Origin of the sequence: Desulfovibrio sp. MES5 (assembly GCF_002237645.1) — a bacterium.
GTDB lineage: Bacteria > Desulfobacterota > Desulfovibrionia > Desulfovibrionales > Desulfovibrionaceae > Desulfovibrio.
Genome location: NZ_MJUZ01000048.1, coordinates 115,343 through 173,013, shown reverse-complemented (window position 1 = coordinate 173,013; position 57,671 = coordinate 115,343). Strand labels below are relative to the sequence as shown.

Below are 57,671 nucleotides of genomic sequence, written 5' to 3'. Positions count from 1 at the left end.
AATTCCTGATGAAATCCTGACCAAGGCCGTGCGCGAAGTTTTTGACCTGCGCCCCTATTTCATCAGCAAGCGCCTTGACCTCAAGCGCCCCATCTACCAGAAAACCTCCTGCTACGGCCACTTCGGACGCGAACTGCCCGAATTCACCTGGGAAGCCACCGATGCCGTGGCCGACCTGCGTACCGCCGCCAAGGTGTAGCAGCGGCATATTCGTCATAATAATAAATGGAGCGGAGAGGCGTCATGCCTCTCCGCTCTTTTTTTGGGGATGCTTTGTGGGGGAGGGGGTATAGTAGGTGCTGCTTCAGGAGAATAAAAACAGGGTTTGTCCTTTGAGAGGTTGTTTCTGTGCCCTGCAGGCACGGGGCTCTTCTTTTTTGTTGTTTTGGCCGTCTGCGCGGCGTGCGGCAAGGCGGGGCATGCGCGACGGAAGCTCTGAAGAAAGCAAAGCAGGGCTTGTCCTTTGAGAGATGACTTCTGTGCCCTGCGGGCACGGAGGCCTTCTTTATTCTTTTGTTTTGGCCGCCTGCGCGGCGTGCGGCAAGGCGGGGCATGCGCGACGGGAGCTCTGAAGAAAGCAAAGCAAGGCTTGCCTTTGAGAGATGACTTCTGTGCCCTGCGGGCACGGAGGCCTTCTTTATTCTTTTGTTTTGGCCGCCTGCGCGGCGTGCGGCAAGGCGGGGCCGGTTATGGGGCTGCGCCCCCTTCTCGGCCCCCCTTGCATCCCCCCCGAAGCACCCCGCCTGGGCTTTCCCGCTTCCGCCATTTTACGAGGGCTGCGCGGCTTCTGCTCTGGGAGCTTCCTCGCTCCGCTCGGCGATCTCCCTGCGCGCCGCGCAATGCCAACGTGCGCCTTCGCTCTGAATGAAAACGTGGGGAAACCCCTTATGCCGACGTGTCGGCTTCGATTCTTTATAACGCCGCCCCGGCATTAGCCCGCGCCCTGCCCGAGAAGCAACACTGGCTTAAATGCGTTACCTGCATGACAGCAATTTTTGATTGAACCACACCGGGCGTATCAACACCTTAGGAACAACATAAACGGAAAAACAACCTCAGAATACTTTGTCTTTGTTATGAGGTGAGCAAAATAACAGCAACAAAACTGCTCTCGCCCACAAGCGTTTCTTGCCCATCCCAAAGACCAAACCAAGCCCCCCCTTCTCCATAACGAGCCGCTCCAAGCGATCAGCTCCCCACCCCACAAACGTCATGTAGCCAACGAGATACACTCCGCCGGCCTCTCATTCAACGCGAAGACGCACACTGGCATTGCGTGGCGCGCAGGGAGATCGCCGCGCGAAGCGCGGAAGCTCCCGGAGCAAAGGCCGCGCAGCCCTCGTGGAGTAGCGAAAATGGGAAAGACCTTTAAAGACCACTCGTGGGAGTGAGGATATACGACAAACCCCAGCGGGGTCGTCCGGGGGAGTGCAGAGGGGGCCTCGGAGGGGCAGTATACTGCCCCCCATTAACAAGGCAGCCCCTAACAGGCCCCCTTCCGCCCCCGCCGGGGCGGTCCAAACTAAAGAAAGTGAAAGCCCGCGTGCCCGCAGGGCACAACAACTTACGCTCAAAGGACAAGCCATGCTTTGCTTTCTTCAAAGCGCTTGCCACGCATGCCCTCTTGCCCGCCGCCCGCGCGGCGGGCGGCCCAAACCAGATTAATGAAAAGCCGCCGTGCCCGCAGGGCACAGAAGCCTCCTCTCAAAGGACAGGCCTGCTTGAAGAACAAGCCCTGCTTTATTTTCCCTCAAATCCCTACAGCTAAAGTCCCCCTCACGCCCCACAGCTTGCCAGCCGCCCGTCCCTTTTCTATACTGAAAAGATTCTGGCTGCCCAAACGGCTGCCCCGAACCATTTTTCTATCCTGCGCGAGGTGCATGATGGCCGGAAACACCTTTGGGCGCGCCCTGCGCCTGACCACTTTTGGCGAATCCCACGGGGCTGGCCTTGGCGGCATCATTGACGGTTGCCCCGCAGGTCTCGAACTGACCGAAGCCCATATGCAGGCAGAACTGGATCGCCGCAAGCCCGGCCAGGGGCCAACAGCCACCAAACGCAAGGAGGCCGACACCGTCCGCCTGCTTTCCGGCGTTTATGAGGGGCTCACTACGGGCACGCCCATTGCATTCTTTATTGCCAATGAAGACCAGCGTTCCTACGACTATGGCAATCTTGCGGAAGTTTTTCGCCCCGGTCATGCGGACTGGGGATATTTTCAAAAATACAACGGCCTGCGCGACCATCGTGGCGGTGGGCGTTCTTCCGGGCGCGAAACAGCGGCCCGTGTGGCTGGCGGCGTTGTGGCCAGAAAAATCCTGGCGCTGCGCGGCGTGAAAATTCTTGGCGGCTGCGTGGAACTGGGCGGCGTTGCCATACCCCAGTGGGGCATGGATATGGACGGAGCCTCCATGCGCCCCTATTGCGCCGCCGCGCCCTCTGTGGTCACCCAGTGGGACGCGCTGGTGGCCGAGGCCCGCAAGGTCGGAGAAACCTTGGGCGGCATTGTGCGCATTGAAGCACGCAACGTGCCTGCTGGGCTTGGCGAACCCGTTTTTGACAAGCTTGAGGCTGTGCTGGCCCACGCCATCATGAGTGTGGGCGCGGTCAAGGGCGTGGAAATAGGTGAGGGCTTTGCGGCGGCGGCCCTGCGCGGCTCGCAGAACAATGACGCGCTGCTCCCCGCTGACGAGCCAGGCCCCGGCAGGGCACGCTTTGCCTCCAACCACGCGGGCGGCATTCTTGGCGGCATTTCCAGCGGCCAGGACATTGTGCTGCGTGCGGCGGTCAAGCCCATCGCGTCCATTGCCATCACGCAGAACACCGTGGACAAAGAAGGCAATGCCGCCACTGTGCTTGTGGGCGGGCGGCACGATCTGGCGGCCATCCCGCGCGTGGTGCCCGTACTGGAGGCCATGACGGCGCTGGCGCTGGCCGATGCGCTGCTTTTGCAGCAACGCATGGGCGTTGGCGTATGAAGAAGCACCCCCTGCAAGGCTTGCGCTCCATTGGGCCAGCCTCGCTGAAAGATTTTGACCTGCTTGGCGTGACCAGTCTGAACGACCTCGCAGGCCGCGATCCGCAGGAACTGTATGACGCCCTTTGCCGCCTCAAGGGGCAAAAGGTTGAGATCTGCTGCCTGGACGTCATGCACTGCGCCGTGGCGCAGGCCCGTAACCCGCACCTGCCGCCGGAACAGCGCGACTGGTTCTGGTGGTCGCGCAACCGCAAGGCCGCCTCTGACGGTGCAAGCCCTGCCCTGGAAAATCGCTGACATGAAGGAAATGTCCCTGCTGCAAGACCCGGATGCCGTCGAAATTACCGGCACCATCGAGCGCGTCGTCTTTCACAATGAGGAGAACGGCTATACCGTTCTGCGCCTCATGCCCGGCAGCGTCAACAGTTCGGGCGGCGACGGCGGCCTCACCCGCCCGCGTGACTCGGTGAGCTGCGTGGGGCATATGGTCAATCCTCAGGCAGGGGTGCAGATGAAGCTCAGCGGGCGCTGGGTCAACAACACCCGTTTTGGCCGTCAGGTCGAGTTCAGCAACGCCGAAGAAATGATGCCCGCCACCAGCGAGGGCATCCGCCTGTATCTGGCCTCCGGCCTTATCAAGGGGGTCGGCGATGAAATGGCCACCCGCATCGTCAAAGCCTTTGGCACCGACACCATCCGCGTGCTGGACGAAGAGCCGGAACGCCTGCTCAAGGTGCGTGGCGTAGGCCAGAAGAGCCTTGAGCGCATACGCGCTTCCTGGGCCGAACACCGGGGCATACGCGACCTGCTGCTCTTTTTGCAGCCCCACGGCATCACCCCGGCCTATGCCGTGCGCATCTATCGCGCGTATGGCGGCGATGCGCTGACCATTGTGCGCGAGAACCCGTACCGCCTGGCCATGGACATTCACGGCATCGGCTTTGTGACTGCCGATGCGGCGGCGCGCAAGCTCGGCTTTGAGCATGACCACCCTCTGCGGATTCAGGCGGGCACGCTGTACGTGCTGCAAAAAGCCACGGACGACGGCAACGTATATTTGCCGGAATCCGCCCTTATGGAGGCCGTGTGCGCCCAGCTGGGCGTGGATGAAGGCCTTGTGAGCGAAGCCCTGTCTTCCCTTGAGGAGGACGAGCGCATTGTGCGTGAAGATATGGATATGCCCGGCGCTGGCCCGGATTCCGACGCGCACGTCTGCCTGCCGGAAACCGGCATCTATTTGCGCCGCTATTTTCACTGCGAATCCAAAACGGCCTTTTATCTGCAAAGGCTGCTCAATTCTCCCAAGTCCATCCGCTTTGAAAATGCCGACGCCACCGTGGACAAGGTGGTGGCGCAACTGGATATAGCGCTTGCCCCAGAACAGCTTGAGGCCGTGCGCATGGCAGCCCGCAGCAAGGTTATGGTGCTCACGGGCGGCCCCGGCACGGGCAAGACCACCATCATCAATGCCATTATCAATCTTTTTGCCGAGGTGCGCGCCCGCATATTGCTGGCAGCGCCCACAGGCCGCGCCGCCAAGCGCATGGCCGAAACATCAGGACGCGAGGCCCGCACCATCCACCGTCTGCTGGAATACAGCCCCAAGGAGGATGGCTTCGCCCGTAATGAGGACAGCCCCCTCGCCTGCGGCCTGCTCGTTGTGGACGAAGCGTCCATGATGGACACCCTGCTTTTTTACCATCTGCTCAAGGCCGTGCCGCTGGGCGCTACCCTTGTTCTGGTGGGCGACGTGCACCAGCTGCCCTCGGTGGGGCCGGGCAACGTGCTGGCCGACGTGATCAGCTCCGGCGTTGTGCCCGTGGTGGAACTGACGGAAATTTTTCGCCAGTCTGCGGAGAGCGAAATCATCTGCAACGCCCACCTCATCAACAAGGGCGAAGTGCCCTCACTGGAATCCAGCAAGGACAGGCTTTCGGATTTTTACTTTATCCACCAGAACGATCCCGAAAAGGCCGCCGAGCTTATCGTTGACCTTGTGCGCAACCACATTCCGCGCCGTTTCGGCTTTGATTCCGTGGACGATATTCAGGTGCTCACCCCCATGCACAAGGGAGCCGTGGGCGCGGGGCAGATGAATTCCCGCCTTCAGGAAGCCCTGAACCCCAACGGCCTTGAGGTGCGGCGCGGCGAACGTGCCTTTCGCCTGCACGACAAGGTCATGCAGATACGCAACAATTACGACAAGGACGTTTTCAACGGCGACATGGGGCGCATCAGCTTTATGGACCTTACGGACCGCACCCTCAGCGTCACCTTTGACGACCGCGTCGTGCCGTACGAGTTTGATGAACTGGACGAACTGGCCCCGGCCTATGCCATATCCATCCATAAATCCCAGGGGTCGGAGTACCCCGCCGTGGTCATCCCCATCATGATGCAGCATTATATGCTGCTGCAGCGCAACCTGGTGTACACGGGGGCCACGCGCGGTAAAAAACTGGTCATTCTGGTGGGCGAATCCCGCGCGCTGCATATGGCCGTCAAAAACAACAAAACCCGCAAGCGCTATACCCGGCTGGCGGAGAGGCTGCGCCCCCCCTGCTAACGCGGATCAACTCCAAGGCGGATCAACTCTGAGACTGCACATTCTTGCATTCTCAAGGGGTTCGTGTCCCCCATATGTCGAGACAGCCCCACAAAAAGAGCGACGTCAAAGCGAAATAGGCGTCAGCCCGGCTCAGTAATCCCAAACCAAAGCTGCGCCCCATTAGAGCATTTAACACTTGAAATGCTCGCGTACGGCAGGCAAAAGCCCGCCTACTCGCATTTCGTGGCAAGGATTTTCAGAAAAATCCTTGCAGAGCAGTTAACTCATTTCATTCGTAAACTGCTCTAGCAATGAACCGGGGCTTTGAACTTCTGCCCCAGGTTAACTCCTTACGCGTCTTTCGCAAAAGGGATGCACTTCAATTCCGGGTTGAAACATTTACTGCACGAGATGCAACGGGCCTTGCGCATGTCTCCCTTTTCCCAGCGGGCTATAAGGTCAGGCTCGGAAATAAGTGGGCGGCACAATGAAATGGCCTCAATATTGCCCTTATTGAGCCATTCTTCGATTATTTGAGGGGTGCGATAGCCGCAGACGCTTATTACGGAGGCGGACGTCGTTTCCCCAAGCTTCAGCGCTTCACGGCCAAAATAGCCTTCGTTCTCTTCTTTTTTGATGAGCGGGGTTGAGGCTGATTCCTGGCTGACCATTGCGCCGCCACTGACTTCAATCGCATCTATGCCGCGTTTGTCCAACTCGCTGCATACCCATTGAAACTCTTGCGGGGCAATGGATGGCTCGGTTAAATCCTTGCAATTGATTTTTATCCATACCGGATAATCCTTACCTACGGCTTTTCTTACGGCGTCATAGACCTCAAAAACAATTCTGGCCCGTCCTTCAATACTCCCGCCATACGCATCCGTACGTTTGTTGAAATACGGATTGAGAAATTCGCTTAAAAGGTAGCCATGCGCAGCGTGAATCCGCACAGCATCAGCGCCGGCCCGTTGGCAGCGGACCGCTGTCTCGGCGAAACTGTTCACAACGGAGCGTATCTGTTCCTGGCTCATGCTTTTTATGGGATTTCCCTGCGCGTCGGACGCAGCGCTCGGGCCGAGCGGACAACCGCCCTTATCAATTGTGCGGGCTTTTTGGCCACAGTGGTTGATCTGCACTATCAGCTTTGCGCCAAGACTGTGAACGCCTGCCGTCAATTTTGATACTTCAGGCACGAATGATTGCGCGTAGCCTTTGACCATGACGGAGCCGGCCCTGGAATTTTCGTCAACGCCGACCATGCCTGTGATGATGGCCGCAACGCCATTGCTTGCCAGTTTTTCGTACATTGGCAGCAGCTTGTCTGCGAAGGTTTCACTTTCGTTGTCATAAACGTATTCAAAGGTTGCGCTTCTGATAAAGCGATTTCTCAGGGCAATGCCGCCGACCACAGTGGATTCAAACAATTTTTTCATGGCTGACTCCTCGTCTGTTTATTGTAACTTTTGCTGTTATATCTATGCACAAAAAAAATACCACGCAAGACCGGCGCCCGGTTTCGGGCGCGCGCAGAGGCCGCAAATTTAAACGTCACGCCTACATACGTTCTCGTTTCCTTATAAAATCCGCCAGTTCTGCAATGGTGGTTTTTGCCAGACTTTCCTGCATGGCAGCATTGACCCTGGCAAAGGGAGCCTCCAGCGCGTCATGGATATTTCTGCCGATATAGCAATCACAACAGGGGTTTTGGTGTAAATAAAAGGGGGTGGCCTTGGGTTGGGGTATCACAGCCTTGTACACGTCCAGCAGGGTTATATCTTCCGGCTTGCGGTTTAATGCGGTGCCTCCCACCCCACGCCGAATCTCGACAAGACCGGCTTTTTTTAGCTGGCCGGTCAAGCGCCGGACGACCACGGCGTTTGTATTGACGCTGCGGGCGAGCAGGTCTGAAGACCTGTACTCGTTACCGGCAAACGAGAGCAGGGCAAGAATGTGCGCGGCAACGGCCAATCGGGTATCGTTATTCATATAACCACCGTTGTAACTTTTGCAGGTACGACAAATATTGTCAAATGAAAATTTGTTTGAGCTCGGTCAGTTCTCTTTTTCAGGCGCCTTACTGCAAAATCATTGCGCTTTTATATCTGACTCCACTTCCCAAGCGAACGTGCCGGCTCAGGCAATCCTGTGATGCGACCAGTATTGCGATCATTCCATTTTTGCAACAACAACCCGGAAAACCTGATTTTTTCAAATGAAAAAGACGAATACGTCGCGCCATGCACTGCCATGCACTGCCATGACTTGCCTTGACCTGCACTGATTTTATCTGACGACAGGGCTGCCGCAAGGCGGCGTGGCGGATAATGATTGCTGTCGCGCTTCGGCCAAACACGATTCCAAGTAAGGCACACACCCCGCCTGCTCACCCAAGCCCTTACTTGTCATCAAGTGCCTCCCACAACAATAAAAGCGGCCCCTTTCATGAAGGACGAATTCCTCTGCGAATTCACCCGGAATGAAAAGGGCCGCTTGACGCGGCAGCAGGCAAAACTGTCAGCTAACTGCCGCCTGAAGAACTACATCAGGCTGATATGGCTATTTGCTCCTCTGCCAGGCTCAACCGCCAGGCCACAAGATCTTCCACGCTGCACAAGGGCAGGCGATGGGCAAAGGCAAAGGCCGCAACCTGCGGCAAACGCGCCATCTTGCCGTCGTCCATGGTCAGTTCGCACAGCACGCCACACGGAGCGTGCCCGGCCATGCGCATGAGATCCACGGTGGCTTCCGTATGCCCGCGCCGCTCCAGAACGCCGCCGGGGCGCGCCCGCAGGGGGAAAACATGGCCGGGCCTGCGCAGATCTTCCGGGAGGGCGTTGTCAGCTACAGCCGCGCGAATGGTAGCGACGCGGTCTGCAGCGGAAACGCCCGTCGTCACGCCGGTGGCGGCCTCAATGGAAATAGTGAAGGCCGTTTGCTGCGTGTTGGTGTTGTTTTCCGTCATCATCGGCAGATCAAGACGCTGGGCATGCCCGTCTGTGATGCACAAACAAACAATGCCGCTGCAATGCCGGATAAGCATGGCCATCTGCTGTTCCGTGATGGTCTGGGCCGGAAAAATGAGGTCGCCTTCATTTTCGCGGTCTTCGTCATCCACCACAAGAACGCCGCCTCCGGCGCGCAGGGACGCCAGGGCATTACGAACGCGCTCTTCAGCGCTGCCAAAAGAATGAAGGGAAAGTGAGGACTGATGCATGCCGTTCTCCTGTTCCGGTTCAATACCGGGAGATGGTGCATCAGGGCGTGGACGGATTGCGCCAGTACAGCGGCGGCCGGGCCGTTACTGCGAAAGCTCAGCGCTGGCCACACGAAAGACATGTGCATGGCGCACAGGATTTTCGCGTGGCTATGACCGTTCTCTTCCATCCGGACTGTTACCGTCGGCTTCGGATTCTCACCGAATCTGCTGACCCCAAACATGGGCGCTCGCGGGCTGACGGAGCTTTACGCTACCGCATCACCGCCGGTGGGGACTTGCACCCCGCCCTGAGAAACATAAGCAACATACGCCGTTGCCGCAATCAAGGCAAGAGTCTATGCGCTATTGTGGGTAAAGGCGAGGGTTCGGGCTGCCAGCACAGCTGAAGGGGCATGACGCGCTTAACGATACGGACGTATGAAGCGAAAACAAAAGCTGAAACTGGCACAAATGAGCGTTACGCTGACATGATGTTCAAAAAAAGCCGCCTCTAACATTCCCGCTCCAGATCAGAAAGCACGTTGCAAAATGCCAAACTGCAACAAGAGTTTTAGGGGGTGGGGGCGTGGGGGAGGAAACCCTTTTGCAAAAGAGTCCCCCCACAAAACTTTTCATGCCAGCCGCATCTTACGCCGGAAAAACCAGCGCTTCAAACCAGAACAGGCGTGCGCCGGGCTGCTTCCAGCTGTCTTTGGGCAGCCCGGCCTTGAAGCAAAGGTGCTCAAGATAGGCCAGCCTATCCCAACCCTGCTCAACGGGAACCTGCGGCAAAAAAACGCCGCTTCGGTTCTGGTATTGAAGCACAAGCCCGTGGCGGCCAACTTCCACGGCCTCCGGGCTTGGGCAGAGCGTCAGTTCGTCCAACACGGAAATGTCCAGTTCCACATCACTGCGCCATTCCTCAAGGGTCAGGGGCGGAAAACGCGGGTCGCTGAACGCCGCTGAAGCGGCCATGCGCCAGACATTCACGTACAGCGGTTCCTGGCCCACGATACTGCCGATGCAGCCGCGCAGCGCGTTGTTTATGGAAATGGTGACAAACGCGCCAAGGTGACGCCTGAGGGGGCCTTGCTGCCTGTCCAGCGTTTCCGGTGGGCTTGGGATGGCGTCCACCGTCTTGCCTACAAGTCCGGCTTCAATGGACATCCGTGCCTGACGGCTCAAAAAATTCTTTTCCGCATCAGTGAGGGTAAAGGAAATTCCCATAGCGTTCCTGCCTGATGTTTACGGCCACGTTGCCAGAATCCCTGATAAGATTCTGACGCCTGGCCAGTCTGCCCTGCTCAGGTCTGCCGCCAGCGCCTTAGCGCACCCATCTGCCTGCCGATGCAACAGCATGTTCGCGGCGGTACAGGGCGGCTTGGCGGGCACGCGACCTGCCGGACAATGCAAAAAATGCCGCAACAGTGTTACGGCATTTCTTGCATGAGGCTTTCACGCAAAGGCTGACGAGCCCTGCGAAGGCCATGAACGGGGCAATCCTGGCGTTTGAGGTTTTTTAGTCGTGAGCGCAAAGCACAGAACTTGCCTGGCCGACACGGATAAACCGCCTCGAACCCTGAATGGAAAGCCCGGCATAAAGCCGCACCCGGCTAAAAAAATCAACCGCTAGTCTTCGCCTTCAGCGTGGGACTGCTTGCCCGCACCCTTGAGGCCGTACATGGTGGTGGAACCGGAAGACCAGAACTCCAGCACTTCTTCATTGACCAGCTTGGTGAGGATTTTCTTCACGTCGCGGGGGCCTTTGTCAGGGAACAGATCAGTGAAGTCCTTGAAATAGAACTTCGACTTGGAGGCGGATTTGCTGTTCAAAAATTCAACAACAATGTCTTTGTCGTCAGCCATGGTGGTTCTCCTGTCCCGGCGGCGCTGCTGCGCCGCCGGGGTTAAGCAAGATAATCCTAGAACTTGAACTGCGTGCTCTGGCGCCAGGTGTAGTAGGCCGGATCACGGAAGTCGTCGATAAGGTGGTGGGTGAACTCAAGGCCGGTCAGCTTGAAGAAGCTTTCCCAACCGATGCGTTCAGCCCAGTCGCCCAGGCGTTCGTATTTGTTGGCGTTGGCCGCGTACACTTCAACGATGTGCTTCACGGTCTTGGTCAGCGAAGGCCAACGGGGCGGTTCGTTGGGGATGTAACCCACAACGACCTTGGAGAACTTGGGCATGCTGATGCGGTTGGAAACCTTGCCGCCAACCATGATGGCAACGCCGTCGCCTTCGCCGTCCGAAATGGGCAGCGCGGGGCACATGGTGTAGCAGTTACCGCAGTACATGCAGCGGTCTTCCTTGATGGCGATGGAGTTCACCTTCTTGCCGTCAAGCTCCACCTTGGTGGGACGCACGGCGGCAGTGGGGCAAGCGGACACGGCCAGGGGAATTTCGCACAGCTGGTCAGCCCATTCGTGGTCGATCATGGGCGGCTTGCGGTGGATGCCCACAAGGCCGATGTCGGAACAGTGCACGGCGCCGCACATGTTGATGCAGCAAGCCAGGGCGATGCGCACAGGAGCGGGCATACGCATGGTCTTGAAGTCTTCAAACACGGCGTCCATCACGGCCTTGACCGGGCCGGAGGCGTCGGTGGCAGGCGTGTGGCAGTGCACCCAACCCTGGGTATGCACCATGTTGCTGATGCCAGCGCCGGTGCCGCCCACGGGGAACTTGAACGAGCCACCGTCAAACTTGCGGCTGTTCAGGTCGTCGCGCAGGGCCTTCATGCCCTCTTCGCTGTCCACCATGAACTCAATGTTGTTACGGGTGGTCCAGCGCAGGCTGCCGCCGCAGTACTTGTCGGCGATGTCGCACAGTTCGCGGATGTGCGTGATGGACATGGTGCGGGTGCCGCCTACGCGGACGGTGTAGCACTTGTCGCCGCTTTCAGCCACGTGCATGAGCACGCCGGGCTCAAGGATTTCGTGATACAACCACTTGCCGAAGTTATTTTTGATAATCGGCGGGAAGTATTCGTCATACTTGTGGGGGCCGATGTCGGTGATACGGCCTTCCATCGGTTTGGCGGGATTGTACCCGGAAGAAATAAAAGCCATGTTCTTCTCCCCCTTTGACTAGCGTTGATGGCGTTTGCGGTAAGCGGCAAGGTCACGGTTCCAGCCACCGGGCACTTCTTCTTCCTTGAAGAAGATATACGGGTTGGAACGGGGTTCCTTGACATGGTAGGCGGCAGCAGGAGTGTCGGTAACTTCCAGCAGTTTCTGGAAGGACAGACGCTTCATGGTTTCACCCACGCGTTCGCGGTTCTTGCCTTCTTCCATCCACCAGTCCCAAATCTTTTCGATGACTTCTTTGACGTCATCGTAAGGGGCTTCACAGGAGACGAAGGGCACGAGCAGCGAACCCATCTGAGCGCCGTCAACCACGGGGGCCTTGGCGCCCACGAGGATGCTTGCGCCGCGTTCGTCACCGATGTGCAGGGCGCGGGGCATGGTGTTGATGCAGTGCATGCAGCGCACGCAGTCAGCAGTCTTGATGGAGAGCTTGGAGCCGTCCCACTTCATGCACTGGGAGGGGCAGCGATCCACCACTTCTTTCTGCAGGTCGAACTTGCCCCAGTCGCGGCCGGAGTGCGCGCCGGCGTTGGGAGCGAATTCACCGGCCACATAGGCCTTCACGGCTTCCTGGTCGATCTTGATGTCGTCCTTCCAGGTGCCTACCACGGCGAAGTCGGAGCGCGCCATGGCGCACACGCAGCCGTTGGGGCAGCCGTCGAACTTGAACTTGAACTTGTAGGGGAAGGCGGGGCGGTGCAGTTCGTCCTGGTAGTCCATGGTGAGCTGGTAGCACATGTCCTGCGTGTTGTAGCAGGCATATTCGCAGCGGGACTGGCCAAGACAGGCTTCAGGCGTACGCAGGTTGGAGCCGGAGCCGCCAAGGTCCACGTTCATGTTGTGGGTCAGTTCGAAGAAGATTTCTTCGAGCTGGGCAGTCTGGGTGCCAAGAAGCACGATGTCGCCGGTGGAACCGTGCATGTTGGTCAGGCCGGAGCCGCGCATGTCCCAAATGTCGCACAGATCGCGCAAGAACTTGGTGTTGTAGAACTTGCCCGCAGGCTGGGCCACACGCATGGTGTGGAAGTGAGCAACGCCGGGGAACATTTCGGGCTGGTCGCAGTAACGGCCGATAACGCCGCCGCCGTAACCGAACACGCCAACGATACCGCCGTGTTTCCAGTGGGTTTCCTTCTCATTGTAGGAAAGTTCAAGCACACCCAGCAGGTCTTCAGGGCAATCCACAGGGATCTGATAATCGATACCCCTGGGATTCTTGGCCCTAACAGCCGCTTCCTGCTTGATGTCGGACACAAAGCTCGGCCAAGGGCCGCTTTCCAGCTGGTCCAACAGGGGGGTTGCATGTTTCGCCATTGCCATACCTCCACATGGTTTGTTTGTATCACGCAGCGCGTGACGTGCCGGTCAAATGCGGCGATCCGTGAGCTGGCGCAAAGCGCCACCTGCATCGGACGTGCGGGCAAGAACCGCTTGGGGTTCTTTAACGCCAACGGGTATTGCCCCCCGCCGGAACGCGCCCATCCCGTGAAAATCGGGACGCCCCAAAGGATCGCGTAAGACGGGCGAGCCAAAGCCTCGGCCCTCTGGCCGCAACGCGGTCAGATCACTACATAACGCATTATTGCGCTAATGACAACCGGGCCGGGAATATATCGCAAAGCAGACCCAAAAGCCCGCCAAGCAAGCCTTTGCGCCAGAAAGCGCATTCCGGCTGCTCTGCTTGTCCCGTCTTTATAGAGGCTACTAATACTCATTTTTTTGTCATTTATGCAACTTTTTTTCGGATTATGTACTTTTTTTCACATATGCTATGCATCCACGCTTGGCAAATAACCCCGTTTGAGCGTAGACTGCCGCTGAACAGAGAACAGACGCCCTCGCTGGCATCACCTTTAAGGAACCTCACGTCATGAAAGATGAACTCGGTTTGTACTACCACCCCCAGGCGGGCAACACTCTTTCCCGCGTCTATGTTCGCCGTGGGGAGCACGGCGAGGTGGAATTTCGCCTCTGGCGGGCAGACATGCCCGAAGTGTGGGAGCGTCACCCCTGGCTCAGCATGAGCGTGGTGCAGGATGCCTCGGAGCTTTACCGGCAGGAGCGCAACGCTGACGCCGACCCCCTCAAGCTGTACGACCTGGCCGTAGCCAGAGCTCTTCTCAAGGAAGACGAGGCGTGAAAGGCCGCTGGCTGCTGGCAAACCGCGACTTTCTCATGCGCGACCTTGTTCGCGACTACTGCACGGTTTTTCAGTCTCTTTCGGCACAGCGCCAACGTTTTGAGCAGGCCGGGGCTGTCTCGTATTCGGCCCTGCGCGACCTTTTGGGCGAGGCCATGCGCAAGGGCGTTTTTTGGCGTCTGAAAGATACCTCTCACCTGCTCTTTCGCAATGCTCCGGCGCACAGCGACGTGGCCCCGGTCGACACGCCCGGCCCGGTCTGCCAGCACTGCAACTGCAAAATGCAGGATGCGCCCAATGGCGGGCAGGGGCACAGACGTGATCCTGAATCCGCACAATCCGCGCAAGTTGCCGAATCCGCGCAGGTCGCGGCGCTGCTCCGCTCCGCCAACAATCTGCTGCCCGGCGGCGCTGACGGTCAGCGCGCCCTTGAAGCCATCATCGACTGGTGCATTGGCTACGCCTTTCATGAGTGCGTCAAACTCAAGGAAGACGCCTTTCAGAACCAACACTACGCCAACCGCCTTGCCCAGGTCGCCCGGCATGAGGGCGTCACCACAGATATGTACAATCCGCTGCGCGGGCTTGTGGGCCAAACGGCGGAAAGCTCCTCGCGCGAACTGTCGCGCATAAGCCATGTGCTGTCCCACGGCCTGCGCATGCTGGCCCAGTACCTTGTGGTTGAACGGCACAATACCCATCTTGCCCGTTGGCTTGCCAGTGAAGAGTTGCCTGCCCGGCAGGCTTTCGGGGCCAACTATGTGCCCATGCTGGACGCGCTGTACGGCCCAGAACACGAGCGCCTCTATTTGCTGGCCGCACGGGACTTTCTTGAAGCCGGACGCCGCGAACCGGCCATAGCCCTGCTGCAGGGCGCCGATGAACGCGGCCTGCTGCGCGGCGAAGGGCGCGGCCTGCTCAGTCTTCTGCTTGTTGAAAACGCCACTATGGATACAGCGTCCGATATCTGCGCGGCCTGCGGCAGGCAGGAGGGTTTTCCGTGTCTGCCCTACCTTCACCCGCTGGAGACCTCCAAAGCATGACCCCTGCCCTCCGCGCATTGCGGACCTGCCTTATACTCGCGCTCTGCGCCCTGCTGCTGGCCGGGTGCGGCTCCAGGGGCTCCTGGCGCAAGGGCGGCATCACCGGCACCAAGCCCTATACGGTTCGCGGCAAAACGTATTACCCCCTCAAATCCGCCCACGGATTTGTCGAAGAGGGCGAAGCCTCGTGGTACGGGCCGGGCTTTCACGGCAAAACCACAGCCAACGGCGAGCGCTACAACCAGTACGCTATGACGGCGGCCCACAAGCTTCTGCCCCTGGGCACCAAGGTGCGCGTCACCCACATGAACAACGGCCGCAGCATTATTGTGCGCATCAATGACCGTGGGCCTTTTGTGGGCGACCGCGTCATTGACCTTTCACGCGCCGCCGCCACCCAACTCAATATTATCGGCCCCGGCACGGGGCGCGTGCGCATACAAAGCCTTGGCGGCGTCCCGCAGATGCGCAGCGACGGCGACATTGACGGAGCCTATTTCGTGCAGGTGGGCGCTTTTGCCAACAAGGACAACGCCGACAGGCTCACCAACGATCTGGCCAGATCGGGACACAAGAGCCGCGTACGCTTTGGCAGCAACGGCATGTGGAACGTGCAGGTGGGGCCGTGGCCCGACTCCTTTGGAGCGCAGAAGCAGCTTGAAGTCTTCTCCATCCTGTATCCCGGCGCGTTTGTGGTCGGGGATTAGGGCATTGCCGCCTCCAGGCGTTAAGGGGACTGCGGGCGCAGCGCGCCCGGGCAAGGCATAAAGGCCGCACATCCAGAGGCTGACGCGCCAAAGCGGCACTGTGAAAGTCCCTATGTCGCCTATAGCCTGTGGCCTGCTGTCCCGTCATCGTGCCGCCTGTAGCCAGTGCCCTGTCGTCCCGCCCCCCTGCCGCGTCGCCCCCCTGACACACCGGGCGCGCAGGCACCCGCTGCCCCGTCTCCTGCCTTCAAGTCAGAAAGCTCGTAGTACTGCACCCAAATACCCTTGAAGTTTTAAGGGGGTGGGGCGTCGGCGAGGGTCTCTTTCACAAAGGGCCCCTCACCCACAAAACACTTCAATGTAAAACCGCTCCAGCTGGCTGCCATCCCGAACCGTTTTTTTTCTCATCTTTTCCGGTAGGCATAATTTTCCTTATCTGTCTGGAATGATTCTTGCTTTCATAAAAATGGGAACACGATGCCATTTCGCGGTTTCGCGAAGGCTCATGCACCCTGTTTCGCATCGTAACGGTCGTGCCGGAATAGAGCGTACATTTCCACTGGCACGCTGTTCTGGTCACATGCCCTAACGGGCAGCACACCAACCATGGAGGCGTCCATGTCGCACTCTCCCGCAGGCGAAGTCGGAATCGCCCCACCAGACGTGCCATGTAAAAATGCCGCCCTCACCGCACAGGGGGCGCGCTTGACAAGCGCGCGAAAGCTTGCGCGCGCCATATTGCCCAATGGGAACATACTGACGGTTCGCGCCTCCGCCGTGGGGCTGCCTGATGAAATCAGCATCATCCTTGACAATGGCCGCAGCATCCTTGTCAATGCACGCGATGTGCGCATTCTGGGTCTGGACAATGGCGGGTTCAGCGTCATCTCCCCCAGAGCCATTGTTGTTTATGATTCTGCCGGCAACGAAATTTCGGTCAGCCCCAACACCCTTTCTGCGGCTGACGAGATGATGGGGGACCTCATCTTTTCCTCCAGCGGGGCCGCAGATCAAGACCTGACGCAGATCAGCCAGACCCGAAGCCAGCGCGCGGCTTCCGTCCACCAGAGCCTGACGCAGGCCGAAAGCATCAAACATCAGGCGGCAACGGCGCTTGGGCGTCTCCTGCCAGCTTTTGCCCATTCGTAATCAGGTCTGGCCTCAGCAAGCCGCACAAACATAAAGCACCCCCGCAAGCTGTCAGCCTGCGGGGGCGCTTTATGTTTGTGCGGAACTCTCCGCAGAAAATTTTAAGCGTATGCAACTTTTTTCAAAGGACACGTGCGCAAAAAACAAAAAGAATTTTAGGGGGTGGGGGCGTGGGGGAGGAGACCCTTTTGCAAAAGGGTCTCCTCCCCACAAAGCCCTTCACAACATATCCCTGCGCTAATCAGCGGCCTGCGCTCTGAGCGCCTCGGCCTGGGCGGCGGTGCCCAGAGCTTCCACCAGGGACTGAATTTCGCCTTCCATAATCCTGTCCAGAGAATACAGGGTCAGGTTGATGCGGTGGTCCGTGCAGCGGCCCTGCGGGAAATTGTAGGTGCGGATGCGTTCCGACCGGTCGCCGGAGCCGACCTGCGCCTTGCGGTCTGCGGACAGTTCCGAACTCTGGCGCTCGCGCTCGGCGGCCAGGATGCGCGACGCAAGAACCTTCATGGCGCGAGCCTTGTTCTTGTGCTGCGAGCGCTCGTCCTGGCAGGTGACCACGGTATTGGTGGGAATGTGCGTAATGCGCACGGCCGATTCCGTCTTGTTGACGTGCTGGCCGCCCGCGCCCGAGGCGCGGTAAATATCGATGCGCAGATCATCGGGGCGGATTTCGACGTCCACTTCCTCGGCTTCGGGCATAACGGCCACGGTGGCGGCGGAGGTGTGGATGCGCCCCTGCGCTTCGGTGGCGGGCACGCGCTGCACGCGGTGGGTTCCCGCTTCGTACTTGAGATGGCTGTAAACGCGGTCGCCGGCGATAAGGCAGATGATTTCCTTGTAGCCCCCGGATTCAGAAGGGGACTCGCTCATGAGTTCCACTTTCCAGCCCCTGAGTTCGGCGTAGCGCGTATACATTCGGAAGAGGTCGGCGGCAAAAAGGGCCGCTTCTTCGCCGCCCGTACCGGCGCGGATTTCAAGGATGGTATTTTTTTCATCAAGGGGGTCGGAGGGCAGCAGCATGACCTTGAGTTCGTGCTCAAGCTCCGGCAGTTTCGCCTCTGCTTTCTGCACTTCTTCCTGGGCCATGGCGCGCATTTCCGGGTCGTCGTCGTGCAGCAGCTGTTTGCTTTCGGCCAGTTCTTCACTCACGGCGCGGTAACGGCGAAAAAGGCCCACCACGTCGCGCAGGTCGGCGTGGGCCTTGGTCAGCTTGCGGTAATGATCCTGGTCGTTAAAAACATCGGGCTGGGCGAGGGCATCCTCAAGCTCCAGATATTTTTTTTCCAGGCCTTCTAATTTGGCGAACATAGGGTCTCCGGCTGGCAGTGGACAAAAACGGAAACAGCGGACGGCGGGCGTGGCCGCCGTACAGGAACCAGGGGCTTTACTGCGCGGTGTAGGGCACCGTGCGCACCCGCTCCCCGGCTTCGGGCCCCAGCGCTTCGGCCAGGGCCACTACCGCCACTTCAAGCTGGCTTTCGTCCGGCTCGTAGGTGGTCAGCTTTTGCAGTGACAGGCCCGGCGCTTGCAGCACGCTGGCAAGCGGCCCCTCGGGCAGGCGCGCCGCATAGCGGATAAGCTCGTATGCCAGCGCGCTGATGGGCACCATCAGCAGCAGCTTGAAAAACAGGGTCAGGGCGTGCTTGGCCACGGCGCTCTGCGGCGTGTACAGAGCCAGCAGCATGGGCACCAGTACCGCGTGCAGAATAATGGATATGCAGATGACAAAGAGCAAAAACGTGGTGCCGCACCGGGGGTGCAGACGGCTCATGCGCGCGGCGTTGGCCGCGTTCACTTCCTCGCCGGATTCAAAGGCGTGGATGGTCTTGTGCTCCGCCCCGTGGTACTGAAAAACACGTCGGATATCGGGCACATACGAGATTGCCTTTATGTAGCCCATAAAGATGCAGCACTTGAAAAAGCCGTCCCACAGGTGAAAGGTCAGCCCTTCAACATCACCGCCAAGGTTCAGCCAGAGCATGCCCAGAGACAGCAGGTGCGGCACGACGACAAAAAGGCCAATGGCCATGAGCAGGGCTGCCGCCATGGTTGCAACCAGGTGCCAGCCGGTAATTTCTTCTTCCTGCCCTTGAGCCACGACCTCAACCGAGCGGTTGAGCGCCCTGATGCCGTTGACGAGCGTTTCCAGCAGCACGGGGAACCCGCGCAGGAAGGGCTTTTTCAGCCAGGGATGACGCAACAGCGAGAACCAGGGCAGACGGCGGGCAACAATAGCCCCGTCAGCCTGGCGTACGGCGAGGCCATAGGCATCGCCATTGCGCATCATAACGCCTTCCATAACGGCCTGGCCGCCCACCGTGGGGCAGGCGGAGGTCAAAGCATAAAGCGCCGTCATGACCATCCGGGACATTTTCCCGGTGGTCTTGGCTGGCGCTCCCTGCCGTGCGTCATCCTTGTGCGGCATATCCTGCCGCCCGCGACTATTTGGAATCAAACTTGGCGTACTTTTTACGGAAGCGGTCAATACGGCCAGCCGTGTCAAGGAAGCGCTGCTTGCCGGTGTAAAAGGGATGACAAGCGGAGCACACTTCCACGTTCACATGTTCGCCCTTGGTGGAGAGCACGCTTTCTTCGTTGCCGCAAGCGCAGGTGATAGTGGCATTGAACACTTTGGGATGAATATCTTTTTTCATGGCAGCTACCTCATGGAACGCGGCATAATCCGGCAAAATCCTTGCCAGACGCCCGCGCGTTTTTCCCTTGGCGCGAAAGTATATCGCACAAGGGCAAACCATATAGCGCTTCTTTCAGCATTTGGCAAGAGGCAAGACACGCAGGAACATGCCGGAATGACGCGAAAGGACGGGGCAGACCATAGCCGACCAAATCGGAAAGGGCCATGTCAGGCAGTTCTGGCCTGACCGGAGAGCTCCGGATCGGGCCGCGCCGCCATGCCAATCAGGCACATCAGGGGAGTGGCCGGGCCATGCGACTGGGCTCGATTGGACTGAGTTGGACCGGACTGAATTGTCAGGTCAGGGCCGCCGATTGCCAGCGCGGCCCTTCGCCTGTATATAGCCCGCATGGCAAAAAACCCACGTCAACGCGCAGACCAGCTAGTTTTTGAACAGGGTCTGGCGGCCAGCCGCGAGCAGGCCCGCCGTCTTATCATGGCAGGCAAGGTCATGCTTGCGCTCAACATTCCCGGCGCACCGCCACAGCTTGTGCCCAAGCCGGGGCATCCCTACCCTGCGGACACGGCCTTTGCCCTGCTGGAACCGGAACCCTATGTCAGCCGTGGAGCTTACAAACTGATCACCATTCTTGACCAGTTCAAGCTGGACGTGACGGGCTTTGTCTGTCTGGATGCCGGAGCTTCCACCGGGGGCTTCACCGATTGCCTGCTGCAACGCGGGGCCGCCCGCGTGTACGCCGTGGACGTGGGCCGCAACCAGCTGCACGAAAAACTGCGCAGCGACCCCCGCGTCATCAATCTTGAAGGCGTCAACCTGCGCCACGCCGAGGCCGATCTCATCCCCGAACAGGTGGATATGGTGGTGGCGGACGTTTCCTTCATATCGCTCACCCTTGTGCTGCCCGCCTGCATGACCTGGCTCAAGCCCGGCGGGCTGGTGGCCACCCTTATCAAACCGCAGTTCGAACTTGGCCCTGGCGAAACCGTCAAGGGCGTGGTGCGGGACGAAGAAGCCCGGCAAAGGGCGGTCAAAAAGATTCTGGCCTTCAGCGAGGCCAACCTCAACCTGAACTGCCGCGGCGTGCTGCCCGCCGCCATCAAGGGACCCAAGGGCAATCAGGAATATATGGCGCTCTTTGAACGCAACGCGCCTGCCCAAAACCCGGCATAGAGCGTCCGCGCGCTGGAATGCTTTGTGGGGGAAGAACCCTTTTGAAAAAGGCTCACCTCCTTCACGCCCCCTCCCCCTAAAACCTTTACTTTTTTTGAGCAGAGCACGAGAGCTTTTCAGTTTTGAAATGCGGCGGCGGTTGCGTGCAGGCGCACGCGCAGATTCCGCCGCCCCGGACGAAACCCTTGACGCTCTCGTCTCACGGGCAGAAAGCCGGGCGGGCAGTTCGCAGGATAGGCAATAGGCAGGGGGACAATACGGTTGCGCAGCCATATGGCAACGCGGATATCAGGGCAGCGCGAATGACACAGCAACGCCCGTGCTTTCGCAGTCGCATGCCGCCTAAATGAAATTGGGACAAAAGAAGAAACGCAGGCAGAAAACGGCCTCAATGGCCGGAATAGTCCAGAACATTGTTCAACGGCGCGCTGCTGCTGTGGACGCTTCCCTCCGCCAGCACATGACGCGTCAGACGCCAGCCTTCCATATCAAGCACGTCCAGCTTGCCCTTGTGCTCCGACCCAAGATGCCGGGCCAGGGCTTCCAGAACCTCGTCCACGGGGAAGTACACGCCCTCGAAAGAAATGCGCGCCATGTCCCCGTCCCTTTCCAGCACGGGAATATCGTCCGCATCGGGCAGGGCATCGGCACAGGCATGCGCCAGGTCTTCGTAAAATGCGTCATTCACCGGGAACACGTGCCCGTACACCTTGAGTAAAGGCTCCCTGCTCATGGCCGTGCGCCTCCCCCCGCGTCCGTCTTGCCCGATTCGCGCGATTCGCTCGGCCCAAGCGGTACAGACGGTACAGACGGCCCAGGCGGCGTAACAGGCGAATCCACCGCTTTAGGCTGGCCCGCGCTTTCCGTCTCCGGCGTCAAAGGGTTGTCCTGCTGCCGGGTTTCCGCGCCAGCCCCGGTTCCGGCGGGGGCGGAAGGCAGGCAATACTGCTGCGCCCTGGCCAGAATCAGCCCCTCGCACTCGCCAAGAGCGCAGGCAGCGCCAAAATCCTCGCACATGCCCGTCAGGTCGCGCCGCTGCATGCGCACCGCGCCCCGCGCCCGTAATCGGCGCGCCCGGTCTTCACCCTGCGGCGCAAGGCCATGCCGTGTATCCAGAGAAGACGTCAGGTCATCCTCGGCAAGGGCCAGCTGCTGCAAACGCCAATGTCCCAGAGCGCGGATGTAGCGCGCCCGGTTGAGCCCCGGCGCAAGAGCCAGAGCCGCGTCACACGAGGACACACTTTGCAGGGGCAGGCCGCGCCGCAACTGCGCCTCTGCCAGCAAAAGCCAGATCGTGGGGCTTTGCGGCAGCCTGGCGGAAGCCCGCTCAAGCCGGGGCAGCACACCGTCAGGCACTAGCCAGCCCTCCGCGTCCGCCTCCATAAGGTCCTGCGCCCGCAAAAGCGCCTGCAACTGCCCCGACGCGGCCTCCCAGTGCCTGGCCGTCCACACGGCGTCATCCAGCGAGGGCTGGGAGGGTTGCGGGGTTGCATCGGCCGGGGGCGTGGAGGCAGCCGCGCCCGAAACCGCAGGCAGCGCGGGCCGCGCGCCTGCGCCTGTTCCGGCGCAACCGGAAAAAATCTCGTCCAGCGCGTTCTTGCGCGCGTCTCCGCCGTGTGTCCCGCCGCTGCCCGCGCCTGCGGCGTCATACATGCCCACTGGCGCACGGTAAACAGTGCCCAGGTTGCCGCTTCCGCGAAGGCTTGCATCGGGGCTGTTGCAATTGCCCCCAGCCTGCGCGCGGGCCGCCCCGCCATACGCCGGGTCGCGCGCGTTCATAAGATGCAGCAGCGCCGCTGTTTCCCCCAGCAGGGCCGCCCGCACCTGCATAAGATCAAAACTGCGCAAAGACTGTGTTATTCTGGCGGCGGCTTCGGAACGGGGCCGCAAAAGAACCGTCACCACGGGCGCATCGTCCGCAGCCTTATGATGCCGTATCACGGGCGTATAGAGTTGTGCGGCCAGAGCCAGCCGTTCTTCCGCACTGTCGGCTCCCATGCGGATGTCGCGCCTGTTGGGCAGCGCGGCGGCGGCAGCCTCCAGGGCCGCATGCCGGGCATTGCCCTCAGCCAGAATGCGGGCCGCCCCGCTGCTCATGGGAATCCTCGGTCGCGCAAATTCACTGCGCTCGATGTTCGCAAGCGGCGGCACATCGGCATCAGGCAGTGCGGCGAAATCAGGGGTGCTGCCAATGAGGGACGAAACGGGCTGGCCCGCTTCCGCAGGCTGCCGGTTCATCTGGTCGTCCGTCTGGCCATTCGGCTGGGCTTTCGGCTGGCCGTCCGTCTGGCTTTCACGCTGGCCTTCTGGCTGGCCGCTCGGCGGACTGGTCGCCTGGCTTCCCGGCTGGCCGCCCGCTGGGGGCGGCGATGCCGTATGGCCCACGGCGGCTCGGGCTTCCAATGCAAGGCCGCCGACCACAAGGGTCGGCGGCAGGGCACAATATACCATCACGGCCGCTGTCAGCGCCGCGCAGAAAAACACCGTACGCAGAGCGCGCAGAAGCTTACTTTTTGGCCTCGATAGCCTGGACAATCTTTTGCGCCATGGGCTTGATAATTTCACGCAGGGTATCCAGCATGATGTTGTCTGCCGCGCCGCCCGTAGGCATGACCGTGCGCGACTGCGAGGCATTGAGCGTTTCGCTGAAGATACGGCTCTGGCGATTGGCCACGGCATAGTTGACGCGCATTTGCGTTGAAAGGTCGGTGGCGGATTTTTCGCGCAGCCAGACCTGATCAACATCGCCGGTCACCAGATAGTCGGGGTTGCCCGCCTTGGCCTGGTTCACGCTGTCGGCATAGGACACCTGAAGGCCGTTGCGGGCCAGCTCATCGGCAAGAGCCTTGCTTATCCACTGGGTAACGCTGTCATTGGTGACAAAGGCGGTATTGTCACGGCGGGAGCCGATGACAGTCATATCCTGCCGTTTGTCTTCAAATGCCACCACCGTCACTCTGGGGGCCTTGGGGCCGGGCAGCACCGCGCCTTCCTGGAAGGGCGGCGGCAGCAGACGCACGCTGTTGGCGGGTCCGCAGGCTGTAGCCAGAAAAGCCAGCAAAACAAGACATAATACATTGCGCACAGGTTTCATGACAGCCTCGCGTTTTTATAGAAATTTTCAAGAGTATACCAGCGATCTATATACGTAAAAAGCCAGCCTTGCAAGGCAGCCTACCCCCATGATAAAGGATTAATGTTATCGCGGGCGACTTCAGGTCGCAATTTTACCGCGTATTCGGCGCGATACAGCGCAATTTTTCAGGAGCGGTCATGATCGATCTCAAACTGGTGCAGAGGCAGCCCGAAGTATTGGCCAAGGCTCTGGCCGACCGTCATTCGGATCTCAGTGTGGACGCATTTCTTGAGCTTGACGGCAAACGCCGCACTCTGCTCACCGAAATCGAAGGGCTCAAGAGCAAGCGCAATGAAGCCTCCGGGCAGGTGGCGGGCCTCAAGCGCTCTGGGCAGGACGCCACAGGGCTGCTTGCCGAGCTTTCCACCCTGTCTGACCGCATCAAGGAACTTGAAGGCGAAACCGTGCAGGCCAAAGCCGATGTGGAAAACTGGCTCATGCGCGTGCCCAACATTCCTGACAGCTCCGTGCCCGTGGGCGCCAATGAGAACGAGAATGTCGAGGTAAGCCGTTGGGGCAGCCCTCGCCAGTTCGATTTTGAAGTACGCGAACACGGCGACCTCGGCGTTGCCCTGGGCGGTCTGGACTTTGAACGTGCCGCGCGCCTGACCGGCAGCCGTTTTGTGGTGTCCCTGGGTTGGGGAGCCCGCCTTGAGCGCGCTCTGGCCGCTTTTTTTCTCGACAGGCACACCCTCGACGGCGACTATACTGAAGTGAGCCCTCCCTACATGGTCAACCGCGCCACCATGACGGGCACGGCCCAGTTGCCCAAGTTTGAGGAAGACCTGTTCAAATTGCAGGACTGGGACTATTTTCTCATTCCCACGGCCGAAGTGCCGCTGACCAACCTGCACGCGGGCGAAGTGCTGGATGAGGCCGACCTGCCCCGCGCATACTGCGCGGCCACCCCCTGCTTCCGCTCCGAGGCGGGCAGCGCGGGCAAGGACACGCGCGGCATCATACGCATGCACCAGTTCACCAAGGTGGAAATGGTGCGCTTTGCCCACCCCGAAGACAGCTTCAACCAGCTTGAACTCATGCGCGGCCATGCCTGTGCCCTGCTGGAACTGCTGGAACTGCCCTACCGCGTCATTACCTTGTGCACCGGCGACATGGGCTTTTCCTCCGCCAAGACCTACGACGTGGAAGTGTGGATGCCCGCGCAGAAAACCTACAGAGAAATATCGTCCTGCTCCAACTGCACCGATTTTCAGGCGCGCCGGGCAGACATCCGCTTCAAGCCCAAGGGCGGCAAGACGGCCTTTGTCCACACGCTCAATGGTTCCGGCCTGCCCACGGGGCGCACCACGGCCGCCATTCTGGAAAACTGCCAGCAAAAAGACGGCAGCGTCGTTTTGCCCAAGGCGCTGGTTCCCTACATGAACGGCCTTGAGGTCATCGAACCGCGCTAGATAACACCCCGTGCAACGCGTTGCGGGGGAGGGACCCTTTTTCAAAAGGGTCCCTCCCCCACGCCCCCACCCCCTAAAACCTCTATTGTTTTTCCTGAACACCACGATGTTCCTTATCTGGATCAAAGTGGCGTGAAATGTGAAGCATTTCAGCACCATTCTGATCCGATAGGCTGCAAAGACAGACCCCGCGTGAAACTGCGCTTGCAGTTTCACGCGGGGTCTGTCCGCGCTGATGCCAGAACAGATCAATGCAGACGCACAGTTGCAGGATATGCGGTGTGGGTGCGTATATGCGCACAGGGGACTGCACTGGCGTCTTTATTTGACATTGAAATTCAATTCCAATAAAGTTCATGCCAAAGCATCCAGGGGGGATCCCACACTCTATATGGAGAGGATCATGAATACAAACGGGCTATTGGAGCATCCAGCGTCAAGAACCTTGCTCATAACCCTGCGCATCCGTTCAGAGGAAGATGCGCTGCCCGACGGAATGTTCAAGGACCCCGGAGCGCGCAAGGCCGTGGCAAGCCTGCCACCCGGAGGTGTTCAGCTTTTCTGTGAACCACATGATGCGCGTGGGCACGGCCGTACGTGTGCGCTATTTTGACGACCTGACCAGGGCCTTTTTGCAAGACAGGGAAAACCCCGTGATCGTCCAGTTGGGCTGCGGTCTGGACACGCGGTTTTCACGCACCGATTCGGGCAAGGGCGTTCAGATCAACATGGACCTGCCGGAAGTGATGCGCCTGCGGCAGGAACTTTTGCCCCAGACCGACGAGCGCTGCCTTGACTGGACGGGTTCCATCCTTGAAAGGGACTGGATGCACAGGCTGCAGCAGGATTACGCGGGCCGCAACATTCTGTTCATAGCGGAGGGCGTGCTCATGTATCTGCGCGAGGAGGAAGTGCGGTCGCTGCTCAGGGACCTGGCGGACAACTTTTCTGGAGCGCACATCGCTTTTGACACGGCGGGCAACTTTGTATGCAAAAAAATGAATAAAAACTCTGCTGTCAGCAAGCTCAACGCGGAGATGACCTGGGGTTATGACCATGACGGCAGCCTGGACAAATGGCATCCCCGCCTTCGCCGCCTGGATATGGCTTTTTATTTCAACAGATTCCGCCAGCGCTGGGGCCTGAGTTGCCTGATGCATTATTTTCCGCCCCTGGGCAAAGCCTCTCTCATGCATTATTTTGCCATTGCAGGCTGATCTGCCGCGTATCCCCGTAAGTTTCACAGCAAACATCCCCGCAACGCTAAGAGTGTCGCGGGGATGTTCGCATAAAAGCTTCAGAGCGGTTTCACGTTGAAATTGCTCTGGCGGCTGCATGAGCAGACGCCCGCCGTGGAGCGTAAGCGCAGCTTCAGCCGTTGCCCGCAGGGCCTGCCTGAACCGTTGGCGGGAACCGCCTTACGGGGCAGGACAGCATAGCTACGGAGAAGAGCACCGCTATTTATTTGCGCTGTTACGCGCCGGAGCGGGCGTTTTAGAAGCATTGAGAATGGATATTCTCAATGCGAAAATGCTTTAGAGGGTGGGGGAGGGACTCTTTTACAAAAGGGTCCCTCCCCCACAGCGTTTCAACCCGACGTCACTCTAAGAAAACACTGATTAAAGAGCCTCCTGGAAACGCGCAGTTGTTTCGTTTGGCAAGGCGCGATCTTTTTTTTGAAGCAGGAGTGGACTCTTCCGCCCTCGACTGTTTCAAAAAAAGTGAAGCAACGCGCCAAACGGAATAAATCAGCGTTTCCCTAAAAAACCTTTTTGAGCAGGGTTACGGCCATATTCTTGATCTTGCCCTCGGCAAAGCCCACAAAGGCCCTGAAGTGCGGCGTGGCGTTGTGCTCGTCAATGGCCTGCTGCGAGGCCCAGGTTTCGATAACAAAAAAGTGGCAGATATTGGAAAGGTCTTCAGTCAGTTCATAGGCGATATTGCCCGCTTCACCCCTGCTGCCGTCCACCAGCGCCTGCAACACGGGCATGAGTTCTTCCCTGTGCTGCGGCAGCACTTCCAGTTCGGCCACAATGCGTATTTCACTCATAAGCGTTCTTCCTTCATTATCGGGCTTGCGTATCAGGCTCAGGCGTTGTCGGCTTGTTTTTTGCGTTCAAGTCCTTCGGCCACAGCCTGGGCCAGTCCGCCCAGGGACGTTTCCTTGTAGCGGGACTGCAAATCAAGCCCGGTGCGGTACATGACCTCAATGATGGCGTCCAGCGAAATGACCCGCTGCCGTCCGTCTTCAAGGCGCGAAAGCTGCGCGCAGTTGACCGCGCGTTCCGCCGCGACCCCGTTGCGCTCAATGCAGGGTATCTGCACAAGCCCGCCAACCGGGTCGCAAGTAAGGCCGAGGTTGTGTTCCATGCCTATTTCCGCCGCCACTTCCACCTGCTTCACGTTGCCGCCCGTCACGGCGCAATAAGCCCCCGCCGCCATTGAGCAGGCCACGCCGACCTCGCCCTGGCAGCCGACCTCCGCCCCGGAGATGGAGGCGTTGGTCTTGTAAAAAAGGCCTATGGCCCCGGCTGTGAGCAGAAAATCAAGCGCGCCCTCATCCGTGGCATGGGGGTAGAAGTTTTGGTAGTAGGTCAGCACTGCGGGCACAACGCCGGCGGCTCCGTTGGTAGGGGCCGTGACCACCCGCCCGCCGGAGGCGTTTTCTTCCGCCACGGCAAAGGCGTACAGCGTCGGCCACAGGCTTAAATCGCGGCGGCCCTGGGCCTGAAGGGCGCTGACCTTGCGCAGCAGGTTGGGCGCGCGACGCCGCACGTTATAGCCGCCCGGCAGCACGCCGTCCGTATAGCAACCGCGTTCAACCGAATCACGCATAACATCCATCACGGCCTGGGCGCGGCGGCGCACCTCCGTGGCCGTATGCCAGAAACTTTCGTTGGCCATGACGATCTGGGCCACGGTTTTGCCTTCGCGCTCGCAAATGGCAAACAGTTCTCCAGCCGTCTGGTACGGATAGGGGGGCGTGGGCCAGGTTTCGGGTTCGGCGTCAAAGTCCGCGTCCGTGCGGATAAAACCGCCGCCGATGGAATAGTAGGTGCGGGTATACACCTCGGCGCCGTCGGCGGCACGGGCCGTGAGCCGCATGCCATTGGGATGGCGCGGCAGGAACATGCCCTTGTGCAGGCGCATGTCGCGCGCGTAGTCAAAGGGGATCGTCTGCGCGCAGATGAGGGTCAGGTCGGCGTTATTCTTGAGTTCCGCCGTGCGCTGCGCCAGATGCGCGGTGTCCACCGAGGCGGGTTCTTCGCCTTCCAGCCCGCCCAAAATGGCCCCGGTAGTGCCGTGGCCTTCGCCGGTGAGCGCCAGAGAACCAAAAAGATCAATGGTAACGCGCCTGATAAGGGGCAAAAGCCCCAGAAGCGCCAACTCGCCGGCAAATGCCTTGCCAGCCACCATTGGGCCTACCGTATGGGAACTGGACGGTCCGATGCCAATCTTGAACAGGTCAAAAACACTGAGCATGAGGCCCCCTAGAGCAGATTAACTTTGAGAGTGGGCATCCCCAAAGTTTACGATACGCTCGCTTCGGCGCTTAACCGCGCAAGTAAATAGCGGGGCTGTCTTCGTCCGTAGCGATGCTGTCCCGCCCCGTAAGACGGTTCCGTCAACGGTTCAGGCAAGCCTGCGGACAAGGGCTGAAGCTGCGCTTGCACCTTTGCGGCGGGCGTCTGCTCACGCAGCCGCCAGAACAATTTTACTTTGAAACTGTTCTGGCGCAAAGATACAGCGGCTCTGCACAGTACAGACAGAACCGCGTATCTCTTTGTGACACAGGACGCTCCACCGCGCAACGGGAGGATGCCCGCACGGCATGCCGGAGCGCGCCCCGATTCCGGGGCTACTTCAGACCAGAAACGAAATCGTGCAGACAGGTCACAGCCCGCACGGTAAAGCGCTCGCACAAGTGGGGCGGATCATCAGCGCGAAAACCGCCGGGCCGCAGATCAATGCAAGCCATACTGCTGAAATTCCGGTTGAAAACCGAGGCATAGCGTGCGCAGATGTCCACCGTCTCTTCTTCGTTCTTGCCCATAGCGGCGCAGTACAAGCCCAGAAAGAGCATGGCCCCTTCCACCAGACCGCACTGCCCGCCCTGGCCCGCTGCCCCGTGGCAGCCGACAGTGGCCTGATACAGCGACGGGTGCACAGCCAGTCCGGTCAGCTGCTCAAGGCAATGCAGAGTTGTCTGGGCGCAGTTGGCGTTATTGTCCCAGTAGCAGTGATGCACCATTTCGAGGATGCGTTCCTGAGTGCCCATTGTCATAGTTACACTCCAAGCAGCTTTTTCCAGCGCGGCAGGGCCGGGTCCAGATCCAGATAGTCGGGCGGCAGTTGCAGCGGCGCGGCGGCGGCCAGGGCCTGGGCCACATCCTCAACACTGCCGGTGCGCGGTAAGTGCGCCACATCCTGCAAAGGACACAGATCAAAATCGTTGACCGGCAGCATGCTCATAACCGGCAATCCCTTCAGCGCGGCCTCAAGGGCCACCGTGGTGGAATTGGAAGACCACACCACAACCCCCGGCGCAAGTTCCTCGCCTATGGCTCCCTGAGCGATGCGCACTTCCGATGCGCGGCGGCCCAGCAGGGCGCGCAGGCGCTCTTCCACCGGCAGGTAGGGGTGGGGTTTTACCACAAGCTGCCAGCCGTTGAGCACGCCCGCATGCAGGGCACGGGCCAGCAGAACCAGATGGGCCTCGGTTTCATCATTGAAAAAGCTGGTGACGACCAGAAGGCGCTTGGGCTGCCCGGCCCCGGCGGCCCCGGTTTCCTGCCCGGCAGGGCTATTGGGGGCGGGGCTGCTTGTGGCGGCCTTGCCGCGCGGGCTTTCGGCAAGATAGAGATAGCGCAGCGCTTCCACCTCGCCAAGCCGTTCGGGCGGAACGCCCGCCTGGAGCCACTGGGCGCAGGCCGACTGCCCGTTGCCGCGCACAGCGTCGGGCTGAAAGGCGTCGCAGGGCGGCGTAAAGGTGCGGGGGTCGTCAAAATAGCGAAAATCCGTTGGCCGCACGGTGGAATGCTGCGCCCCGATGACCGGCCCGGCAGTGGGTTCAGAGCACGGCGTGGCGGCGGCTCCCGCCTCGCGCATGGCCACGGTGAGCATGCGCTCCCAGGGGCAGTTTTCCAGCGGAAAGAGCGTCCAGCGTTGCGGGCCAGCCGCCTTTGCATACACGTCAAAGGCGCGCTGTTGCAGGCAACGCTCAAGGCCGCGCCAGCCCCTGAAGGACTCTATCCAGTAGGGCGCAAGGTACGGCCAGAAATTGACAAGCGAACCGGCAAAACGGAACGCGGGGCGTATGGTGGACTCAAGCTTTCTGCTGCCAAAGCACAGGCGCAGATACCGCAACAGGGCCGCCCACAGGTCGCGGTGGCGCAAAAATTCCTCAAGATAGTGAAAGCTGGCCCCGTCCTTGCCTTCAGCGCGGAACCGGTCACGCAGGGCCATGCACTGCGCCAGGCTGAGCTGCGGTGCGGGAAAACGGATGAAAAGCCAGCGCACCCAGGGCGCGCCTTCCTTTTTGGCAGCGTCATGCAGGGCGTCGTGCAGGCTTTCCCAGTAGCGGGAGCGAAAGCGCCCTTCGCCGGCGGCCTTCATGTCCACATTGGGAAAGTAGGTGGCGATGGTGGCCGTTTGCACCGGCCCGTCCGCCCCCTGCACCGGGGCAAGGGCCTTGCCCGCGTCAGGCGCTGCGGGCAGCCTGCGGCGCACAGTCCACAGCCAGTGCCCATACCGGGCCAAAGCCCGCAACGGCGCGGGCGCGGCATTGTACAGACGCCGCAAAAGGGGCGCTGGACGCTCCAGCGGCGCAGCCACGCCCTGCTCAACAGAAAAGGTGCGGCCAGACGCGCTGCACATGTCGGCCAGAACCTCGCGCAAGGTGTCATCCCCCCCGCTGAGGCGCAAGTCCGAAATGCCCTCCTGATCCATAAACCGTTCAAGAGCGCGCAGCTTGTACACGGTGTACAGGCCCGGCGTCATCTTGGGATGGCGCTCATACAGCAGCGAGCACCACCACATGGACAGCGCGTGCCCGGCCCGCAGCCAGTCCTGCGCCTCCTTGCCCTCCACTGTCAGTCGCCCCAGATCATAGGCCCAGGCCGCATGCTCCGCGCGGATGGCTTCAAGGTCGACGCGCAAAAGGGCAGGCAATGAAACATGCCCCTTGGGCGGCTCCCAGCCCTCCCACTGCATGACGGTCTGCCGGGGCTGTTCGCCGCTGGCGTCCTGGCAGGGCCCAAGCTCCGGCTGACTGGGGCCGACGACAAGGATAAGTTCCTTCATGCGCCTAGCTCCTGCCGGGCGCGAGGTCACTGCCCTCGCATTCCGGCGCTGCTCCGCCGATGCCCGCGCTGCGGCCGGTGCTCAGGTCATTGAGCGCGGCCCAGATGGACAACCCGTAAGGCGGGTACAGCACGCCTTTTTCTGTAATGATGCCACAGATATATTCCGCCGGGGTCACGTCAAAGGCATAATTGAACACAGGCACGTTCTTGGGGCAAAGCCGCGTTTCGCCCACGTGCGTCACTTCCCTGTCCGGGCGCTGCTCAATGGGAATGCCCGCGCCGTCGGACGTGGCGAGATCAATGGTGGACAGAGGCGCTGCCACGTAGAAAGGAATATGAAAATGTCTGGCCAGCAGGGCCACGCCGTAGGTGCCGATCTTGTTGGCCGTATCGCCGTTGGCGGCAATGCGGTCAGCCCCTACCACCACGCGCTGTACAAGCCCTCTGCTCATAAGCAGGGCGCAGGCATTGTCGCAGGCCACGGTTACGGGAATGCCGTCACGCGCGAGCTCCCAGGCGGTAAGACGCGCGCCCTGAAGAAAGGGACGGGTTTCGTCTGCAATAACGCTGACCTTCTTGCCCGACTCGGCCGCCGCACGGATGACGCCAAGGGCCGTGCCGTAGCCCGCCGTGGCCAGCGCCCCGGCATTGCAGTGGGTAAGCACGCAGTCGCCGTCATTGATGCAGGTTGCCCCGTGGCGGCCCATAGCCTTGCAAATGGCCACATCCTCGTCCTGCATGGTCTGGGCCTCATGAATAAAGGCCGTGAGCAGGGCCGACTGATCAATATTTGCCCCGCCAAAAGACCGCCACTTGTTGCGCATGCGGTCCACGCCCCAGCGCAGGTTCACGGCAGTGGGTCTGGCGGCGGCTATGCGCTCCATGCCAAGCTCAAGCCTGGCGGCCCAGTCCGGCCCCTGCGCTTCCTTGAGCGCCAGCACGCAGCCCCATGCCGCCGTAACGCCAATGGCGGGCGCGCCGCGCACGACCATAGTTTGCAGGGCGCTGATGACGTCCTGCGCTGTCCGGCATACAAAGTCCGATTCCTGCTCGGGCAGAAAGCGCTGGTCCAGCAAATGCAGCTCAAGGGTTTGATGATCAAAACGGATATGGTCGTCCATGCGTTCCTCCGGGCATACTTGCATTCAGGCTACACCACAACGGGCTGAAAGCAAAGAGCGCCCCGTTGATCGCCTGGGGCGCATTTCTTTTTACACAGCATAACCCTATGAAAAGAGGGGGAATTGGCTGATTATCCCATACAGAAGCTTTACAAACCGGCTTTTCGCTGGCTATGCTGCAAAAACTCTGTGAGGAACGCCTGTGGCGTCCGCCGTGCCCGCGCCTCAGGCGCAACCGACACGGTTTTTTTCACCCTTGCGCGGCAGAGCGACTAGCTGGCCGCCCGCCGCGCCGCCGCAAGGGCGCTTTTGCCTTTGACGGGACAATCAATATGCTCTGGGAGCAAGACAATGGAAGAGTTTTCACGCATTCGCCGCCTACCCCCCTACGTTTTCGCTGTGGTGGGGGACCTCAAGATGCGGCTTCGTCGGCAGAATATCGACATCGTGGACTTCAGCATGGGCAATCCGGACATCCCCACGCCCGCACCCATTGTGGAAAAGCTCGCAGAGGCAGCACTCAAGCCCGTCAACCACCGCTATTCCCTTTCGCGCGGCATACCCAACCTGCGCAAGGCCGTCTGTGACCGCTACAAGCGCCACTTTGACGTGGACCTTGACCCGGACAGCGAAGCCATCGTGACCATGGGCTCCAAAGAAGGCCTCGCCCACCTTTCGCTCGCCATGCTTGAGCCCGGCGACGTGGTGCTCGCGCCCGACCCCACCTACCCCATACACAAATACGCCCCCATCATTGCGGGCGCAGATGTGCGCAGCGTGCCCATCGGCCCCGGCAGGGATTTTTTTGAAGACCTTGAGACCGCCACACGTCAGGCATGGCCCAAGCCCAAACTGCTTTTCCTCTGCTATCCGCACAACCCCACCACAGAGGTGACGGATCTGGCCTTTTTTGAAAAGATTGTGGAATTCGCCAAGGCAAACAATATCTGGGTCATCCATGACCTGGCCTACGCCGACCTTGTTTTCGACGGCTACAAGGCCCCGAGCTTTCTTCAGGCAAAAGGCGCCAAGGACGTGGGCGTGGAATTCTACACCCTGTCCAAAAGCTACTCCATGCCCGGCTGGCGCGTGGGCTTCTGCATGGGCAACAAGCACCTCATCCACGCCCTGGGCCGCATCAAGAGCTACCTTGACTACGGCATCTTCCAGCCCGTGCAGATAGCCGCCACCGTGGCCCTCAACGGCCCGGAAGACTGCGTGCAGAACATCTGCGACGTCTACAGGGAACGGCGCGACCGCCTTATCGACGGCCTCAACCGCATCGGCTGGGAAGTGCCTTCACCCAAGGCCACCATGTTTGTCTGGGCGCGCATCCCCGAAGCCTTCCGCAAGATGGGCTCCGTGGAATTTTCAAAGCTGCTGCTCACCGAGGCCCATGTGGCCGTCTCGCCGGGTCTTGGCTTCGGCTCCTACGGCGACGAATACGTGCGTTTTGCCCTTATTGAAAATGAACACCGCACGCGGCAGGCCGTCAGCAGCATGCGCAAGCTTTTGTCGGGCACAGCCGACTAGAGCGGATTGCCATGACATGCCTGTTCCGCGCTTTCAGATATTGAGAACCGTTGGCGCATGACGTAGGAGAATAGAAACGCAGAGGCCGGGCTTGCCCGGCCTCTGTCAAAACCGGTGCCTTATCAGTTGCGGCTTTGCTACCGGGCACTTTCGGAGAAATCATGACCAAAAACAGCGACAAGCCACTGGTAGTGGGCCTGGCCGGATTCGGCACAGTGGGCGGCGGCCTGGTACGCCTGATCGAGGAAAACGCGGACCTTATCCGCCGCCGTTCCGGTCGGGACATCCTGCTCAAGAAGGTTCTGGTGCGCAATGCCAAGAAGGCGCGCAGCATCCCCCTGCCCGATGGGGCGGAACTGACCACCAATCCCCGCGACCTCACGGAAGATCCCGAAATCGACGTGCTGGTGGAGCTTATGGGCGGCATTGACCATGCCCGTGACCTCATTGATCGCGCTCTTGACCAGGGCAAGCACATTGTCACCGCCAACAAGGCCCTGCTGGCCGAAGAAGGCCTTGCGCTGTTTCAGAAAGCTGACCGCAAGAAGCGCATCCTGCGCTACGAGGCCAGCGTGGCCGGAGCCGTGCCCATTGTGGAAGCCCTCAAGGAAAGCCTCACGGGCAACCGCATTCAGTCCCTCATGGGCATTCTCAACGGCACGAGCAACTACATCCTGTCCGAAATGACCTCCAACGGTCTGGATTTTGACGTGGCCCTCAAGCAGGCCCAGCACCTGGGCTACGCCGAGGCTGACCCCACCCTGGATATCGACGGTCACGACGCGGCGCACAAGCTCATTCTGCTCATCCGGCTGGCCTACGGGGTGCACTATCCATACACGGCCCTCTCGGTGCGCGGCATACGTGGCCTTTCTGCCCTGGACATCCGCCTGGCCCGCGAATTCGGCTACCGCATCAAGCTGATCGGCCAGGTGCGTCAGGTGCCCTGCCCCGAAGAGAAGGCCGACGCAAAGGACTGCGGCGACGGGCCGGTACGCCTTGAAGCCGGGGTTTTTCCCGCCCTTGTCTACCACAAATATCTGCTGGCGCGCGTGGGCGGCGCATACAATGCCGTGCGCGTGGACGCCAACGCCTCCGGCCCGCTCTTCTTCCACGGGCGCGGCGCGGGCGACTTGCCCACCGCCGGGGCCGTGCTGGCCGACTTGCTGGCCGTTGCCCGCGATGAACGCCCCAACAACACCGGCTTTGTGAGCAAGGAACTGCCCAAGGCCGCCATTGTGCCGCCTGAAGAGTGGCGCTCGTGCTACTACGTGCGCGTGATGGTGCAGGACGCCCCCGGCGTGCTGCGCGACCTTTCGGGCTGCATGGCCGCCGAGGGCATCAGCATGGCCCAGGTCATCCAGAAGTCCGACGAAGGTCAGGGCGTGCCCCTGGTCTTCATGACGCACGAAACAACCGCTCAGGCCATGAGCGACGCATTGCAGCGCACGCTTGACGCGGGTCTGCTCAAAGAACCCGCGGTGTACTTCCGCGTGCTGGGCGGCGAATGATCATTCTCGACCAACCCTATGTTTCGCCGGAGCTGCTGGCCTATGCGGCAGCCCGGCAGGAACCGGTACTTGATAACTACATGGCGCGGGCCTGTTCCACCGAGCGTAAAATGCAGGACAGGCAGGGGCTCAACCTCGTGCCCGAAGCCTGCTTTGCCGCCATGCTGCGCGGCGGACAGGGCCAGGATTATGGCCAGGGGCACAGTCAGGCTCAGAACGCGGCAGCCCCCCCACGCCTGTACACCTGCTCCGAAAATTCCCTGACCTGGGTGACGGAGCACTGCTCCCCTGCCCTGGCCGAAGCCATAGCCAAGCTCAAGAACAAGGCGCTTACCCGCGAACTGCTGCGCCCGCTGGACCCGAACTATTACTACCGCCGCCTGAACCTCGCAGAAATGCAGGCCCTGCCCTTCGAAGCCCTGCGCACGCCCTGCGTGCTCAAGCCCGCCGTGGGATTTTTCAGCCTTGGGGTCTACCGCATCGGCAACGCCGAAGACTGGCGTGCCGCCAAAAGCGCCATTGCCGCAGAAACGGAACGGTGGGCCGCGCAGTACCCGCAATCGGTGGTTGACGGCAACGACTGGCTGCTGGAAGAATATATTGATGGCGATGAATACGCCGTGGATGTATACTTTGACCAGGACGGACAGGCCGTCATCTGCAACATCCTGCGGCATGAGTTCACCGGCGACGATGACGTGAGCGACCGCCTCTACTACAGCAGCGCGGCCATCATCCACGAAAGGCTGGCGGAATTTGAGGACTGGTTCAACAGGGTCAACGCCCTGCTGGGCCTGCGCAACTTTCCGGCGCATGTGGAACTGCGCCGCCACGCGTCCGGGCGCATCCTGCCCATCGAGTTCAACCCCCTGCGCTTTGCCGGCTGGTGCAGCACGGACGTAAGCCTTTTTGCCTGGGGTTTCCACTCCTACGGCTGCTTTCTTGAAGGCACGAAGCCGGACTGGAAAAACATCCTCAAAGGCAAGGAAGGCAAGCTTTATACCCTCATGGCGCTGAACAAGCCCGCCAACTGCCCGCCCGTACGCGACTTTGACTACGAGGCTCTGGCGCAAAGGTTTGCAAAGGTGCTCTGCCTGCGCCGCAACGACTATACCCGGTATGGCCTGTTTGGCTTTCTGTTTACTGAAACTCCCGAAAACCAGCGGGAAGAGCTGGACCGCATCGCCCGGTCCGACCTGCTGGAATTTGCCGTAATCTGACCCCCCAAGGAGGCGGCCGTGCTCAGTCTGGAATTTGAGACCACAAGCCGCAGCGACATGCGCGACATCACCTCGCAACTGCGCAGCGTGGTGCGCCGCAACGCCATTGAAAAAGGCTGGCGCAACGGCGTGCTGGCGCTCTTCTGCCCGCATACGACCTGCGGTCTCACGGTCAACGAAGGGGCAGACCCCGACGTCCGCCGCGACATGCTGACCTTCTTCAGCGGGCTTGTTCCCCGCCTTGGCGACTATCACCATGCCGAAGGCAACAGCGACGCCCACATCAAGGCCACCCTGCACGGCCCCTCGCTGACCCTTTTTGTGGAAAACGGCGAACTGTGCCTCGGCACATGGCAGTCCGTCTATCTGTGCGAAGGGGACGGCCCGCGCCGCCGCAGCATCTGGCTGCAGTGGCTGGCCGGCGAGGAGGAATAGCCGTGGAACACCAGACTGACCTCATACTGACCCTTGCGGGCGGCCTTTCAGCAGCTATGGTGCTGGGCTTCATCACCCAAAAGCTGCGCCTTTCGCCCCTTGTGGGCTATCTGCTGGCGGGCATTCTGGTGGGGCCGTACTCGCCCGGATTCGAAGCCGATGCCGCCACGGCGGCCCAGTGCGCTGAAATCGGCGTCATCCTGCTTATGTTCGGCGTGGGGCTGCACTTTCACCTCAAGGACCTCCTGGCCGTAGGGGCCATAGCCCTCAGCGGCGCTGCCGTGCAGATTTCCGCCGCCACCCTGGCCAGCATGGTATTGCTGCACTATTTCTTCGGCTTTTCCCTGATGTCGGGAGCCATCTTCGGCATGGCCATATCCGTGGCGAGCACCGTGGTGCTCACCCGCGTTCTCACCGACAATCACCAGCTCCACACCCATACGGGGCACGTGGCCCTGGGCTGGCTGGTGGTGGAGGACATTTTCACCATCCTGCTGCTGGTGCTGCTGCCCGCTGTGCTCAGCCCCGGGGGCGAGTTTTGGAGCGCCCTTGGCCTCACCCTGCTCAAACTGGCCGGGCTTACGGCCTTTACCCTCATTGTGGGGCAAAAGCTTATTCCCCTGTTTCTGGGCTATGTGGCCCGCACGGGCACGCGCGACCTCTTTACCCTGGCCGTCATAGCCCTGGCCCTCGGCATCGCCGTGGGAGCCGCCTACGTTTTTGACGCCAGCATGGCCCTTGGGGCTTTTCTGGCGGGCATGGTTGTGGGGCAGTCCGAGTTCAGCGCGCGCGCCGCCGCCGAGGCCCTGCCCCTGCGCGACGCCTTTGCGGTGCTCTTCTTCGTTTCAGTGGGCATGCTCTTTGATCCAGTGGCTCTGCTTACGGACTGGCCGCTCATGCTGGTGACCCTCTTTGTCATCATGGTGGTCAAACCTCTGGGCGCGCTGGCCATGACCACCCTGTTTCGCAAACCCTTGCGGCTGAGTCTGGCTGTTTCGGCCGCGCTCTCGCAGATCGGCGAATTTTCCTTTATTCTCGCTGGCATGGGCATCACCCTTGGCATTTTTGACGCCAGGGTCAACAATGCCATCATTCCGGCGGCCATGATTTCCATTACGCTGAACCCAATGATTTTCCGCAAACTTGAGAGCGTGGCGCGCTGGATCGAAGCCAAAAGCAAAAACGGCGCGCCCGCTGAAAGTGCGCTCGTCGAGACAGCGGATGACGGAAAGCCCCACATTGTGGTTATCGGCTACGGCCCCGTGGGCCGCAGCTGCTGCAGCATTTTGCGTGAGAGCGGCATCACGCCCGTGGTGGTGGAAATGAACATCGACACCGTGCGCAAAGAACGCGGCAAGGGATTGCCCATCATTCACGGCGACGCCGCGCAGGCCGAAGTGCTGCGCGAGGCTGGCCTTGAAAGGGCCGAAGCCCTGCTTTTGACCACGCCCAGCATACCCGCCTCGGATGTGGCGGCCATTGCCAGCGCCGTCAACCCCGATGTGCGCATTCTTGTGCACACGTCCTTTGTGGGCGATGCGCGCAAACTGCGCCAGCAGGGCGTTACCGCCGTATTCAGCGGCGAGCGCGAAGTGGCGCTGGGCATGTCGGAATATCTGCTGCGCTACCTTGGCTCGCCGGAAGCCTTTGTGCAGACGGAGCTTGAAAGGGTTCGCCTGAAACTGGATTAAGGGAAACGCTGATTTATTCCGTTTGGCGGCGTTGCTTCACTTTTTTTGAAACAGTCGAGGACGGAAGAGTCCACTCCTGCTTCAAAAAAAGATCGCGCCTTGCCAAACGAAATAACTAAGCGTTTCCAGAGGCTCTTTAATCAGTGCTTCCTTAGGTACAGACCTCATTGTATTTTTGAATGCTTTGTGGGGGAGGGACCCTTTTGCAAAAGGGTCTCCTCCCCCCTCCCCCTAAAATTCTTAGTATATTCTGGCATGATATAGAGGGCCTTCTGAACTGAAGCGGGAATTTCAGCCGGGCTGCGCTCCCAACGCCCCCTTGGCCGACGTTTGCCCTGCCTGGCCGCCCCGTGTTAACCTGCAAGCACTCCACAAATAGTCATATGCGCAGGCGCGGCCCCCGCCGAGCCCGCAAGGATGCTATCCCCTGCAAAACGTTCTTCCAGGCGCGCTGGCAGCGCGACCTAAGACCCGTCAGAGCATTTAACACTTGAAGTGCTCGCGTGCGGCAGGCAAAAGTCTGCCTGCCCGTATTTCGTGACAAGGATTTTCAGGAAAAACCTTACAGAGCAGTTTACGAATGAAATGAGTTAACTGCTCTAGGGCCGCCGCATGATTATTCATATTGATATGGACGCCTTCTTCGCTTCGGTGGAGCAAATGGACAACCCCGACCTGCGGGGCAAGCCCGTCATTGTGGGCGGCAGCAGCGACAGGGGCGTGGTCTCCACCTGTTCCTACGAGGCGCGGGCCTTTGGCGTGCATTCGGCCATGCCTATGGTCGTGGCGCGGCGTCTGTGCCCGCAGGCAATCATTGTGCGCGGACGTTACTCGCGATACAGCGAACTCTCCCACGCCATCATGGACGCCCTGCGGGATTTTTCACCCCTTGTGGAGCCCGCCAGCGTGGACGAAGCCTATGTGGACGCCACTGGTCTTGAGCGCCTTTTTGGCCCGCTGGAAACCCTTGTGGCGGCCATCAAAACCCGCATCGTGGAAGTCACTGGCGGCCTGACCTGCTCTGTGGGCGCGGCCCCGGTAAAATTTCTGGCCAAGATATGCTCTGAGGTGAATAAGCCTGACGGCTTTTTCATACTGCACCCCGAAGACGTAGACGCCTTTTTGTGCGCCCTGCCCGTGGGCAAGATCCCCGGCGTCGGCAAGCGCATGGTGCAGAGCCTGCAAGACCTTGGCATCAAAACCGTGGGGCAGTTGCGCCGCTTCAGCCCGGAAGTTATGGAACGGCGCTTCGGCAAATGGGGCGCTGTGCTTTATGAGCGCGTCCACGGGCGCGACAGCCGCAAGGTCGAGACAGAGCGCGCCGCCAAGAGCGAAAGCGCGGAATGCACCTTTGCTCAGGACACGCGGGACAGGACGTTTCTGCAGCGCATGCTCATGGCCCATGCCGAGCGCGTGGGGGCCTCCCTGCGCAGGCACGGCTACAAGGGCCGCACCATCACCCTCAAGGTGAAGTTCTGCGACTTCAAGCAGATCACCCGCTCCCGCACGCTGGAGGAACCCGTCAACGCCACGGAAACCATATTCGAGACAGGATGCCGCCTGCTGGCCGAACTGCCCCTGCCGCAGCCGGTGCGCCTCATCGGGCTTGGCGTGTCCGGCTTTGACGCGCCCGCCAACCAGCTTTTTCTGCCCGGCACGGGCAAGGCCGCGGGGCAGAATCTGGACCCTCAGGTTGAGGCCAAAAGGCAAAAGCTGGACGCCGCCCTGGACAACCTTCGCGAAAAATTCGGCAGGCAGGCCGTGCAGCGGGGCCGCCTCTTTACCCTTGCCCAGCAGGAAGATGCGCCGGAGCGGGTGAATAACGGCAAGGGCGACGGGGTGGAGAAAAAGCCGGATAAGGGCGGAAAGTAGGCGCGGCAAGCCATCGTCATAACCTACGGGATCATAAGGCAGCGGCATCATAACCTGCCAGCATTATAACTATTTCACCATAATCCAGCGGCATCATAATCCATCCCATCACAACCCGTCAGCGTCATAAGGCAGCCGGATCTCCGCAAAGGGAAACCGCGCCTGATCTGGGCTGAGGTTTTTTGCGTATCGGGCTGACAAAGCAGCTTTGTTGGCGAGGATTTCTGCTTTTTTGCGAAAAACGCAATTTTTTACAATAGGCTTATGCGCTGGCTGCCTACTATGTCTCCATACCGTTTATCGCAAGGAGGCATACGCTATGGAAAAGAATTTATTTCAAGAGTTTGAAACAGGAATGCTGGCTGAATCCGGCAAGCAACTGGATATCGGGCTTTGCCCCTGGAACGAGCACAAGGATTTTGCCGGGGTATCCTTAAAAAACATTGTGACACCGGCACAAACTGCTGGCTTGTTCACGTGTCACCTGGTGCGCATCAAGCCGAACCATAAAATCGGGATGCACACGCATCCCAACAGCATCGAACTGCACGAGATTATCGGGGGAAGCGGCGCCTGCCAGACAGAGATGGGTGAAATTCATTATACCCCTGGCGTGATGGCTATTATTCGCAGGGATGAACAACACGAAGTGAGAGCTGGCGAAGAAGGGCTCTACCTTTTTGCCAAATTCATCACAGTTTCAGCCTGAAGCTGGCCTGCTTGAATTGCCCGGGAGTCATACCGTGATGGTGCTTGAAGACCTTATGCATATGGCTCTGGTCGGTAAAACCGGCGGATGCGGCAGCGGCAGCGCTTTCCGTATCCGCCCGCAGCATGCTGCGCAGCAGGCGTAAGCGGCAAAGAAGCTGAAACGCATGCGGCGTCATGCTGGTAAACTTTTGAAAGGCCCGCAAGAAATGCCACTGGCTGTACCCGGCGTATTCAGCCATTTGCCTGATGGAAACAAACTTGTCAGGATATTCCAGCACGATAGAAACCACAGCCTGAACAGATCGATAAAGGAGGGAATCACATTTATCCAATAAATTTATGTGATTATTTTCTGCGGAGGACACGCGCTCCAAACAAGTATCCAATTGTTGCATGAGTGAACCACCTTGCCCCTGCAGGCAAGGCGACCGACACACAACTTCTTGAAGGATCTCATCCCTAGAAGAAAATGCGCTCCTGTTTTCAACACAAAAAACAACCAGTGAACTTTCCGGAGCCACAACCAGACTGTGCGGCTCGTACGGTTGTATAAAGAACTGTTCACCGCTGCTCAGCTTTTTGGGGCCAGCCTCTGTCGCCACCGTTATGGCTCCAGAAGTCACGAAGCCGACCGTCCAATGCTGCGTATGCATATGCCAAGGATAGCTACGCGGCTCGCCACTGGTAAGGACGAGTTCTATATTGGCTGAATCTGTATAGTAATACGTGATGCCGTTCATGAGAAATTGATACCTCTATTCGAGGTTTCCAACAATGAAAACAACATCGGCTGCATGATAGAATAACTTCACTATGTTATGTAAATATTTCACCTCGCTGCCGCTCACAGTGAAACATTTACGTCAGCGTTCCGCACGACTTCGGCGCACGATCGTGGCTTGGCGCCTCTTGCACGATCTCCCATTCAGCGTGAAGGCGCACGCTCACAACGCACTTTTCCCCATCAACCAGCCGCCATTCCTGAGACTTCCCGCAGCCAATGCGACGACCTCCTGCCTTCGGTGAACATGCCCTGACATGAAAACTCGCATGCAGCGCGAAGTCGCACGCTGGCATTGTGCGGCGCGCAGGGAGATCGCCGAGCGGAGCGAGGAAGCTCCCGGAGCAAAAGCCGCGCAGCCATCGCGAAATGTCGGAAGCTGGAAAACCCCAGCGGGGTGCTTCGGGGGGATGCAAGGGGGGCCGAGAAGGGGGCGCAGCCCTATAACCGACCCCGCCTTGCCGCACGCCGCGCAGGCGGCCAAAACAATAATAATGAGTAAGCCCCCGTGCCCGCAGGGCACAAAAATCCCCTCTCAAAGGACAGGCCATTATAGATTTTGGCAGTTGCTGCAGTTTATACTTCAAAACTCCCACTTGGCCTGCAGGCTGCCTGTCACACCCTCTCTTTTGCCCGTATACCCCTGCACACCGAGGTCAAAGGACAGGGGCAGCGTTTGGGAGGGCTTGAGCAACAGGCCCAACTCACCAATGCCGGTATCGCCGCGCATGGATGGGGCTTGCATATTGAAGCCATTGGTGGAGGCGCGGGCCTTGCCGTCGAATTCATGTTCCCAGGCAACACCAGCGTAGGGGCTGACATATTCATTTACCAGGTAGGCGAAGCGAGAACCAAACCGCAGACGGCTGGAGTACACATCATCAAAATCTATGGGGTCGCCAGTGGACAGACTGATGGAATCGCCCGTCTGCCGCGTCCAGAAGTACTTGCCATACAGGTCAAGACTGGCAGCGTCAGTAATCTTCCATATATAGCCTGCGCCGAAATGCAGCCCGTAGTACGGCGTGTCGCTGTCATACTCCACCTCGCGCCCGGTGGCGTCGCGCAGGTCTGAGCTGTCGTATTTATTGTGTATCGATCCTGCGCGCCCGCTGGCTTCGGTATAAAAATGACCGGGGCCAGTGGGAGCGAAATCCATACGGGCCAGCAGGCCGCCGCCCAGATAGTACGTGTTGCCGTTGCCGTCCACGTCAGCGGCATTGCTGAAGGAGTTGGCGGTATTGTACGAGCCATTGCCGTACTCAAAAAAAGGCCCCACTGTAAAGCGTCCAAGGGTACAATCAACGCCCCAGGCAAGGCCAGTGAGCAGAGACAGGCTCCTCATGTCCACATGCGAACCGGTGTTGAAGCGAAGTGAACCGCCAGAAAGCGCGCCGAACCCGGCAAACCCGCTCTCACCCGTACCGGAAGAGGCCTGCACGGCAGACTCCATACCCTTGCCCGCCGCGAGATCCGCTCCTTGCAACGTCATGGCCATGCCGCCGATAAATCCTTCTGACAGAGCGTTAGCTTGCGGGTTCAGGCTGGAAGAGGTGACAGTGGCCAGCAATTTGTTACCCTGAGTCAGAATGTCGAAACTATAACGCAGGGTCACGCCCTGACTGTTGACCGTGCTGTTGGCGGGTGTGCCGGTCAGCGTTCCGGCGTTGATGAGCACCACATGGTCCCCATTTTTTAGCGGTGCGGCACCGCCCGCAACACCCACGTTGATTGTGGCCTTTCTGCCTGTGCCATCGCTGTTTTCAGAAAGACGCGCCTCGTCGGTCGTGGTGAGTGCGGTATCCCCCGCCGCCAGGGAGGAGGGCAGGTAGAAGTTGATATTCTGAAAATTGTACAGGCCCTGCACGGTCAGGCCCGATGTTTCCATATTCAGGGTGTTGCCGCTGAAGGCATCTCCGTCTCTAACCACAAGAGGGCCTGTTCCATTTCTGACAATGCCGCCATAAAGTCTGCTTTTTGCCAGGTTGGGAGCGCCGCTGATGGTCACGCTGTTGCCCGTGGCCGAACCGCCCATGTCGGTGTCAACAGAAAGTGCGCTAACGCCGCCATAGATATCGCCGCCTACCGCGCCACCGCTGAGGATTACGCTATTGCCCACAGCACGGGCGGCGCCAAAAGGGGCAAAAGCAAAGCCGCCATAAATGTCATTGGTGACTGTGCTGTCTATGACAATCGCCTCATTTCCCGCGGCTATGGCCTCCTTACCACTTGTATGGGCTTCGCCGCCACTAATGAAATCCACATTGGCGCCGGTAACATGCACCCTGTTGCCGCCAGACAGGGCAAAGCCGTAAAGGGTGAAAGCAGAACCGTAAAGGGTGGAAGCAAAGCCGCCGTAAATGCCGTAGAACCTCCCCCCTCTGACGGTTACACTATTGCCCGTGGTTGTGACGGTGGTGCCGCTGGTATTTGCCATAGACCAGGCAGCTCCGCCATAAACCCGAGTTTTCTCTCCACCAGTGAAATTTGTGATGTCCACCCGGTTGTCGTTGGCCACAGCACCTGCGCGGTATGTATCAATATAACAGCCGCCGCTGATGACCCAGTTTACCGTACCACCCGTTACGGTCACGGTATTGCCAGACGCATTGGCATTTTGGACAAGCGCGTGGGGGTCGTCCTGAGCGCCCATGCCGGCGCTGTCACCCGCATTGACGGGGTTGCCGATAACGTAATGATGCGTTCCAGAACTATACTCCACAGTGGCGGCCAGGCCATGCAGCGGCAACAGGAGGAGCAGAGCCGCAAAAACAGGTGGCAAGACGTACAGCTTATGATGCAACATGGTAATTTCTCTCAGATGACAACATCATTTTGGAACACTTTAGTTGCAAGCGCACGTAAAATAAGAATTCTGCTGTGTTAGTGCCTGTCAGATCAGGTTTTAACTACGCGGCACCTATCTCGTGCGCGAATATGACCCGCAAATCTGCCCCCATATTGTTTTACTGATTTTGAATGAAAGCGTTCTGCTTTTTCACGCTGGACAGTGTCGTTGCAAGATTTGACACCAAAAAACTACAATGGATATGAATCGCAGTCAGAAATGACATCGAAAATGGCATGCCGTCTATATCCGACGGGCGACACTATTTTTCGCTTGTGATTGGAAAGTAGGCAAAGCATGTCAGAAAATAAAAATCTGAGCAATCTTGTGACTGTATTCTTCGTATAACATTACAACATTCCATCTGCCTGTTGGGTGAACCAACTCATTTCTTTAACAATTTCAGCGCGTTTACTTATAGATTTAAGCAAAATTTCATAGGTAAGCCTCAAAAATCTTAGTACACAGAGGAATACATAAAAAACGGCTGCTTCCTGCCCGAACAACCCAGGCCGCTGCTCCCGACGTGATTTGCTCAGTCATTAGCGTCGAAAACGTTTCCGACGACGGCAAAAATATGCCTTGCTCCTCAAAAAGGCGCTGCCAGCCTGAACGGCAGCCCCCTACGCGCCCAGCGGGTCCCCCATTCTGCAAACAATCTCAAATTCTGCTTTGCTCACGGGCATAACCGAAAGCCTGGACCCTTTGCGCAGCAACTCCATCCCCGCCAGGGCCGGATCCATACGCATGGCCTTGAGCGGCACGGCATTGGCGAATTTTTTGACAAAGCGCACATCCACCGCATACCAGAGCGGCCTTTCGGGCGTCGATTTGGGGTCAAAATGCTCGTCTTCCGGCTCCCAGGCCGTGGGGTCCGGGTAGCCCGCCCTGACAACACGGGCCACGCCCACGGCTGAAGGGTCCGTGACGCTGTGATAAAAGATGGCCATGTCGCCCACAGACATCTGATCCCGCAGGAAGTTGCGCGCCTGATAGTTGCGCACGCCGCTCCAGCAGGTAGTCTGCTCAGGCTCGGCCGCAAGGTCGTCTATAGAATAGCATCCCGGCTCCGACTTAAGGAGCCAATATTTCTTTTCCATAAGAACTCTCCAGACTACAGGCTTCACGAGAAGCCGGGTTGGCGAATACAGGCGGCGTTTGACGTCAATGCGTCAGTCCAATGACTTCAGGCATCCTTCAGGCCAAATGCCAGCCACTCTTTAGTCAGAGTATATTTCCCCGGGCGTGAGCACTCTCAGCGTGCTCCTTTTTTTGGCGTAAAGTCATCACATTCTTCTGTCTGCGAATACTCTCAACACGCACGCGCCAGCGCGCAACCACGCCACATCACGACTGCCGCCGCTTGAACAGTTTTTCCAGCTCCATAGCGTCCCAGCGCAGGATGCAGGGGCGACCGTGGGGGCAATACTCCCTGTCATCGGTGGCCAGCCACTGGCGCAGCAGCCCGGCGGCCTCGTCGTCGGTGAGGCGCTGCCCGGCCTTGATGGCAGCCTTGCAGGACATGGATATGAACATGTCCGCCAGATCGTCCTTACGGCCCGCCAGCGCTTCACGCAGAAAGTCCCGGGCCTCGGCGCGCGAAAGCACGGGCGGCATGCCCCTGACCTCAAGCCCGCTGCCCGAGGTTTCCAGCACAAAACCAAGGGATTCCAGCGTGGGGCGCAATTCAAAAAGGCGTTCACGCTCTGCCGCGTGCAGGGGCATTTCCAGCGGCAAGGCCAGCAACTGACCTGATCCCGCAAAACCGCCCCGACGCATGCGCGCGTAGAGTATGCGCTCATGCGCGGCGTGCTGGTCCAGCAAAAGCAGGGCTCCGGCCCTGTCGCGCAGCACAAGATAGGTGTCGGCCACCTGCCCCAGATACTCCACATTTTCCACGCGCAGGGGCTGGCGATCCCGCCCGCTTTCGCCATCAGCGTACGGTGCGGCTGTGTACGCGGCGGCGTCCGCACCAAAACTTCCGGCGTCAGGGCCAGCGCCATAGGTTGCGCCGTCCTCCGCCATGCTTCCGTGGTCTGCATTCGCGCCCTCAGGGCGTACAAAAACCCCGGCGTCACCGGGCTGTTCCCCGGTGTGCGCCTGGCCATGCGCCGCCGCGCCGAAAGATAGTGCCCCGTGTTCCGGGCCCGTGGGCGGCTGTGATTCGTGCTCCCAGCCTTGATTGTGGCCGTAGCGGCTGGCAGGGCCGTCCATCTGCCCTGAGCTGTGGGACGGGTTCTGGGCGTATACGGCGGCGGGCGCAGTGGCGGCTGCAGTAGAAGACGCGGTGGCCTGCCATTGGCCCTCGTCCACGAGATCGTCCCGCTCCGGACGCGCCACAAGCGGCGGATTGTCGAGCCGCCCCCAGAAGCCCAAAGGACGCGAGCCAGCGCCTGTGGATTCCGCAGCCGCATGAACAGCCTCCCCCGTAGCCGCCGCGCCCGCGTCATGCCAGGCGGCATCCGCCACGTCAAAGGATGTGACAAGCGCTGCCTGAACAGCGTGCAGCACTGCGGAAAAAACTGCGGATTCGTCCCTGAAGCGCACCTCGCTCTTGGCCGGGTGCACGTTCACGTCCACTTCCGCCGGGTCCATTTCCACAAAAAGCACTATCTGCGGATAGTCACGGCTGGTCATGCGGCCCTTGTAGGCTTCGCGCACGGCGGCCAGCAGGCGTTTGTCCGTGACGGAGCGCCCGTTGACATAGAGCAGGATGCGGTCGCCGCGCGGTTGGCTCACATTGGGCAGGGCCGCCAGGCCGTGCGCGCGTATGCCGTGCCTTTGGCCGTCAAAGGGGCGCAGGGCGTCCACCACAAGCCGTGGCCACAGTATGGCGAGCCGCCCGGCAAGCGTTTGCCCCGGCAGAAAACGCAGGGCCTCGCGCTCGCCCGAATGCAGGCTGAAGCCCACCTCGGGCCGGGTGAGGGCCAGACGGGCCAGCCAGTCCTGGGCGCGCTTGAACTCCGTGGAGGGGGTCTTTAAAAATTTAAGGCGGGCTGGTATATTGGAAAAAAGGTCGCACACTTCCACGAGAGTGCCCCTGTGCAGGGCCGCCGGGCCGGAACTTTTAAGCAGACCGTGCTCCACTTCCACCCTGTGCGCCTTCACATTCCCGTCCTCCCCGGCATGGGCGGAGGTGATGGAAAAGCGCGACACCGAGGCTATGCTCGGCAGGGCCTCGCCGCGAAAACCGTAGGACAGGATGCGCTCCAGATCTTCAAGGCAGGCAATCTTGCTGGTGGCGTGACGGGTAACGGCCAGTTCCAGATCTTCAGCGGGGATGCCGCTACCGTCATCCTGCACGCTGATGCGGCTTTGACCGCCGTTTTCAAGGCAAACATCTATCTGGCCAGCCTGGGCATCCAGGCTGTTTTCCACCAGTTCCTTCAACACGCTGGCGGGCCGTTCAACCACTTCGCCAGCGGCGATCTGGTTGCGCAGCTCAGGCGGCAGCAGACGTATATGACGTTTATTTTCAGACATGGTCCCACTGTAAACGCCCGTTTGGCGCATGGCAAGCCGCACCGCCACGCGAGAAAAAACAGGGCCCGGATGCGCCACGGGGCTTGCCTTGCAGCCAGAGGTGCTTATCTATGGAAGGTAAGGCTCAAAGGACGCGCCGCAACCGCGACCATACGCGCGGACAAAGTGCGCCGGGGCCTGAGGGAGGGAATAATGCATAACAACACGCTCAAGGCCATTGCCGAACCTCTGCGCGGCCCCCTTGTTGGAAAGGGTTATGACCCTGAACTTCTTTATGTGGAGTGCGGACGTTGTGGTTCGCCGGTTATGTGGGAGCAGGGCAAGGCCACACATATTCTCGGTATTGCGGGCATTGACCCGCTGGAACTGGACGCGTCCTGCCTGCTGGTGACGGACGCCTGCCCCACGTGCGGCGGCACTGGACACTACACTGTCCAGATTTTCCGAGTCAGCGGCGACACGCAGACGCGCCGTCCGCCCTATTTCGGCAATGCATAGACAATGCGTAGACAAAGGGCAGGATACCCCACCTGCCCCGAGACAAGGCCGCCGGTTCATGTGCCCGGCGGCCTTTTTATTTGCTCTGCAGCGCTGCCGCCCCTGACGCGATGCGCACCAGAGCCCCATCTTTTTGAAACTGCTTCAACGGGGCGGACGCTTGGCGTGAACGCGCAGACGCGGCCCATCCGTGCGGCAATCAGCTCACGGGACGATTTTTCAACGTCCCCGCGAGCGGCCAGCCAGCTTCAATGGTGGGCTGCTCTAGAATTCCAGCCCAAGGCTGATGCCTCCGGAACAAGAGGAACTGTGCGAACGGAAAAATTCCGCGCCAAGCGCCACCTGCGCGAAAAAGCCGCTGGCATGGGTCGCCCGCAAGCCGGTCTGAACCAGCATGGCGTCGCGCCCCGGAATGTCTGACTGGCTCTCAAAACCTGTCCCGTATCCCTTGAAACTGGCATCACTGTTAAATGTTCCGTCAAGCCAGTAGTGCCGCCAACCGGCCAGCGTATCCCACGAAAGCTTGGTGCCGTTTTCCAGCGTGCGCGCAAGGCTCACATGTGCGCCCAATACCGAAGAAAGGCTGTCATAAGCAGCCGCGTCCAGCTTGAGGGCCGACGCGCCCGCCCCGCCTTCTGTAAAGCCAGGCCGTGAACTCAGGCTGTACTCAAGCCAGGCCAGCGGCCCGGCTTCCACGCCCCCCCAGGCTGTTGTCCAGCCCCAGTCCTTGCCGCCGCCTGCCAGAACATCGGTGGTAAGCCCTGTCCAGCGGCTGTCATGATTGCGCAGGTAACCATTGAAATTGACCGTGCGCTTCATGCTGACGTCTTCAAAACCCACACGGGCCATGCCCATAATATACCCGCCGTCCCACCAGTTCGGCTTGAAGTGGACGTGCCCGCCCACAGACGCGGCAAGGGTTTTGGCATTGGCTTCACCCGCATAATGCACGTAGGCGCGGCGGCCAGAAATCGCCACATCCAATCCTGCGGTAAGGCCGCTGTCCCACTGGCGGTCAACGCCAAGGGCCAGCCCCGCGCCGGATGAGGTGAAACCCGCCGAACCGCTGTTGGCGTTCATGTTGCTGTAGCTGCCGAATGGCAATGCCCAGGCCTGCCAGCCGGAAGCCGCGTCCCCACTGGACATGCCAGAGCCGCTTGCTCCGGCCAATGGAGCGCTGCCGCCCAGAAAGCGCTGCACCAGAAGCAGATTGAGCTGACGCTGCGCCTCAAGACCCGCCCGCGCCACGGCATCGTAACTGCTGGGGCTCAGTTGCTGCATGGCTGGAGCAACGCCACTTCCGGAGGCATCGGTCCAGTCCAACGCCTGAAACAGGTTTTGCATGTCGCCCGTGGCCTGATCAGCCAACAGATAAAGAGCCCGACCCATGCTGGAAGTAGTGGCGCTGTCGGCATAACGGCTGTAGGCGTTATACGCACGTTGCTGTGTTACTGAGGCCGCGCCCACGGTGCTGCTTGAGACGACATTGAAACCGAGAGTGGGAGAAGCAGAGGCCATGCCCACACTGTCAAAATTGCCACTGAGGCTTGTCGCCTGCACGCTGTTGACGCTTACGCCATAGCCGTTTGCATAGAATCCCGGCGTGGGAGAAAAGCGCAGCGCACCATTGATATCCGCACTGTCCGCGCTGAGGACGGAATACCGCTTGTCGGCGGTAATGCCTATTTGCAGTGTCCCGTCGGCATTCTGGGTATAGTCGTGCACCGTAAGCGTCAGTCCGCGATAGCCTGGGGCCACCGTTCCGGAATTGACGACACGCTGCTGTATCTCGCCGTCACCCAGCAACGTGCCGCCCTGACGCACGAGCACGCTACTCTTTTGCAGTATGCCGCCAGTACCGTCGGTCCTCTTGCTGATGGCCAGACCGCCGCCGTCCACCACTGTAGCGCCTTTATAAATATTTGTTCCGCTGAGAACCAGCAAACCCGCGCCAGTCTTGCGCAGGCCCACGTCCAAACCATTCAGTGCCTTGCCGTCTACGCCAATGGTACTTTTGAAGTCGTCATGATGGTAGGTGTCCTCCCATTCTCTTTGCGTGATATCGTTACTGAATTCAGCAACGTAACCCTGGGTGTCAAATGTTTCCAGAGCCTGCTTTCCCAGGCCAAGCTCCGGCAGCGCCACCACATCGTTGGCTGTCATACGGTTGGCGTCCAGCCGGGCGATGCCGCGCACGGCCTTGCCCGCGTCCAGCAGACCCTGACCAAACGCTTCTTCTCTGGACAGATCCTGGATGACTTTCTTCCCATCAGTTAACAGGCCTTTCAGGATCGCCCTCAACCCGGGCTGAAATGGGTAGGCGTCGTCAATCCAATCCTCGATTGTTGCATCCGTGGGTGTGGGAACAGCGTTGTCCACAATGGTAATAACCACCATATCAGGACGCCCGTTATTGTCGGAGGCAAACTGCACAAGATGCGTCGGTGCAACAAAGGTATTGTCAGCCGTAGTCAAAACAGCATCGGCCAGCTGTTTGCCCGTCATCCAGGGAAAAGCCTGCTGCACCAGCCCCAGGACGCCGCTCACATAGGGCGCGGCCATGCTGGTGCCGCCCATCAGCGTATACCCGCCATCAGCTGAATTGAGTGAATTGATGCTGCTGCCAGGAGCGGATACGCTCCAAAGTTGCGCCGTGGAACCCAAATTGCTGAACGAGCTAACACCGGTCGGACTGATGGTGCGGGTGCCGTCCGTGGCAGTTGAAATTTGCTCTATATCCAATGATATCACGCTGATCCAGGATTTGAGTTCCGGAATGTACCGTGGCAATACACCCTCCATGCTCGGTGCTTGCTGGGTGTCGTTACCAGCGGCAAATACCGCAACCTTATTGTAATCCAACGCCAGATCCGCAACGGCGCCGAGTACTGAATCTTCTCCTAATCCATTACGGATTTGAGTTGGATTGTCATGCCCTGGCATAATGGAAGGGTAATACGAACCGCCCCAGCTGTTGTTGATGATGCGAACTTCTGGCCGCGACGCGAAGAATTCAACCAGATTTGGCATCAACAAATTTACTGACTTGTTCTTCTCATCAGACCCCAGGTAGGGCGCCGATACCAGGCTGGCGTCAAAGGCCACGCCATGCATGCCTATGCCGTCACGCAGGGCCGCCATAATTCCCGCCACATGGCTGCCGTGCGTGTCTCGCTCCCATACGGGTATATAGGGTTGCCCGGTTCGCGGGTCTATGCCCATATACTCCTCAACCAGCTTGCCAGCCATCTCGGGATGGGAGAAAAGCACTGGAGTATCAATAATTCCCAGTGTTATGCCTGCCCCGGTGTATCCTAAAGCATAGGCGTCTGCGGCGTGAATAAAGTCCAGGCCTGTGCTGTTCCAGTATTCTTCGGTTTTAAAACCGTCAGCGCCTGACGCGCTTACTTTTGACGGCACACATAACGCCAACATAAAGAGCAGCAGAAGTTGGAGCATGGCGCCCAAATAGCGAGAACGGCAAGCACATAAGCGTAAAAGCATTTTGCCTCCTGTGATGATTGTGCTGTGTCGCCAGAGGATAGAATAGACCGCAAACAAAAATTATGTAGTATTATATTTTTTCGGCATCAGGATTTTTATAAAAAATCATTAAAAACATGTAGTTGACATGAGGCTCCGCACGGCAGGTGCAATGGATTGCCCCATAATATAACCTAACCATTATCAATAGCCGTACTATTTTTGCAAGAGAATAGTATTCCATAGCTGGTCTGAAAAGTCTGGCCCGAAAAGTCTGACCTGGAAAACCTGGTTCGGAAACGGCCCGAAAAGCCTTTGGCAAAACCCGAGCCAGCATGGTTACGGCCCGCCTTGTGCGGTGGTTCGTTTTTGGCGTGCCGGGCTGCGACAAACCACCTGGCAGACTCCGTATGCCCCGCCCCCATCACCCTGCAGCCCGCCACAGTGGCCTGACGGTTTTTGCCCGCGCAGCTATCCCTGCTCCCGCAGCCGCCAGAGCACTTCAAACTAAATTGCTCGAGCTTCGCTACCCATCCGAACCGGCGGAGACGCGGCATGGCGTCACTGCGCAGGCCCGCACATAGCGCTGACACTGCAGCATAAAAATGTCCGGCGTTACAGCTGCGTGCCGCGAGGCACCTTCCGTAACGCCGGACGTTCTGTATGGTCTTAAACAACGTGGTTGTAAGCCAATAAAGATGTTAGGGGATGGGGACGTGGGGGAGAAGACCCTTATGCAAAAAGGTCCCTCCCCCACAAAGTGTTTCAAAGCGGCAGCGCTCTCAACGTGACATCGTTCTGGATGCAGAGAGCGGCGAATCACCTGGTGGACGCGCCCGGCGGCGCTGCGACTCAGGCGTATTTGCGGGTGATTTCTTCCCCGACCTTTTCCACGTCAGCCCGCATCGCTGCGCGGGCAGCGCTGATCCTGTCGGCAAGAGCCGGATCAGACAGGGCCAGAATCTGGGCGGCAAGCCAGGCGGCGTTGCGCGCTCCGGCCTTGTCCAGAGCCACGGTGGCCACAGGGAATCCTGGGGGCATCTGCACCGTGGCGAGCAGGGCGTCCATGCCGCCAAGGGCCACGCTGGATACGGGAATGCCGATGACCGGGCGCGTGGTGCGCGCGGCCACAGCCCCGGCCAGATGCGCCGCCATGCCCGCAGCGCAGATGAACACCTGCGCGCCTGCGGCTTCGTGCTCGCTCACCAGCTTTTCTGTGCGCTCGGGAGTGCGGTGGGCGGAGCTGACCGTGATGAAGCAGCTTATCCCAAGACTTTTCAGCACTTCAACACAGGGGCTAACCTTGTCTTCATCAGACTGCGATCCCATCAATATGACCACTTGCGCCATGTCGTATCCTCTGTATCCGGCTCTGGGCCGGGGGTAATCTAAGAAAACACTGATTAAAGAACCTGTTGGAAACGCGCAGTTGTTTCATTTGGCAAGGCGCGATCTTTTTTTTGAAGCAGGCGTGGGCTCTTCCGTCCTCGACTGTTTCAAAAAAAGTGAAGCAACGCCGCCAAACGGAATAAATCAGCGTTTCCCCAGAGCGCCTTCAGGATAAAAGCGCTCTATGTGAACATGCTCTGCCGGCTGCGGGCTTACTTGTCTTTCAGCCGGTTAATGCCCTTCTGCCCTATATCCTTGCGGTAAAAGCCGCCGTCCATGCGAATTTTTTCAACACCCCCATAAGCGGCCCGTTGCGCGTCCTCGAGGTCATCTCCCAAGGCCGTCACGCAAAGCACGCGGCCCCCGTTGGAGACCAGCGCGCCATCCTTGATGGTTGTGCCGCTGTGAAAAACCTTTACGCCGGGCAGCGCGTCCGCTTCGCTGATGCCGGTAATGGACACGCCCCTGGTGTACGCGCCGGGGTAGCCTTCTGCGGTCATGACCACGCCCAGAGCCGTCTTGGCGCTCTGCCCGATGCTGGTGGGATCAAGCTTGCCCGCGACGCAGTCCAGCATGATACGGGGCAGATCGCCCTCAAGCCGCATGAGCATGGGCTGGCATTCCGGATCGCCGAAGCGCACGTTGTACTCCAGCACCTTGGGGCCGTCGGCGGTCATCATCAGCCCGGCATACAGCACGCCCACAAAGGGGTGGCCGTCCTTGGCGAGCTCGCGCAGGATGGGCCGCACGGTGAGGTCGGCCATTTCCTCCAGCATGTCGTCGGGCAGAACGGGAGCGGGGCTGTACGCGCCCATGCCTCCAGTATTGGGACCTTCGTCGTTGTCGAAGACACGCTTGTGGTCCTGGGCCGAGGGCAGCGGCACGGCGCGTTCGCCATCGCACAGGCACAGAAAGGAGGCTTCCTCACCCACAAGGCATTCTTCCAGCACCACGAGGTCGCCCGCAGAGCCAAAGGCCCTGGCGCTCATGATGTCGTCAATGGCCTGCAGGGCCTCCTGCGAGTCGCCCGCCATGATGACGCCTTTGCCAGCGGCCAGGCCGTCGGCCTTGACCACCAGCGGAGCGCCCACCTTGGCCACATGGTTCTTGGCCATTTCCACATCGCTGAACACGGTGCAGTGCGCGGTGGGCACATGGGCCCTGGCCATGATTTCCTTGGCAAAGGCCTTGCTGCCTTCGAGCTTAGCGCCGTAACTGTCGGGGCCAAAACAGGCTATGCCCGCTTCGCGCATGCGGTCGGTAATGCCCAGAGTCAGGGGAAGTTCCGGGCCGGGCACCACAAGATCGATCTTTTCCTTGCGCGCCAGGGCCACCAGCCCGTCCAGGTCGTCAACAGAAACAGGCACATTGACCGCGCCCTCCCTGCTGGTTCCCCCATTGCCGGGCGCGGCGAAGACCGCCTTCACGCCGGGGCTTTGCATGAATTTCCAGACCAGGGCGTGTTCCCGCCCACCGGAACCAATCACCAGGATGCGCATGCCGTCTCCTTGCCGTGTACTGATGAAAAAGCAAAGCCCCGAAAAAGGGGCTTTGCCAGGGGCGGACAGCCCTCGCGATCTGCGGCGGGCTGTCCGCGCCCGACGTTATCTAGAGCATTTACCACTTGAAATGCTTCACATTTCAACCTGTCATTCAGCCGAAAAAATCCGATTTTCGGCTGAATCCACGCCTCGTTATGGCGCGCCGCACTCTCGTGCAGCATCAGAGCATGTAACTTTTTTCAACGCTTAAATGCTCTAGTTGGGGCTCACTTCAAAGTCGCTCATATCAGCCGGCACATTGGGGTCTGTGGCCGAAACGTCCAGCGGATAGGCCGTGATCATGCACTGGCGGCTGCCCACGCCGAGATCCGGCGAAGTATTCAGCCCCACCACAAGATCAAGGGTGCCTTTATTGGTGACGTCAGCCAGATCCACAGCCGCCACGGAACCACGGATGCGGCGCGTCTTCCACTTGAGGCCAAGGCCCACGCCGTCCCAGTACAGGGCGTGAATTTCGCCCTGCGGGAAGTAGCGGTAGCGGTCGAATATCTGCGAAGCCGTGGATATGGGCTTGTTGATCAGCAGGGTGTACTCGCCGGTGTGGCCGATATCGGCAGCGATAAGGTTCATAGGCGCATAGTACTTGCTGGGCAGCTGGTAGTTCTTGTCTACGCCGAGGCCGGGCATGCCCTTGTAGTGGTCCATGCCGGTGGCCGAACCGGAGAAGCGCTCCATGGTGGTATGGACAAGCGTATTGCCGTTGCCCTGGAAGACCTTGAGGCGTTCGTCGTCAGTCAGCATGATGAGCTGTTCGCCCTTGCCGCTCTTGCCGCCGGGCAGCCATGTCACGTTATAGACAGTGGCCCCTGTGGGCAGGTCAAGCCGAGAACCGAAGGAGTATTTGCCGCTGGTCTTCACCATGGTGTAGACGCCGGGGGCAAAAAGCTTGAGTGAATCCCATCCCTGACCCACGAGGGTAGGCGCAAAGGTGGGCGGCACGCGCAGCACGCTTACGAAGTAGGGGATGCGCTCTGCTACCTGCGTAAACTTGTTGCCCTTGAAGCTGAAGAAATAGCTGTAAGGACGGTTGCTTTCGCTTTCGAAGGTGGAAACCACAATATCCATGGCGCCGTCGCGGTTGAGGTCGATGGCCCGCATAGAGAAGTTCTGGTTGGAGCGCGAAACAAGGGTTTCGCCCAGCAGCTTGAGCTGGCTTGTGCCGTCCCAGGAATAGATGCGCAGATGGTTGTCGCTCATCACGCAGATTTCGTTCTTGCCGTCGCCGTTGAAGTCGCCCACCAGCATGCCCACCATGGTGTAGGGCAGACGCTGGCTGCGCAGGCGCGAGCCGTCGCCGGAACCGGCGCCCTGATAGCGGAACTGCGGGTTCAGGTAGACCTGCTGCTGGCCCGTTTCATTGGCGATGATGTCGCCGCCGGGGGCCACCGAGCCACGGGGGCCGGAGGCCGCCGTACTGCCGGGAGCGCGCACGCTGGCGATGCCGAACACTTCCTGGCCCAGGGCCGCACTGAGGTTCTGCACAGTGCCAGTCAGACCGCTCACGGAACTCTGGGCAGTCTTGCTCCAGGTTTTTCCGGCTTTGTCCACGCTGTTGACTTCGATGGTGCAGTCATTGCCAACCACATTGACCGATCCCCACACGGCGTAGTCCGCGCTGGAGGAGTGCATGATCTTGCTGGCTTCCGCCTGCGAAGATGCCTTGCCCTGGACAGGACGCACATCAAGCACACCGGGTCGGTTCAGACGACCCTGAATGGTGGCCGGAACGGCCTTGGAAAGATAGGCGTAGCTTTGCGGCGCGTTCACCGTGAAAGGCAGCACCACGGCACTCTTGGCTGCAGCCTGCGCCGTCGGGATCACCCCGGCGACGAGCAGCGCGAGGCAGACCGCAAAAGTCAGTCGCATGGCAAATTTCATTCCGTTCTCCTTGGGTATCTTGCCAGATTCCCGGTAAAATAAAGGAAGTTCCGATCAGGGCGGCTTTTTACGTACGGCGTGCAAGACCGTTTCTGAGGCGTAGCGCGTCGCAAAAATCGGTGTAGG

The 57,671-nt window shown here is 59.7% G+C and carries 45 protein-coding genes and 1 riboswitch (1 of these 46 cut by a window edge); of the genes, 19 read left to right on the top strand and 26 right to left on the bottom strand.

Annotation, left to right across the window (positions count from 1 at the left end):
- The 4 genes from metK to BCS36_RS12035 all read left to right on the top strand — a co-directional run.
- Positions 1-199, top strand: the 3' end of a protein-coding gene (gene metK, locus BCS36_RS12050; protein ID WP_291303118.1) for a methionine adenosyltransferase. It extends 974 nt beyond the left edge of the window; 199 of the gene's 1,173 nt are visible here — the last part of the coding sequence; its start codon lies off the left edge, out of view; the stop codon is at positions 197-199.
- A gap of 1,684 nt (positions 200-1,883) precedes the next feature.
- Positions 1,884-2,978: a chorismate synthase gene (gene aroC, locus BCS36_RS12045; protein WP_291303128.1), complete on the top strand. Its 1,095-nt coding sequence runs from the start codon at positions 1,884-1,886 to the stop codon at positions 2,976-2,978.
- Positions 2,975-3,274, top strand: a complete 300-nt coding sequence (locus BCS36_RS12040; RefSeq protein ID WP_291303117.1) for a helix-hairpin-helix domain-containing protein — start codon at positions 2,975-2,977, stop codon at positions 3,272-3,274. The genes aroC and BCS36_RS12040 overlap by 4 nt, the downstream gene beginning before the upstream one ends.
- Before the next feature lies 1 nt (position 3,275).
- The gene (locus BCS36_RS12035) at positions 3,276-5,543 is read left to right on the top strand and encodes an ATP-dependent RecD-like DNA helicase (protein WP_291303116.1); all 2,268 of its coding nucleotides are present in this window, start codon (positions 3,276-3,278) and stop codon (positions 5,541-5,543) included.
- A gap of 332 nt (positions 5,544-5,875) precedes the next feature.
- Here BCS36_RS12035 and BCS36_RS12030 read toward each other — a convergent pair whose 3' ends face one another.
- The 7 genes from BCS36_RS12030 to dsrA all read right to left on the bottom strand — a co-directional run bounded on the left by BCS36_RS12030 (position 5,876) and on the right by dsrA (position 13,124).
- The gene (locus tag BCS36_RS12030) at positions 5,876-6,961 is read right to left on the bottom strand and encodes an NADH:flavin oxidoreductase (RefSeq protein ID WP_291303115.1); all 1,086 of its coding nucleotides are present in this window, start codon (positions 6,959-6,961) and stop codon (positions 5,876-5,878) included.
- 121 nt (positions 6,962-7,082) lie between these two features.
- Entirely contained in the window at positions 7,083-7,514 is a 432-nt protein-coding gene (locus BCS36_RS12025; RefSeq protein WP_291303114.1) for an Rrf2 family transcriptional regulator, read from the bottom strand.
- Between the two features lie 556 nt (positions 7,515-8,070).
- On the bottom strand, positions 8,071-8,742 hold the full coding sequence (ribB, locus tag BCS36_RS12020; RefSeq protein ID WP_291303113.1) for a 3,4-dihydroxy-2-butanone-4-phosphate synthase: 672 nt from the start codon (positions 8,740-8,742) through the stop codon (positions 8,071-8,073).
- A 154-nt stretch (positions 8,743-8,896) separates the two neighbouring features.
- Positions 8,897-9,044, bottom strand: a riboswitch (FMN riboswitch).
- A gap of 328 nt (positions 9,045-9,372) precedes the next feature.
- Complete coding sequence (gene amrA, locus BCS36_RS12015) at positions 9,373-9,951, bottom strand: AmmeMemoRadiSam system protein A (RefSeq protein WP_291303112.1); 579 nt, start codon at positions 9,949-9,951, stop codon at positions 9,373-9,375.
- Between the two features lie 402 nt (positions 9,952-10,353).
- Positions 10,354-10,590, bottom strand: coding sequence for a dissimilatory sulfite reductase D family protein (locus tag BCS36_RS12010; RefSeq protein WP_246388154.1), 237 nt, complete (start codon positions 10,588-10,590; stop codon positions 10,354-10,356).
- A 56-nt stretch (positions 10,591-10,646) separates the two neighbouring features.
- Positions 10,647-11,792: a dissimilatory-type sulfite reductase subunit beta gene (gene dsrB, locus BCS36_RS12005; protein WP_291303111.1), complete on the bottom strand. Its 1,146-nt coding sequence runs from the start codon at positions 11,790-11,792 to the stop codon at positions 10,647-10,649.
- An 18-nt stretch (positions 11,793-11,810) separates the two neighbouring features.
- On the bottom strand, positions 11,811-13,124 hold the full coding sequence (dsrA, locus tag BCS36_RS12000) for a dissimilatory-type sulfite reductase subunit alpha (RefSeq protein ID WP_291303110.1): 1,314 nt from the start codon (positions 13,122-13,124) through the stop codon (positions 11,811-11,813).
- Between the two features lie 556 nt (positions 13,125-13,680).
- Here dsrA and BCS36_RS11995 point away from each other — a divergent pair.
- The 4 genes from BCS36_RS11995 (at position 13,681) to BCS36_RS11980 (ending at position 16,849) form a co-directional block, all read left to right on the top strand.
- Complete coding sequence (locus tag BCS36_RS11995) at positions 13,681-13,950, top strand: hypothetical protein (RefSeq protein ID WP_291303109.1); 270 nt, start codon at positions 13,681-13,683, stop codon at positions 13,948-13,950.
- Positions 13,947-14,993 carry a hypothetical protein gene (locus BCS36_RS11990; RefSeq protein ID WP_291303108.1) on the top strand — a complete coding sequence of 349 codons (1,047 nt, stop codon included), beginning with the start codon at positions 13,947-13,949 and terminating at the stop codon, positions 14,991-14,993. The genes BCS36_RS11995 and BCS36_RS11990 overlap by 4 nt, the downstream gene beginning before the upstream one ends.
- Positions 14,990-15,700, top strand: a complete 711-nt coding sequence (locus tag BCS36_RS11985) for a septal ring lytic transglycosylase RlpA family protein (RefSeq protein ID WP_291303107.1) — start codon at positions 14,990-14,992, stop codon at positions 15,698-15,700. Before BCS36_RS11990 ends, BCS36_RS11985 begins: the two co-directional genes overlap by 4 nt.
- A gap of 618 nt (positions 15,701-16,318) precedes the next feature.
- The gene (locus BCS36_RS11980; protein WP_291303106.1) at positions 16,319-16,849 is read left to right on the top strand and encodes a hypothetical protein; all 531 of its coding nucleotides are present in this window, start codon (positions 16,319-16,321) and stop codon (positions 16,847-16,849) included.
- Between the two features lie 237 nt (positions 16,850-17,086).
- Here the strand turns inward: BCS36_RS11980 and prfA are convergent, their stop codons facing one another.
- The 3 genes from prfA to rpmE all read right to left on the bottom strand — a co-directional run bounded on the left by prfA (position 17,087) and on the right by rpmE (position 19,503).
- Positions 17,087-18,157: a peptide chain release factor 1 gene (gene prfA / locus BCS36_RS11975; RefSeq protein WP_291303105.1), complete on the bottom strand. Its 1,071-nt coding sequence runs from the start codon at positions 18,155-18,157 to the stop codon at positions 17,087-17,089.
- Positions 18,158-18,233: 76 nt separating this feature from the next.
- A complete protein-coding gene (locus BCS36_RS11970) occupies positions 18,234-19,148 on the bottom strand; it encodes a DUF1385 domain-containing protein (RefSeq protein WP_291303127.1) in 915 nt (304 codons plus the stop codon).
- 142 nt (positions 19,149-19,290) lie between these two features.
- Positions 19,291-19,503 (bottom strand): 50S ribosomal protein L31, encoded by a 213-nt coding sequence (rpmE, locus tag BCS36_RS11965; protein WP_179980448.1) that lies wholly within the window; start codon positions 19,501-19,503, stop codon positions 19,291-19,293.
- Positions 19,504-19,893: 390 nt separating this feature from the next.
- Here rpmE and BCS36_RS11960 point away from each other — a divergent pair, with 390 nt between their 5' ends.
- Positions 19,894-20,676, top strand: a complete 783-nt coding sequence (locus tag BCS36_RS11960) for a TlyA family RNA methyltransferase (protein ID WP_291303104.1) — start codon at positions 19,894-19,896, stop codon at positions 20,674-20,676.
- A gap of 388 nt (positions 20,677-21,064) precedes the next feature.
- Here BCS36_RS11960 and BCS36_RS11955 read toward each other — a convergent pair whose 3' ends face one another.
- Genes BCS36_RS11955 through BCS36_RS11945 form a run of 3 tightly spaced genes read right to left on the bottom strand, consistent with a single transcriptional unit; the run spans position 21,065 to position 23,770 of the window.
- Positions 21,065-21,409: a hypothetical protein gene (locus BCS36_RS11955; RefSeq protein WP_291303103.1), complete on the bottom strand. Its 345-nt coding sequence runs from the start codon at positions 21,407-21,409 to the stop codon at positions 21,065-21,067.
- The gene (locus BCS36_RS11950) at positions 21,406-23,130 is read right to left on the bottom strand and encodes a hypothetical protein (protein ID WP_291303102.1); all 1,725 of its coding nucleotides are present in this window, start codon (positions 23,128-23,130) and stop codon (positions 21,406-21,408) included. Before BCS36_RS11950 ends, BCS36_RS11955 begins: the two co-directional genes overlap by 4 nt.
- A gap of 52 nt (positions 23,131-23,182) precedes the next feature.
- On the bottom strand, positions 23,183-23,770 hold the full coding sequence (locus BCS36_RS11945) for a hypothetical protein (protein WP_291303101.1): 588 nt from the start codon (positions 23,768-23,770) through the stop codon (positions 23,183-23,185).
- Positions 23,771-23,949: 179 nt separating this feature from the next.
- On the opposite strand from BCS36_RS11945, the gene serS reads away from it, so the two are divergent.
- Together serS and BCS36_RS11935 are read left to right on the top strand one after the other, a co-directional pair.
- The gene (gene serS / locus BCS36_RS11940; RefSeq protein ID WP_291303100.1) at positions 23,950-25,224 is read left to right on the top strand and encodes a serine--tRNA ligase; all 1,275 of its coding nucleotides are present in this window, start codon (positions 23,950-23,952) and stop codon (positions 25,222-25,224) included.
- Between the two features lie 572 nt (positions 25,225-25,796).
- Positions 25,797-26,441 carry a class I SAM-dependent methyltransferase gene (locus BCS36_RS11935; RefSeq protein ID WP_291303126.1) on the top strand — a complete coding sequence of 215 codons (645 nt, stop codon included), beginning with the start codon at positions 25,797-25,799 and terminating at the stop codon, positions 26,439-26,441.
- Positions 26,442-26,983: 542 nt separating this feature from the next.
- Here the strand turns inward: BCS36_RS11935 and BCS36_RS11930 are convergent.
- The 5 genes from BCS36_RS11930 to mtnA all read right to left on the bottom strand — a co-directional run bounded on the left by BCS36_RS11930 (position 26,984) and on the right by mtnA (position 32,650).
- Positions 26,984-27,274, bottom strand: coding sequence for a putative quinol monooxygenase (locus BCS36_RS11930; protein ID WP_291303099.1), 291 nt, complete (start codon positions 27,272-27,274; stop codon positions 26,984-26,986).
- Between the two features lie 38 nt (positions 27,275-27,312).
- Complete coding sequence (locus tag BCS36_RS11925) at positions 27,313-28,707, bottom strand: L-serine ammonia-lyase (protein ID WP_291303098.1); 1,395 nt, start codon at positions 28,705-28,707, stop codon at positions 27,313-27,315.
- A 376-nt stretch (positions 28,708-29,083) separates the two neighbouring features.
- The gene (locus BCS36_RS11920) at positions 29,084-29,509 is read right to left on the bottom strand and encodes a C-GCAxxG-C-C family (seleno)protein (protein WP_291303097.1); all 426 of its coding nucleotides are present in this window, start codon (positions 29,507-29,509) and stop codon (positions 29,084-29,086) included.
- A gap of 2 nt (positions 29,510-29,511) precedes the next feature.
- Entirely contained in the window at positions 29,512-31,527 is a 2,016-nt protein-coding gene (locus BCS36_RS11915; RefSeq protein ID WP_291303096.1) for a TIGR04326 family surface carbohydrate biosynthesis protein, read from the bottom strand.
- 4 nt (positions 31,528-31,531) lie between these two features.
- The gene (mtnA, locus tag BCS36_RS11910) at positions 31,532-32,650 is read right to left on the bottom strand and encodes an S-methyl-5-thioribose-1-phosphate isomerase (protein WP_291303095.1); all 1,119 of its coding nucleotides are present in this window, start codon (positions 32,648-32,650) and stop codon (positions 31,532-31,534) included.
- A 351-nt stretch (positions 32,651-33,001) separates the two neighbouring features.
- On the opposite strand from mtnA, the gene BCS36_RS11905 reads away from it, so the two are divergent.
- The 7 genes from BCS36_RS11905 to BCS36_RS11875 all read left to right on the top strand — a co-directional run bounded on the left by BCS36_RS11905 (position 33,002) and on the right by BCS36_RS11875 (position 41,621).
- Positions 33,002-34,183, top strand: coding sequence for an aminotransferase class I/II-fold pyridoxal phosphate-dependent enzyme (locus BCS36_RS11905; RefSeq protein ID WP_291303094.1), 1,182 nt, complete (start codon positions 33,002-33,004; stop codon positions 34,181-34,183).
- Between the two features lie 161 nt (positions 34,184-34,344).
- Positions 34,345-35,694, top strand: coding sequence for a homoserine dehydrogenase (locus tag BCS36_RS11900; protein WP_291303093.1), 1,350 nt, complete (start codon positions 34,345-34,347; stop codon positions 35,692-35,694).
- Entirely contained in the window at positions 35,691-36,914 is a 1,224-nt protein-coding gene (locus tag BCS36_RS11895; protein WP_291303092.1) for an ATP-grasp domain-containing protein, read from the top strand. The genes BCS36_RS11900 and BCS36_RS11895 overlap by 4 nt, the downstream gene beginning before the upstream one ends.
- 18 nt (positions 36,915-36,932) lie before the next feature.
- On the top strand, positions 36,933-37,349 hold the full coding sequence (locus BCS36_RS11890; protein ID WP_291303091.1) for a secondary thiamine-phosphate synthase enzyme YjbQ: 417 nt from the start codon (positions 36,933-36,935) through the stop codon (positions 37,347-37,349).
- Between the two features lie 2 nt (positions 37,350-37,351).
- A complete protein-coding gene (locus BCS36_RS11885) occupies positions 37,352-39,040 on the top strand; it encodes a cation:proton antiporter (RefSeq protein WP_291303090.1) in 1,689 nt (562 codons plus the stop codon).
- A 612-nt stretch (positions 39,041-39,652) separates the two neighbouring features.
- Positions 39,653-40,912, top strand: coding sequence for a DNA polymerase IV (locus BCS36_RS11880; RefSeq protein WP_291303089.1), 1,260 nt, complete (start codon positions 39,653-39,655; stop codon positions 40,910-40,912).
- A 319-nt stretch (positions 40,913-41,231) separates the two neighbouring features.
- On the top strand, positions 41,232-41,621 hold the full coding sequence (locus BCS36_RS11875) for an AraC family ligand binding domain-containing protein (RefSeq protein WP_291303088.1): 390 nt from the start codon (positions 41,232-41,234) through the stop codon (positions 41,619-41,621).
- On the opposite strand, the gene BCS36_RS11870 is transcribed toward BCS36_RS11875, so the two are convergent.
- The 4 genes from BCS36_RS11870 to mutL all read right to left on the bottom strand — a co-directional run bounded on the left by BCS36_RS11870 (position 41,605) and on the right by mutL (position 48,735).
- Entirely contained in the window at positions 41,605-42,363 is a 759-nt protein-coding gene (locus BCS36_RS11870; protein ID WP_291303087.1) for a helix-turn-helix domain-containing protein, read from the bottom strand. The two genes, BCS36_RS11875 and BCS36_RS11870, sit on opposite strands and share 17 nt — an antisense overlap.
- Before the next feature lie 624 nt (positions 42,364-42,987).
- Positions 42,988-45,210 carry an autotransporter outer membrane beta-barrel domain-containing protein gene (locus tag BCS36_RS11865; protein WP_291303086.1) on the bottom strand — a complete coding sequence of 741 codons (2,223 nt, stop codon included), beginning with the start codon at positions 45,208-45,210 and terminating at the stop codon, positions 42,988-42,990.
- Positions 45,211-45,875: 665 nt separating this feature from the next.
- Positions 45,876-46,352, bottom strand: a complete 477-nt coding sequence (locus BCS36_RS11860) for an EVE domain-containing protein (protein ID WP_291303085.1) — start codon at positions 46,350-46,352, stop codon at positions 45,876-45,878.
- Between the two features lie 247 nt (positions 46,353-46,599).
- Positions 46,600-48,735: a DNA mismatch repair endonuclease MutL gene (gene mutL, locus BCS36_RS11855; protein ID WP_291303084.1), complete on the bottom strand. Its 2,136-nt coding sequence runs from the start codon at positions 48,733-48,735 to the stop codon at positions 46,600-46,602.
- 192 nt (positions 48,736-48,927) lie between these two features.
- Between mutL and BCS36_RS11850 the strand changes: the two genes are divergently transcribed.
- Positions 48,928-49,233 carry a hypothetical protein gene (locus BCS36_RS11850; protein WP_291303083.1) on the top strand — a complete coding sequence of 102 codons (306 nt, stop codon included), beginning with the start codon at positions 48,928-48,930 and terminating at the stop codon, positions 49,231-49,233.
- A 264-nt stretch (positions 49,234-49,497) separates the two neighbouring features.
- Here BCS36_RS11850 and BCS36_RS11845 read toward each other — a convergent pair whose 3' ends face one another.
- From BCS36_RS11845 to BCS36_RS11830, 4 genes are all read right to left on the bottom strand, one after another.
- On the bottom strand, positions 49,498-52,653 hold the full coding sequence (locus tag BCS36_RS11845) for a S8 family serine peptidase (protein WP_291303082.1): 3,156 nt from the start codon (positions 52,651-52,653) through the stop codon (positions 49,498-49,500).
- 915 nt (positions 52,654-53,568) lie between these two features.
- Positions 53,569-54,066 carry a 5-(carboxyamino)imidazole ribonucleotide mutase gene (purE, locus tag BCS36_RS11840; protein ID WP_291303081.1) on the bottom strand — a complete coding sequence of 166 codons (498 nt, stop codon included), beginning with the start codon at positions 54,064-54,066 and terminating at the stop codon, positions 53,569-53,571.
- Positions 54,067-54,317: 251 nt separating this feature from the next.
- Entirely contained in the window at positions 54,318-55,604 is a 1,287-nt protein-coding gene (gene purD / locus BCS36_RS11835; RefSeq protein ID WP_291303080.1) for a phosphoribosylamine--glycine ligase, read from the bottom strand.
- 258 nt (positions 55,605-55,862) lie between these two features.
- Positions 55,863-57,545 (bottom strand): VCBS repeat-containing protein, encoded by a 1,683-nt coding sequence (locus BCS36_RS11830; protein ID WP_291303079.1) that lies wholly within the window; start codon positions 57,543-57,545, stop codon positions 55,863-55,865.
- Positions 57,546-57,671: the final 126 nt, after the last annotated feature.

Coding starts and splice junctions, on each gene's coding strand:
- BCS36_RS11875 (WP_291303088.1), top strand. CDS start 41,232: ATGGAAAAGAATTTATTTCAAGAGTTTGAAACAGGAATGCTGGCTGAA.
- BCS36_RS11915 (WP_291303096.1), bottom strand. CDS start 31,527: ATGAAGGAACTTATCCTTGTCGTCGGCCCCAGTCAGCCGGAGCTTGGG.
- prfA (WP_291303105.1), bottom strand. CDS start 18,157: ATGTTCGCCAAATTAGAAGGCCTGGAAAAAAAATATCTGGAGCTTGAG.
- dsrA (WP_291303110.1), bottom strand. CDS start 13,124: ATGGCGAAACATGCAACCCCCCTGTTGGACCAGCTGGAAAGCGGCCCT.
- BCS36_RS11970 (WP_291303127.1), bottom strand. CDS start 19,148: ATGGAAGGCGTTATGATGCGCAATGGCGATGCCTATGGCCTCGCCGTA.
- BCS36_RS11905 (WP_291303094.1), top strand. CDS start 33,002: ATGGAAGAGTTTTCACGCATTCGCCGCCTACCCCCCTACGTTTTCGCT.
- BCS36_RS11895 (WP_291303092.1), top strand. CDS start 35,691: ATGATCATTCTCGACCAACCCTATGTTTCGCCGGAGCTGCTGGCCTAT.
- BCS36_RS11920 (WP_291303097.1), bottom strand. CDS start 29,509: ATGACAATGGGCACTCAGGAACGCATCCTCGAAATGGTGCATCACTGC.
- purD (WP_291303080.1), bottom strand. CDS start 55,604: ATGCGCATCCTGGTGATTGGTTCCGGTGGGCGGGAACACGCCCTGGTC.
- BCS36_RS12010 (WP_246388154.1), bottom strand. CDS start 10,590: ATGGCTGACGACAAAGACATTGTTGTTGAATTTTTGAACAGCAAATCC.
- BCS36_RS12030 (WP_291303115.1), bottom strand. CDS start 6,961: ATGAAAAAATTGTTTGAATCCACTGTGGTCGGCGGCATTGCCCTGAGA.
- BCS36_RS11865 (WP_291303086.1), bottom strand. CDS start 45,210: ATGTTGCATCATAAGCTGTACGTCTTGCCACCTGTTTTTGCGGCTCTG.
- amrA (WP_291303112.1), bottom strand. CDS start 9,951: ATGGGAATTTCCTTTACCCTCACTGATGCGGAAAAGAATTTTTTGAGC.
- BCS36_RS12025 (WP_291303114.1), bottom strand. CDS start 7,514: ATGAATAACGATACCCGATTGGCCGTTGCCGCGCACATTCTTGCCCTG.
- BCS36_RS11995 (WP_291303109.1), top strand. CDS start 13,681: ATGAAAGATGAACTCGGTTTGTACTACCACCCCCAGGCGGGCAACACT.
- BCS36_RS11870 (WP_291303087.1), bottom strand. CDS start 42,363: ATGAACGGCATCACGTATTACTATACAGATTCAGCCAATATAGAACTC.
- BCS36_RS11930 (WP_291303099.1), bottom strand. CDS start 27,274: ATGAGTGAAATACGCATTGTGGCCGAACTGGAAGTGCTGCCGCAGCAC.
- dsrB (WP_291303111.1), bottom strand. CDS start 11,792: ATGGCTTTTATTTCTTCCGGGTACAATCCCGCCAAACCGATGGAAGGC.
- purE (WP_291303081.1), bottom strand. CDS start 54,066: ATGGCGCAAGTGGTCATATTGATGGGATCGCAGTCTGATGAAGACAAG.
- BCS36_RS11925 (WP_291303098.1), bottom strand. CDS start 28,707: ATGCTCAGTGTTTTTGACCTGTTCAAGATTGGCATCGGACCGTCCAGT.
- BCS36_RS11985 (WP_291303107.1), top strand. CDS start 14,990: ATGACCCCTGCCCTCCGCGCATTGCGGACCTGCCTTATACTCGCGCTC.
- BCS36_RS11880 (WP_291303089.1), top strand. CDS start 39,653: ATGATTATTCATATTGATATGGACGCCTTCTTCGCTTCGGTGGAGCAA.
- BCS36_RS11900 (WP_291303093.1), top strand. CDS start 34,345: ATGACCAAAAACAGCGACAAGCCACTGGTAGTGGGCCTGGCCGGATTC.
- BCS36_RS12035 (WP_291303116.1), top strand. CDS start 3,276: ATGAAGGAAATGTCCCTGCTGCAAGACCCGGATGCCGTCGAAATTACC.
- mutL (WP_291303084.1), bottom strand. CDS start 48,735: ATGTCTGAAAATAAACGTCATATACGTCTGCTGCCGCCTGAGCTGCGC.
- BCS36_RS11860 (WP_291303085.1), bottom strand. CDS start 46,352: ATGGAAAAGAAATATTGGCTCCTTAAGTCGGAGCCGGGATGCTATTCT.
- BCS36_RS11850 (WP_291303083.1), top strand. CDS start 48,928: ATGCATAACAACACGCTCAAGGCCATTGCCGAACCTCTGCGCGGCCCC.
- ribB (WP_291303113.1), bottom strand. CDS start 8,742: ATGCATCAGTCCTCACTTTCCCTTCATTCTTTTGGCAGCGCTGAAGAG.
- BCS36_RS11935 (WP_291303126.1), top strand. CDS start 25,797: ATGATGCGCGTGGGCACGGCCGTACGTGTGCGCTATTTTGACGACCTG.
- BCS36_RS11955 (WP_291303103.1), bottom strand. CDS start 21,409: ATGAGCAGGGAGCCTTTACTCAAGGTGTACGGGCACGTGTTCCCGGTG.
- BCS36_RS11980 (WP_291303106.1), top strand. CDS start 16,319: ATGTCGCACTCTCCCGCAGGCGAAGTCGGAATCGCCCCACCAGACGTG.
- serS (WP_291303100.1), top strand. CDS start 23,950: ATGATCGATCTCAAACTGGTGCAGAGGCAGCCCGAAGTATTGGCCAAG.
- mtnA (WP_291303095.1), bottom strand. CDS start 32,650: ATGGACGACCATATCCGTTTTGATCATCAAACCCTTGAGCTGCATTTG.
- rpmE (WP_179980448.1), bottom strand. CDS start 19,503: ATGAAAAAAGATATTCATCCCAAAGTGTTCAATGCCACTATCACCTGC.
- BCS36_RS12040 (WP_291303117.1), top strand. CDS start 2,975: ATGAAGAAGCACCCCCTGCAAGGCTTGCGCTCCATTGGGCCAGCCTCG.
- BCS36_RS11945 (WP_291303101.1), bottom strand. CDS start 23,770: ATGAAACCTGTGCGCAATGTATTATGTCTTGTTTTGCTGGCTTTTCTG.
- aroC (WP_291303128.1), top strand. CDS start 1,884: ATGGCCGGAAACACCTTTGGGCGCGCCCTGCGCCTGACCACTTTTGGC.
- BCS36_RS11960 (WP_291303104.1), top strand. CDS start 19,894: ATGGCAAAAAACCCACGTCAACGCGCAGACCAGCTAGTTTTTGAACAG.
- BCS36_RS11830 (WP_291303079.1), bottom strand. CDS start 57,545: ATGAAATTTGCCATGCGACTGACTTTTGCGGTCTGCCTCGCGCTGCTC.